Origin of the sequence: Streptomyces sp. WI03-4A (genome assembly GCF_033792105.1) — a bacterium.
GTDB lineage: Bacteria > Actinomycetota > Actinomycetes > Streptomycetales > Streptomycetaceae > Streptomyces > Streptomyces collinus_A.
Genome location: NZ_JARAUO010000027.1, coordinates 1 through 54,878, shown reverse-complemented (window position 1 = coordinate 54,878; position 54,878 = coordinate 1). Strand labels below are relative to the sequence as shown.

Here is a 54,878-nt window from a genome sequence, read left to right as displayed (position 1 = left end):
GTGAGGCGCTCGCCGGGGGCGTACACCCCGACCCAGGGGCCGTGGTTGCTGAAGCACGCCTCGGAGGCGCCGTCCCCGCGCAGCGCGCCGACCGAGAGCACGCTGTCCGCGTACTCCGGCAGCGAGGCGTAGGCGGCCGGCCAGAACGGGGTGTCGCTGCCGTTGTTGCCGGCGGCGGCCACCAGCAGGGTGCGCTGCTCGCGGAGTTCGCGCATGAACGCGTCGAGCCCGAGCAGGCCGACGGCGGACTCGGTGGAGGTGCCGGCGGAGAGGCTGATGATGTCGGGCCAGCCGCCCAGCTCGACGGCCTCGAACAGCTTGCCGCCGAACTCCGACTCCAGGATGGCGCCGACGTCGTTGAGCGTGCCCCGCACGGTGATGTCGGTGTTGGGCGCCACGGCCGCGACGATCCCGGCGATGAACGTGCCGTGGCCGACGTACTGGCGCAGCAGGCCGTCGGCGTCGGTCTCGCTCACCTGCGGGTCGCCCGTGGTGTGCGCGAGGAGCGGGTAGGCCCCGTGGTCGTGCACCAGGCCGGTGTCGACGACGAGGACGCCGACGGCGGTGTCCGGGTCGTGACGGCCCTCCTCCGGGGCCGGGTTGGCCGGCTCGCCGCGCGGCGCGGGCAGGGGCTCGTCGCCCGGGCAGGCGTTGACGGGGGCGATGTGCACGACGTGGTTGCGGCTGACCAGCCGGTGACCCCGGCGGCCCTCCGCCTCGGTGAGCGCGCGCAGGGCGTGCGGGACGCCGTCGTCGCCCTCGGCGGGGTCGCCGACCCGGATCCGGGTGATACCGGAGCGGTTGGTCTCCGGCCCGGTGCGGCGCACGTGGTCGGGGACCAGCCCCCGGGTCTCGGTGAAGTGGGCGCGCACGGTGTCCTCGACCACGCGGGCCTCCGCGCCGTCGCGGGCGAGGACGACGCCCTTCTCGTAGAGGAAGTGGCCGTCGTCGTCCGGCCCCATGGCCAGGGCCACATCGGGCATCGAACGCTGGATGTGGCGGAACTGCTCGTGGAATCGCTGAGGTGCCATGAAGTGTCCTCCCCCTGAGACGGTGTCCGAGAGTGAGAGTCGCCGGACGACCGATTGATACAGCCCCCGGGCAGGCGCGGTACAGCGGAAAGCGGAAGGGGACGGCCGTGTGACGGTTTCCCGCAGGCCACTACCATGCGAGGGGTGACAGCGGGAAGCGAGTCGGTCCTCGAACTGCTGCCGATGGTGTTCGCCGATCCCGGCGAGGCACGGGCACGCGCGGATCTGGTGCTGCACACCGATCCGTCGCCGCTGCACGCCAGCGTCGCCCATCAGGTGCTCGGCATCTGGCAGCGGGACTTCGGCGATCTGCGGATCGCCCTGCGGCATCTGCGGCGGGCCCGGGACCTGGCCGCGCGCGCCGAGTCGGCCGAGCGGGAGGCGGACGTGCTCGCCACGCTGGGGGTCGCACTGGTGCACGCGGGGCGCACGCGCCAGGGCCTCGCGTCGTTCGAACAGGGGGTCGCCCGGGGCAGCGGACACACCAGGGCACGCGTGCTGTACCGGCGGGCCTACGTGTGGTGGGTGCTGGGGCGCCACCGGGAGGCGCTGGAGGACGTACGGCGTGCCCTACCGGTGCTGCGACAGGTCCGCGACGACATCTGGACCGCGCGGGCGCTGACCCTGCGGGCCACCGTGCACCTGGCGCTGGGCGCGGTGGACCGCGCGGTCGCCGACTTCACCGCGGCGGAACGGCTGTGGGAGACCACCGGCCAGGAACACGACAAGGCGGACGCGGTGGAGAGCCGCGGCCTCGCCGCGTTCCGCTCCGGGGACATCCCGGTGGCCCTGCGGCTGCTGGACGAGGCCGAGGAGCGGTACGGCAAGCTCGGCACGCCCACCTTCATGCTGTCCATCCGGCGCTGCGAGGTGCTGATGGCCGCGGGTCTCGCCCCGGAGGCGCTGGCCGAGGCGGACACGGCGATCGCGCTGCTCGACCGGATCGGCGGACAGTCCACCCGCAAGGCCGAGTTGCTGCTCGCCGCCGCGCGGGCCGCCCGTTCGGCCGGGGACCCGGACACCGCGATCGCCCGCGCCGCCGACGCCGTACGGCTGTTCGCGGCGCAGCGGCGGGCCTGGTGGGCCGCCCATGCCCGGCTGGTGCTCATCGAGGCGCGTGCGGCGGCCGGGAACGGGTCCGGGCGGCTGGTGGCGGACGCGGCGGCGGTCGCGGAACGGCTGGCCTCGTTCGGCTCGCCGGCCGCGCCCGAGGCGTCGCTGCTGGCCGGCCGGGTCGCGCTGGCGCTGGGCCGCACGGCGGACGCGGAGCGGCACCTGACGGCGGCCGCGCGCGGCCGGCACGGCGGTCCGCCGACCGCCCGGGTCACCGGCTGGGCCGCACAGGCTCTGCGGGCGCGGGCGGCCGGCTCCGGGCGCGGGGTGCTGGAGGCCTGCCGGCGGGGCCTCGACGTCCTCGACGACCACCGGATGACGCTCGGCGCCTCCGAACTGCGGGCCCGCGCCACCGCGCAGGGCGCCGAACTGGCCGCGCTCGCCCAGGAGGCGAGCCTCGCGCACGGCGGTGCGCGGCGGCTGCTGGAGTGGAGCGAGCGCTGGCGGGCGACCGTGCTGTCCGCGCCGCCCGCGCGGCCGCCCGCCGACCCGGCGCTGCTCGCCGGCCTCACCGCCTTCCGGGAGATCGCGGCCCGCGCGGAGGAGGCCCGCAGGGAGGGCCGCCCGGTGCCCGCCCTGGAGCGCGAACAGCGCAGGCTGGAGCGGGACATCCGGTCCCGCACCCACCACATCCGCGGGGGCGCGCCCGGCGGCGGCGACCGCTTCGACGCGGGCCGCCTGCTGGACCGGCTCGGCCCGGCCCGGCTGGCCGAACTCGCCGTCGTGGACGGCCGGGTGCACGTCCTGCTGTGCGGTCAGGGGCGGGTACGGCGGTTCGCGGGCGGGTCGCTCGCCGAGGCGGTGGCCGAGGCCGAGCACGTGCAGGCCGGGCTGCGGCGGCTCGCCCACCCCGGGGGCGAGGCGCGGCTGCCGCTGGTGGAGGCGGCGGGCCGGCGCCTCCAGGAGCTGTTGCTGGGCGGTGCCGTGCCGCATCTGGGGGCGGGGCCGGTGGTGATCGTGCCGCCGGGGGCGCTGCACCGGGTGCCGTGGGCGCTGCTGCCCGCGCTGCGGGAGCGGGTGCTCAGCGTGTCGCCGTCGGCGGGGAGCTGGCTGCGGGCCCGGGAGACCGAACCGCCGGCCGGTGGCCGGCACGTCCTGGTGCGCGGACCTGGCCTCGCCACGGGCGGCGCCGAAGTGTCCGAACTGGCCGACCGGTACGGCACGGCGACCGTACTGGAGGGCGAGGCGGCGCAGGCGCCCCGGGTGCTCGCCGAACTGGACGGCGCGGCCCTGGCCCATCTGGCCGCCCACGGCACGTTCCGCGCCGACAGCCCGCTGTTCTCGGCCCTGCGCATGGCCGACGGGCCGCTGATCGTGCACGACTTCGAGCGCCTGGCCCGCAGCCCGTACCGGATCATCCTGTCCAGCTGCGACACCGCCCGCCTCGCCTCGGTCGGCGCCGACGAACTCCTCGGCCTGGTCACCGCGTTGCTGCCGCTGGGCACCGCCGGGGTGGTGGCGAGCAGCGCGCCGGTCAACGACGCCGCGGTGGTCCCGCTGATGCTCGCCCTGCACAAGGGCCTCGACGCGGGCCTCTCCCTGGCCGAGGCCCTGCGCGACGCCCGCGCCGCCCAGCCCGCCGACCCGGTCCACCAGGCGACGGGCTGGGCCTTCGCGGCGTTCGGCGCGGCGTGAGGACGGTACGGCCGTGAGGTGGCGGCCCGTGCTCGGCCCGCTGAGGTCGGCGTCCGCCACCACGCGGTATCGGTACGGGCCGCCCCCCTCGGGCCCGTGTGGCTCAACGCCGGTTCGGCCCCCGCCGGGCCCGGCGCGCCGAGGCCCGTGCGCTCACGCCGGTTCGGACTCCGGGAGGTCCGTGAGCCAGGGCAGGGCGCCTCGGTCGCTCGCGCCCAGGCGGGTGTACGCGCTGTAGAGGTGGTTGCCGACGGTGCGTACGGACAGGGTCAGCTTGTCGGCGATCTCCCGGTTGCTGAGTCCCGCGGCGGCGAGGGCGACGATCTGACGCTGCCGCGCGGTGAGTTCGCCCAGGACGAGCCCGGCCAGCGCGGGGGTGCGGGCGCCCTGGCAGCGGCGGGCCAGCGCGACCGCGCGGGTGCGGGAGAGGCGCGCGGCGCGCGGATCGCGGTGCGCGCGGACGGCCTGGGCGTGCGCCTCGGCCGCGAACAGCAGGAAGCCGCGCTCCGCCAGGGCCCCGGCGGCCCGGTCGAGGGCCGGTCCGTCGCCCCGGGCGAGCGCCTCGGCGTGCCGGGCGAACACCCCGCCGGCCGGCAGCCGTCCGGCGGCCAGCTCGGGCCTGCCGAGGCGTACGGCGTCGTAGCACGCGAGCACGTCGTCCCCGGTGAGCCCGGCCGGGGCGCCCCCGATGTCACCGCGGGCCGCGGCGGCCCAGCCGTCCGTTCCCTTCGACTCGCCCAACTGTGCGGTCACTAAGTCGAGTTCGTCGGCGCAGCGGGCGTCATCCGGGGCCGCCCGCAGCCCTTCCCTGGCCCATGCCGCCGCCTCGCGCAGCTCGCCGCGCAGCCGGGAGTACCTGGCGCGTACGACCGCGTACCCGGCGGGGACCGGCAGCCCCTCGGACAACAGCCAGTCCCCCACCGGCGTCGGCACGCCCCGCACGTCCTGCCGGGCCAGCCCGCGCTCCAGCGCCGTCCGCTCCGCCGCCAGCGCGGGACCGCACCGGTCCGGTGCGCCGGTCAGCCGCAGGGACCGCAGGCGGCCGGCGGTGGCGCGCAGGGCGGGCCCGTGCAGCGGGTGCGCGAGGGTGACGGAGCCGAGGTCGTCGACATGGATCAGACCGTCCGCCTCCAGGCGTTCGAGGACCTCCAGGTCGAGCTCGTCCCACGCGAGCGGCAGGGGCTCGGCGAAGGCGAGCCGGTCGAGCGTCTCGCGCTCCCCGGCGCCGGCGCGGTCCAGCACGGGCGCGAGACGGTCGCGGACGGTCGCGGTCACCGGCACAGGTCCACGCCACGCCCACTCGTCGCACTCGGGGACGCGGGTGAGCCCGCCGGAGCGGCGCAGCGCCGCCACGAGGTCGCGCAGCAGCCGCAGATCGCCCCGGCACATCCGGTGCAGCCGGCCCGTGGTGAGCGGTTCCAGGCCGGCCGTGGCGAGCAGCCGGCCGGTGTCCTCACGGGGCAGCGGCTCCAGCGCGACGCGGGGCAGCAGTTCCCCGGTCCACAGCCGGGAGACCGCGCCCGGTACCGGCACGCCGTCCGTGACGGCCACGACCAGGCGGGTGGATCCGTGCGCGGCGAGCTGGTGGACCAGGGCGGCGGACGCCTCGTCGAGCAGATGGGCGTCGTCGACCACCAGCAGTCGCACCCCGGACAGGAGATGGACCGCCCGGTGCAGCGAGACGGTGCCGGGCAGCAGGTGCGCGAAGGCGGCGAAGGGCAGACCGCGGCTCTCCGGCGTCCCGGTGACCCGGACGCAGTCCGTGCCCCGGACCGCCTCCGTGATCAGCCGGGTCTTGCCGCAGCCCACCGGACCGGTCACCACGACGCCGGGGCGGCCGGCGGCCGACGACCGCCGCACGAGCTCCAGTTCGGTCTCCCGGCCGGTGAACGGCCAGGGCAGCTCCAGCGTCTTCGCGTCCTGTTCGTAAATCGTCACGACAACTGGAGCACGCCTACTCAGGTTTGATACAGGGCGACTTGAGTAGCCCCCGACTCAGGCGTTCCGGGGGCACGACACGGCACTCTGACGGTCCGAGCCAGTCGGGCGACCGGGGGAGCGGTCGAGGGGACGTAGCCTTCGGGGGAGGGATGGCGTCCCCTCGACCACAAAGCGAGCCCTCGGCGGCGGGTTTCAGATGCCGGCGGCCGGACTGTCGACGCTGTCCGGGTCGAGGTGGCCGCCGAAGGCGGGCAGGTCGGTCAGCCGGCGGACGTGGGCCCACAGCACCGGATGGCCGGCGACCCGGCGTGCGGCGGAGGCGTCCAAGTGGTGGCGGTGCACGGTGTGCAACCGCACCAGGGCCACCCACAGTTCGACGTCGGCGGCGGTGAGCCGCCCGTCTACGGCGTACTCCTCCCCCGCCAGGTGCCGCTCCAGCCTGCCCAGCGTGTCCAGCAGCACGTCCACGGCGGTCGCGCGCTCGACGGGATCGGCGCCGGGCCGTCCGGCGCACCGCGCGGCCTCGAGGACGCCCTCGGCACAGAGCCGTTCGACGGCGTCGATGCGGCTCTCCGCACCGCACGGGTACAGGGAGAGCCGGCCGTCGCGCGGGAAACGGTCCAGGTCGCGCAGGATGTCCGGGGCGTGGTTGCTGACGATACGTCCGGTCCAGTCGTCGCTGAGCACCGGCGCGAGAGCGGGCTCGGTCCAGTGGTGGGCGCTCGCCTCGTACAGCGGGCGCAGGGCCGAATGGCCGCCGTCGGGGCGGTCCGGCAGCGCCGGCAGGAAGACCACCGGACAGACCGCGTCGAGACCCAGCAGGCTGTGGCCGACGGCGAGGCGCAGCCCGTCGGCGCAGCCGGTGGACAGGTGGAGCCGGTAGCGGTGCGGCACCGCGTAGTGGCCGCTGCGCGCGTCCTGGCCGATCCGGCCCCGGAACGCGGGCGTGGCACGGCGGGCGGCGGTACGCGGGGCGGCGGTGCAGGGCGTGACCGGGACGGTGGCGAGCGAAGCGATGGACATGCGACTCCCCTGGTGCGTGCGCGCGAACGGATGCGCGGGCGGTTGCGCGGCGGAAGGCGTTCGTCGACGGGCGACAGCCGGCAATCGACAGACGACGAACGACGGGTGACGGTCGACAGTCGACACACGACCGCAGACGGTCGACAGGCGACAGGCGACAGGCGACAGGCGACAGGCGACAGGCGACAGGCGACCGCACACGGTCGACGGGCGACAGTCGACCGGCGACGGGCGCGTACGGGGGGGCCGGCGGGAGGCCCGGGTCAGCGCTGGAGACCGATGGCGCTGCAGACGCGCAGCAGGTCGATGTGCAGGCGGGAGGTCAGAAGAAGGACGCGCGACGGCGTACGACCCGCTCGGCCGTCGACCGTCAGGAGGCGCACCATAGTTCCCTACCTGTTCACTGGGGTTCCCTCTTCGGAGTGTCGGTCCGTGGCCGTACGACGTCAAGGGGGCGTCCATGCCTGGGACTCCCGGCGGACGGCGGGTGCGGGGCGAGGGCCGGCGCGGGGACTCCTCAGCAAGAGCGACATGTGACATAGTACTGATGTGGCGAAGCGACTGACCTGCGATGTCGTGGTCGTGGGAGCCGGCATGGTGGGTGCGGCCTGTGCGCTGTACGCCGCCCGGGCCGGCCTCGATGTGAGGGTGGTGGACCGGGGCGCGGTGGCGGGCGGTACCACCGGCGCCGGCGAGGGCAACCTGCTGGTCTCCGACAAGGAGCCGGGCCCCGAGCTGGAACTCGCCCTGCTCTCGGGCCGCCTGTGGGCCTCACTGGCCGGGGAGCTCGGGGCGGCGGTGGAGTACGAACCCAAGGGCGGTGTGGTGGTCGCCCGCACGCCCGGCACGCTCGACGTGCTGGCCGGCTTCGCAGCGGGCCAGCGTGCCGCGGGCGTCACGGCCGAGCCCGTCGGTCCCGACGAACTGCGCGAGCTGGAACCGCACGTGACTCCCGGCATGGCGGGCGGTGTCCACTATCCGCAGGACGCGCAGGTCATGCCCGCGCTGGCCGCCGCCCATCTGCTCCGTGCCTCCGGCGCCCGCCTGCACACGGGCCGGTCCGTGACCGGAGTGCTGCGTACGCCGGACGGCGCGGTGCTCGGCGTCCGTACCGCCCAGGGCGACATCCACGCGCCCGCGGTGGTCAACGCTGCGGGCACCTGGGGCGGCGAGCTGGCCGCGTCGGCGGGCGCGGCCCTGCCGGTCCTCCCCCGGCGCGGCTTCGTGCTGGTCACCGAGCCGCTGCCGCGCATGGTCCGGCACAAGGTGTACGCCGCCGACTACGTGGCGGACGTGGCCAGCGACTCGGCCGCGCTGCGCACCTCGCCGGTCGTCGAGGGCACGGCCGCCGGTCCCGTCCTGATCGGCGCGAGCCGTGAACGGGTCGGCTTCGACCGTTCGTTGTCCCTGCGGGCGGTACGGGCTCTGGCAGTCGGCGCGATCGGACTGTTCCCCTTCCTGGAGCGGGTGCGCGCGCTGCGCACGTACGCCGGCTTCCGGCCCTATCTGCCCGACCACCTGCCGGCGATCGGCCCCGACCCCCGGCTGCCCGGGCTGTACCACGCCTGCGGCCACGAGGGCGCCGGCATCGGCCTGTCCACCGGCACCGGACTGCTGATCGCCCAGGCACTGACCGGGAAGACACCTGACCTTGACCTCGCGCCGTTCCGTCCGGAGCGGTTCGGGCCCGACGGAGGGACCGCACGGTGAACCCACGGGAACTGGCCCGGGCCGCACCGGGCGCCGCCTTCAGTGTCACCTTCGACGGCGGCCCCGTCGCGGCACTGCCCGGCCAGACGGTCGCGGCCGCGCTGTGGGCGGCCGGGGTGACCTCCTGGCGCAGCACCCGCGGCACCGGCCGGCCGCGCGGGGTGTTCTGCGGGATCGGGGTGTGCTTCGACTGCCTCGTGACCGTCAACGGCCGCCCGAACCAACGGGCTTGTCTGGTCCCGGTACGGCCGGGCGACGTGATCCGCACGCAGGAGGGGACGGGCCGGGACGATGACTGAGCGACCGCACCTCGCCGTGGTCGGAGCGGGCCCGGCGGGACTGGCCGCCGCGCTGGCCGCGGCCGCCCGCGGGGTACGTGTGACCCTCCTGGACGCGGCCGAGCAGGCGGGCGGGCAGTTCTACCGGCAGCCCGCCGCCGCCCTGGGCGCCCGCAGACCCCAGGCCCTGCACCACCAGTGGCGCACCTGGGAACGGCTCCGGGACGGCCTGGACCGGCAGCTGGCCGCCGGGCACGTCCGCCATCTGCCGGACCACCACGTCTGGTGCGTGGACCGCACGGCCGGCGCGGACGGCACGGACGACACCGGCATCATCCAAGACGCCCCGACCGGTGGGGCGTTCGCGGTGCACGCGCTGCGCGGACCACTGCAGGAGGAGGGCGTCACGGTACGCGCGGACGCCGTGCTGCTCGCCACCGGCGGCTACGAACGGGTGCTGCCCTTCCCCGGCTGGACCCTGCCCGGAGTGCTCACCGCGGGCGGCGCGCAGGCCATGCTCAAGGGCGGCCTGGTGCTGCCCGGCCGTACCGTCGTGGTCGCCGGCACCGGTCCCCTGCTGCTGCCGGTGGCCTGCGGCCTGGCCGCGGCGGGCGCGCAGGTGGCCGCCCTGGTCGAGTCCGCCGGTCCAAAAGCCCTGCCGCGCCACGCGCGGGCGCTCGCCGCACAGCCCGGCAAGCTCGCCGAAGGCGCCCTGTACGCAGGGCGGTTGCTGCGGCACGGGGTACGCCCACTGACCCGGCACACCGTCGTGGAGGCGCACGGCACCGGCCGGCTGACGGCGGTGACCGTCGCCGCGCTCGACCGGGACGGGCAGCTCGTGCCGGGCAGTGCCCGCCGTATCCCCTGCGACACCCTCGCGGTGGGCCACGGCATGCTGCCGCACACCGACCTCGCCGAGACGCTCGGCTGCGCCCTGTCCGGGACGGACGTCCGCGTCGACGGCGAGCAGCGCACCGACGTGCCGGGCGTCTGGGCGGCCGGCGAGGCCACCGGGATCGGCGGTGCGGCACTGGCGCTCGCCGAAGGGCACATCGCCGGCCGTTCCGTCGCCGCGCGACTGCACGGCACGCCTCCCGACCCGCGCCGCTGGGCCGGGGCCGCCAAAGCCCGCCGGCGGCTGCGGAAGTTCTCCGCCGCGCTCGACGCGCTCTACGCCCCGCCCGCCGGCTGGGTGGACCGGATCACCGACGACACGGTGGTGTGCCGGTGCGAGGAGGTCACCGCCGGCCAGGTCCGCACGTCCGTCGACGTGCTCGGGGCCGGAGACCAGCGCACCGTGAAGCTGCTCACCCGGGCCGGAATGGGCTGGTGCCAGGGCCGGATGTGCGGCCCGGCGGTGGCAGGGCTCTCCGGCTGCCCGGCGACACCGGGCCGCCGCCCCTTCGCCCGCCCGGTCCCACTCGGCGTACTCGCCCGACTGCCCGAGGACGAGCCGGACTGACAGCGGTGCCCGACCGACCGCGAGAGCCCACACCACAAGACCCCGACCACACGACTCCGCACCGCTGACCCCGCGCCACCGGACCCAATGAACAGCCCAGTGATATGTCACACCCTATTGAACGGGAGACTTCCATGACGCACGCCACGCCCCACACGGAGGACTGCCCCTGGCGCGGTGTCCTCGTCGCCACCGCGCTGCCGCTGCGCGACGACCTGTCGGTCGACCACGACCGGTACGCGGAGCACTGCGCCTGGCTGGTGGAGAACGGCTGTGACGGCGTCGTGCCGAACGGCTCCCTGGGCGAGTACCAGGTGCTCGCCCCCGAGGAACGCGCCGAGGTGGTGCGGACGGCCGTGAGCGCGGTCGGCGGGGCGCGGGTGATGCCGGGGGTCGCCGCCTACGGCTCCGCGGAGGCCCGGCGCTGGGCCGAGCAGGCCGCCGGGGCCGGCTGCGGGGCCGTGATGCTGCTGCCGCCCAACGCCTACCGGGCCGACGAGCGGTCCGTCGTCGCCCACTACGCGGAGGTCGCCCGGGCGGGCGTGCCGGTGGTGGCGTACAACAACCCGATCGACACCAAGGTGGACCTCGTACCCGAACTGCTCGCCCGGCTGCACGGCGAGGGCCACATCCAGGGCGTCAAGGAGTTCTCCGGCGACGTCCGCCGCGCCTACCGCATCGCCGAACTCGCTCCCGAACTCGACCTGTTGATCGGCGCCGACGACGTACTGCTGGAACTGGCCGTGGCGGGTGCCAAGGGGTGGGTGGCCGGCTACCCGAACGCGCTCCCCCGGGCGTCCGTCGAGCTGTACCGCGCCGCGACGTCCGGCGACCTCACCACCGCGCTCCCGCTGTACCGGCAGCTCCATCCGCTGCTGCGCTGGGACTCGCGGGTGGAGTTCGTGCAGGCCATCAAACTGTCCATGGACGTGGTGGGCCGGTACGGCGGCCCGGTGCGCCCGCCGCGCGTCCCGCTGGCGCCGGAGCAGGAGGCGGCGGTCCGCGCGGCCACCGAGAAGGCCGTGGCGGCCGGGCTCCTGTGACGGCCCACGGGACACGGGCTACGGGAAGGAACGCACGATGCGCAGCAAGCTCGTCCTGCACGCCGTCGACTCGCACACCGAGGGCATGCCGACCCGGGTGATCACCGGCGGGATCGGCACCGTACCGGGCGCGACGATGAACGAGCGGCGGCTGTGGTTCCGTGAACGCCGGGACCCGGTCAAGCGGTTGCTGATGAACGAGCCGCGCGGGCACTCGGCGATGAGCGGTGCGATCCTGCAGCCGCCGAGCCGCCCCGACTGCGACTGGGGGGTCATCTACATCGAGGTCTCCGGCTACCTGCCGATGTGCGGGCACGGCACGATCGGCGTGGCGACCGTGCTGGTGGAGACCGGCATGGTGGAGGTCGTCGAACCGGTCACCACCCTGCGCCTGGACACCCCGGCCGGGGTGGTCGTGGCCGAGGTCGCGGTGCGGGACGGCGCGGCGGCGAGCGTCACCCTGCGCAACGTACCGTCCTTCAGCGCGGGGCTGGACCGCACGGCGGTGCTCGCCGACGGCCGGAAGGTGACGTACGACCTGGCCTACGGCGGCAACTTCTACGCCATCCTGCCGCTGGAGGAGTTCGGCCTGCCCTTCGACCGCGGCCGTAAGGACGACATCCTCGCCGCCGGGCTGGAGCTGATGGAGGCGATCAACGCCGGGGAGGAGCCGGTCCACCCCGAGGACCCGTCCATCCGCGGCTGCCACCACGTCCACCTGTACGCGTCCGGCGCCACCGCCCGGCACTCCCGGCACGCCATGGTCATCCACCCCGGCTGGTTCGACCGCTCGCCCTGCGGCACGGGGACGAGCGCGCGCATGGCGCAGCTGCACGCGCGGGGCGAACTGCCCTTGCACACCGAGTTCGTGAACGAGTCGTTCATCGGCACCCGGTTCACGGGCCGGCTGCTGGGCACCACCGAGGTCGCCGGCGTCCCGGCCGTGCTGCCGAGCTTCACCGGCCGCGCCTGGATCACCGGCACCGCCCAGTACCTGCTCGACCCGTCGGATCCGTTCCCGGAGGGGTTCGTCCTCTAGCCGCCGCCCCCGCGGACACCGACTAGACTTCGATGATGCGTGACATGGCACAGACCCCGGCCCCCCAGGACGCGGACGCGACCGCGCCCGTGCTGCCCCGGCTGGGCGGCCGGCGGAGCAGTTACCGCGAGCGGGTCGCGGACGCGCTGCGGGCCGCGCTGATCGCGGGCGAACTGCGCCCGGGCGAGGTCTACTCGGCGCCCTCGCTCGCCTCCCGCTTCGGTGTCTCGGCGACGCCGGTGCGGGAGGCGATGCTGGACCTCGCCAAGGAGGGCCTGGTCGACACGGTCCCGAACAAGGGCTTCCGGGTCACCGCCGTCTCCGACCGGCAGCTGGACGAGTACACCCACGTCCGCGCGCTCGTCGAGATCCCGACGGTGGTGGCGCTGGCCCGCACGGCCGACCGGGTCTCCCTGGAGGCCCTGCGCCCGGCTGCCCGGGAGATCGTCGCCGCGGCCGCTGCGGGCGACCTGATCGCCTACGTCGAGGCCGACACCCGCTTCCACCTGGGGCTGCTCGCCCTGGCCGGCAACGCCCACCTGGTCGAGGTGGTCGCCGACCTGCGCGGCCGCTCCCGCCTCTACGGCCTCACCGCCCTGGTCGAGGCCGGCCGCCTGCTGGCCTCGGCCGAGGAACACCTGGAACTCCTGGACGCGTTGCTGGAGCGCGACGAGAAGGCCGTGGGCGAGATCATGACCCGGCACCTGGGTCACGTGCGCAGCCTGTGGGCGGCGCGCGACTGACCGTGCGCCGGCCACCCGGCCGGTGAGGCGGCGGGCCGGCGGTGCGGCGGTCCCCTCCCTCCCCGGACCGCTCAGCCGGGAGCCGGGGGCAGGTCGTCGAGAAAAGTGGCCGTCGGCACGTGGAACAGGCACCCGGTGACCGGGGTCGAGTAGTCGAGGATCCGGTCGTGGGAGGCCCCGGCGTCGCCGAGGAACATGTGCCGCAGCATCTGCTCGGTCACCTCCGGGGTGCGCGCGTAGCCGATGAAGTACGTCCCGAACTCGCCCTCCCCCAGGGTGCCGAACGGCATGTTCTCGCGCACGATCTTGCGCTCGTCGCCGTTCTCGTCGGTGACGGTGTTCAGCGCCACATGGGAGTCGGCGGGCTTGACGTCGTCGGGCAGTTCGACGTTGGCGAGCTTCGTGCGCCCGATGACCCGCTCCTGCTCCTCCGCCGGCAGGGCGTTCCACGCCGCCATGTCGTGCAGGTACTTCTGCACCGTCACGTAGCTGCCGCCGGCGAAGGCGGGGTCCTCGTCGCCGATGAAGACCGCCGCGTCGGCGAGCCGCCCCTCGGGGTTCTCACTGCCGTCGACGAACCCGAGCAGGTCCCGTTCGTCGAAGTACTTGAAGGCATGGACCTCGTCGCCGACCGTGGCCGCGCCGCTCAGCCGGTCCAGGAACAGCTTGGCGAGTTCGAAGCACAGGTCCATGTGGCGGGCCCGGACGTGGAAGAGCAGGTCTCCCGGGGTGGCCGGCGCGTGGTGGCGGTCCCCCTTCAGCTCGACGAACGGGTGCAGCCCCCGTGGCCGCGGGCCGTCGAACAGCCGGTCCCAGACCGCCGAGCCGATGCCGACGACACAGCTGAGCTGTTCACCCGGTGCGCGGAAGGCTACCGAGCGGCACAGGCCCGAGACGTCCTCCAGCAGGTCGCGGACGGTCTCCTCGCGGCCCTGCCGCACGGTGAGCACCAGGAACACGGCGGTTCGGGCCGGTTCGACGACCACGGGCTGTGACTCGGCCACGACCGGGCCTCCTCGGGAACGCGGGTGGATCCGTGGGGCGGGGCCGTCCGGCCCTCCACCCATCCCATCCTGCTGCCTCCGGGCCGGAACCGCGCGAGGACGTGTGCCCGGGCGTCCGGCATGGGCGGCACGATCACGCCCGCACACGAACGAGGCCGTCTTCCCGTCACCAGGAAAACGGCCTCCGACCTGCTGTGAAGCTGGTCGGGACGACAGGATTTGAACCTGCGACCCCTTGACCCCCAGTCAAGTGCGCTACCAAGCTGCGCCACGTCCCGCCGCGGGCTCACGCGGTGAAGTTCCGCGTGATCACGCAGGTCAACCCTACCGCACGCCCGCGGGTGCCCGTGTCGTCCCCGCCGCGACCGGGCCGGGGGTGCGGGTGGTGCGGCGGACCGGGACGAGGAGGGCGGCGCCGGTCGCGGCCAGGCACAGGACGGCGAGCAGGGCCCAGCCGTGGGTGTAGCCGGAGGCGTAGGGCAGGCCGGAGGGCTGGAGGCGGCCGGTGACCAGGACGCTGGTGAGGGCCGCGCCGATGGAGCCGCCGATGGTGCGGACGTTGGCGTTCATGCCGGTCGCCGCGCCCGTCTGCTCGGGCGGGACGCTGCCCACGATGAGCTGGGCCATCGAGGCGAAGGCGAGTCCGATACCGAGGCCGAAGAGGCCCGCGACCACGCCGATCTGCCACTGGGCGTCGTGCCAGAAGGCCAGGAATCCGCAGGCCAGCGCGCCGAGCGCGGCACCGGCGGTGAGCAACGCCTTGGCGCCGACGTGTGGTTCGAGCCGTCCGGACAGGACACCGGAGAGGAACATCGCCACGAGCATGGGCAGCATGAGCAGGCCGGACTCGGTGACGCTCGCGCCGAAGCCGTAGCCGGCCGCGGCCGGTGTCTGGACGAAGCCCGGCAGGAAGGACCAGATCGCGTACATGCCGGCGCCGAACAGCAGGGCGGCCGCGTTGGTGGTCCACACCGACGGCTGACGCATCACCCGCAGGTCGATCAGCGGCGTGCGGGAGCGGGCCTCGGCGGTCAGCCACAGCGCGAACAGCAGCACCGCGGCGGCGAGCAGGCCGAGCACCTTCGCCGAACCCCAGCCCCAGCGGCCGGCCTGGCTCAGCGGCAGCAGCAGCGCCACCAGCCAGGCCGAGAGCAGTGCCGCGCCGAGCCAACTCACGCGCCCCTCGGCCCGCTTGGGCGACTCGGGGACGTAGCGCAGGGCGATCAGCACGGTGCCGGCGACGACGGCCACCGGGATCCAGAACAGCCAGCGGTAGTCGAGGGCGGAGACGATGGGCCCGGCGGCCACGATGCCGACCCCGCCGCCGGCCGCGATCACCGCGGACAGGTTGCTGATGCTGCCGCTGACCTCGGACGGGGCGAACTCGTCCCGGATGATCCCGAAGGAGAGCGGGAAGAGGGCGCCGCCCACGCCCTGCACGACCCGGGCGACGATCAGCACGCCGATGGAGGGGGCCAGGGCGGCGACCAGACAGCCGGCGAGGACGGTCACCAGGACCGCCACCAGGGTGCGCTTCCTGCCGGCCAGGTCGCCGACGCGGCCGAGGATCGGCGTGAAGACCGAGGCGGACAGCAGATAGGCGGTCATCACCCAGGTCGCGGTGGACTGCGAGGTGTGCAGCGCGTGCTGGACGGTCGGCAGGGCCGGCGCGATCAGCGACTGCAGCATGGCGAACACGCCGGCACCGGTCGCGAGGACCGCGAAGGTGAGGCGGGAGGACGAGCGGGGCATGGAGAAGCCTCTCCGAAAGAGGAGCGCGGAGGGTGAGAAGGAGGTCTTCGTGACGGGCGGCGCGCGGCGCGCGGGGCCCGTGCTCACGGGTGCGGGCGGCCCGCGCTCGGACGCGTCCGTCCACGGCGGGGCCACCCCGCACTGCTAAAGTGGAGGTACCCCTCCACTCTAACGGAGGCATACCTCCGGTTCAAGCCGAATCGGAGGCGCACCTCCGATTCGCTCCACGATTCCCCCCGGGAGGCACCCGTGACGGCCACGCCGTTCCCCGTCAGCGAGATCGTCGCGTCCCGCCGGCCGCACCGCAGGGACGCCGCCCGCAACTACGACGCCCTGCTCGCGGCCGCCCGCGAGGCCTTCGCCGAGCACGGCGCCGAGGCGTCCCTCGAGGACATCGCGCGCCGCGCGGGCGTCGGCATCGGCACCCTGTACCGGAACTTCCCCACCCGCCGCGACCTCTTCGAGACCGTCTACGCCGACGACGTCAACGCCCTGTGCGCGGCGGCCCTGGAACTCGCCGACCGGGAACCCTGGGAGGCGCTGACCGCCTGGCTCGACCGGTTCGCCGGCTACATGGTCACCAAGCGCGCGGTCCGCGAGGCCCTGAACGACGAGTCGGACATCTTCGTGGCCTGCCGCGACTCCATGTACGCGGCCGGCGGCCCGATGCTGGAGCGCGCCCAGCGAGCGGGGGTGGCCCGGGCGGACATGGACTTCGGCGACCTGCTGCGGATGGTCGCAGGGATCACGGCGACCGCCTTCGAGACCGACGCCCAGCGCGACCGGGTCCTGTCGATCGCCCTCGACGGGGTGCGCACGGGACGCTGAGCCGGGCGTCGCGCCGCTGCCGGTCCGGCCTGCCGGTCCGGCCGCCCGCGGCTACTTGATGAACGCGTTGGCCACCACCACGATCAGCCCGAGCGCCGCGTCCAGCACGCCGATCAGGACGGCGGCCACCCAGCCGCGCCCCGAGCCACGGGCGGTGAACAGGCCGAGGCCGAACAGGATCGCGATGTTCATGCCGAACGCGATGTACTCGATGCCGTTCGGGCGCCACCAGCCCCAGCCCGCGCCCGCGAGCAGGAAGACGGTCGGCAGCACGGCCATGACCAGCGGCCACTCGTCGGCGAGGCTGCGCAGGACCTCCCAGCGGCGCTGCGGGGTGCGCTCGGCGATGTAGTGCGCGTAGCCGTGGGCCAGCGCCGAGGCGAACGCGGTGACCAGCAGCCAGAGGGCGTCGTAGCGGCGGCTGGCGGCGGAGGTGTGGCCGTACTGGGTGAGCGCGGCGACCAGCGAGCTGGCGAGGACGGCGCCGTAGACGCCGCCGAAGAGGACGGCCTCCCGCGTGCCGTGCCGCCGGTGCTGCTCGCCGGCGGCCGTCACGGAGTCGGCGACGGAGTCAGCCATGCTCCCCACGATCGCCCGCGCCCCGGTCCGCCGCCAGTCGGCGCGGCCCGACGAAGTGTCCTGCCACCAGGCCCGATGCCGCACACACTGTCCACGCCCGCCCGGCACGGCCGCTGGCTAGGCTCGCCCCCATGACGCACAGCTTCGCGCTCCACATCCCCGACGCCGACCTCGAACCCGAGCCCCTCGACCCGTCGCAGATCGTCTCCGGGACGCCGGAGGTGACCGGCAGGGTGGTCTGGGAGTCGGCGGACGGCCGGCAGCTCCGCGGGATCTGGCAGATCACCCCCGGCGTGGTCACCGACACCGAGGCGGACGAGCTGTTCGTGGTGGTCAGCGGCTCGGCGACGATCGAGGTCGAGGGCGGCCCGGTGCTGGAGGTGGGACCGGGCGACATGGCGGTGCTGCGCGCGGGCGACCGTACGACGTGGACCGTGCACGAGACCCTGCGCAAGGCGTACGCCATCACGCTGTGAGGCGCCGGACGGGTCAGGGACGGGACATGTCCGGGGTCGCGGGGCCCCTCGTGTCGCCCCGCGCCGCCCGGGGCCGACGCTTCCTTGACAGCCTCTTCATGTCCGGACATGGTGGCCGGACGTGGAGGACCGGTCCGTCCGCAGAGGGGCTGTCATGGTGCATGCGCTCGGGGTCGCCGTCGTCGGTTTCGGCTGGATGGGCCGGGTCCACACACGGGCCTACGCCCGGGTCGCGCACCACTATCCGGGGTTGCCGCTGCGGCCCGAGCTGGTGACGGTCGCCGAGGAGGTGCCGGGCCGGGCCGAGGAGGCCGCCGAGCGGTACGGGTTCGCCTCCGCCACCCGTGACTGGCGGGAGGTGGCCGCCGACCCGGCGGTGCGGGCCGTCAGCGTCACCGCGCCCAACTTCCTGCACCGCGAGATCGGCGTGGCGATGGCCGAGGCCGGCAAGCACCTGTGGATCGAGAAGCCGGTGGGCCTGACCGGCGCGGACGCCCGCGCGGTGGCCGACGCGGTCGCCCGCGCCGGGGTGCAGGGCACGGTCGGCTTCAACTACCGCAACGCGCCCGCCGTGGAGGCCGCCCGTGACCTGATCGCCTCCGGCGGGATCGGTACCGTCACCCATGTCCGCGTCCGGCTGTTCAGCGACTACGCGGCGCCTCCCGACGCCGCTCTGACCTGGCGTTACGAGCGGGCGCGGGGCGGCAGCGGGGTGCTCGGCGATCTGGCCTCGCACGGCGCCGACCTGGCCCGCTTCCTGCTCGGGGACATCGCCGCCCTGACCGCGGACACGGCCGTGTTCGTGCCGCGGCGGCCGCGCCCGGCCGGTGCCACCGCCGGTCACCCGCTCGCCGCCGGCGGCGAGCCGGGCCCGGTCGAGAACGAGGACTACGTCCACTGCCTGCTGCGCTTCGTCTCCGGGGCGCGCGGGGTCCTGGAGGCGTGCCGCGTCTCGGTCGGCGAGCAGAACAACTACGGGTTCGAGGTGCACGGCACCCGGGGCGCCGTCTCGTGGGACTTCCGCCGGATGAACGAACTGGCGGTCGCCCGCGGCACCGCCTACCAGGACCAGCCGGTCAGCACGGTGTACGTCGGCCCGGGCGACGGCGAGTTCGCCGCGTTCCAGCCGGGCGCGGCCAACGCGATGGGGTACGACGACCTGAAGGTGGTCGAGGCGTACCGCTTCCTGCGCTCCGTCGCCGAGGGCAGGCCGTACGGCGCCACGCTGGAGGACGCCGTGCGCAGCGCGGCCGCGGTGGACGCCATGGCGGAGTCGGCGGAGAGCGGGGCGTGGGTCGACCTGCCTCCGAACTAGACATGTTGTTGTCCCAAGGGTTCGTACGGACAAGGAGCCGCACCCCATGCGCATCGGAATCCTCGGTCTCGGCCGCATCGGCACCTTCCACGCCGAGACCCTCTCGAAGCTGGACGCCGTCGGCTCGCTCGTCGTCTGCGATCCGGTCCCCGAGGCCGCGAAGGCGGCCGCCGAGCGGTTCGGGGCCGAGGTGGCGGACTCGCCGCGGGCGCTGCTGGCGGCCGGCGTGGACGGGCTGGTCGTCGCGGCCGCCACCGACGCCCACCCGGCGCTCATCCGGGCCGGCGTCGGGGCGGGGGTACCGGTGTTCTGCGAGAAGCCCGTCGCACGCACGATGGCGGAGGGCGTGGCGGTACTCAGGGCCGTGCGGGACGCGGGGGTGCCGGTCCAGATCGGGTTCAACCGCCGTTTCGACGCGGGCTTCGCCGCCGCCCGGGCCGCCGTCCGGTCCGGTGAGCTGGGCCCGCTGCACACGATCCGGTCGACCACCCTGGACCCGGCGCCGCCGCCGGCCGCGTACGTGGCGGCCTCCGGGGGCATCTTCCGGGACTGCTCCGTGCACGACTTCGACATGATCCGCTGGGTGACCGGCCGCGAGGTCGGCGAGGTGTACGCGGTGGGTGGCAACCGGGGCGCGGAGCACATCGCGGCGGCGGGCGACGCGGACACCTCCGGGGCGGTCCTCACCCTGGACGACGGCACGATCGCGATGGTCTCCAACTCCCGGCACAACGCCCGGGGTCACGACGTCCGCATGGAACTGCACGGCTTCGCGGACTCGATCGCGGTCGGCCTGGACGACCGGCTGCCGCTGCGCTCGGTCGAGCCCGGGGTGCGCTTCCCCGCGGGCACCCCGCACGACTTCTTCATGGACCGCTTCGCCGCCGCCTACCGGGCCGAACTCGCCGCTTTCACCGAGGTCGTGGCCGGCACCCGCCCCTCGCCGTGCACCGTCGAGGACGCACTGGAGGCGGGCTGGATCGCGGAGGCGTGCACCCTGTCCCTGCGGGAGCACCGGCCGGTGCCGCTCGCGGAGGTGCGTGCCGTCTGACGGCGGGTCCCCGGACGGGGACCCCGAGGGGCCCGGCCGGAACCGTCAGCCGCAGTACCGGATCAGCCACTCGTCGGGGTTGTAGGTGTCCCGTGCCGGGTCCGGCACGGTCGCCGGCTTCGTCTCCACCGTGTCCTCCGGGCGTATCCGCTCGGGGAGCCGGCTGAAGCGGCCGGGGCCCGGGTCGGCCGTCCCGGCGTCCTCCGCAGGTGTCTGCCGGGGTTGGGTGCCATGCGTCATGTGGTCGTCCTCCCGTCCCTCGCGGGCGTTCCCCTGTCATATGTGAGAACGCCCGCCTGCCCCCGCTGGTTCCCGGCCCGCGCCGGAACGAACCCCTCCGGGCGCCGGTGTCCCCCCGGGTCACCGGTCGGGCGTCACGCCGGCGGTCCCGCCGAGCTCCGCCGCGCCCGGCAGCCTGTCCACGTCGACGCCCCGCACCTGCGCCAGTTCGTGCTTGAGCGCGGCGAGTTCGGCGCCGCCCGCCATGTGGTTCGTCAGCTCCTCCACGGTGATCTCGTCGCGTCCGGCGCTGAGTTCGAGGGTGCCCAGGCGCAGGACGGCGAAGTGGTCGCCCACCATGTAGGCGTGGTGCGGGTTGTGGGTGATGAAGATGACGCCGAGGCCGCGTTCCCGGGCGGCGGCGATGTACTTCAGGACGACGCCGGACTGCCTGACGCCGAGGGCGGCGGTCGGCTCGTCCAGGATCAGCACCCGGGCGCCGAAGTGGACGGCGCGCGCGATGGCCACGCACTGCCGCTGGCCGCCGGAGAGCGTGCCGACGGGCTGTTCCAGGTCGTCCAGGACGATGCCCATGTCGCGCAGTTCCCGGTCGGCGGTCTCCTTCATCCGGGCGATGTCGAGACGGCGTACGGGCCAGGGCCCCCGGGTCAGTTCGGAGCCGAGGAAGAAGTTGCGCCACACCGGCATCAGGGGCACGGTGGCGAGGTCCTGGTAGACGGCCGCGATGCCCCGGTCCAGGGCCTCCCGGGGGCTGTGGAAGCGCACCGGGGTGCCGTCGACGAGGAAGGTGCCCTCGGTGTGCCGGTGCAGCCCCGAGACGATCTTGATGAGGGTGGACTTGCCGGCGCCGTTGTCACCGAGGACGCAGGTCACCCGGCCGGCCAGGACCGTGAGGTCGACGCCGTGCAGGGCGCGGACGGTGCCGTACGACTTGCCCGCGCCGCGCAGTTCGACGACCGGTGTGCCGGGGGAGGTCCCGGTTTCCCGGACGGCTGCGTCCTTGGTTCCGTCGCCGTCTTCATCGCTCATCGGTGTCACCTCCGCGTCGCCGTGCGCTGGACCCACAGGTTGATCAGGACGGCGCCGAGCAGCATCACGCCGAGGAAGGCCTTGAACCAGTCGGGGTTCCAGCCGGCGAAGACGATGCCCTGGTTGACCATGCCGAACATGAACGCGCCGAAGACCGGGCCGACCGCCGAGCCGGAGCCGCCGGTGAGCGAGCAGCCGCCGATGACCGCCGCGGCGATGTAGATCAGCTCCTGGCCCACGCCCTCGCCGGACTGCACGGTGTTGAAGGAGAACAGGTTGTGCATGCCGACGAACCAGGCGGCGAAGCCGACCAGCGCGAACAGGGAGATCTTGGTGAGGTCCACCGGGACGCCGACCGCGCGTGCGCTCTCCTTGTTCCCGCCGACGGCGAAGACCCAGTTGCCGTACTTGGTGCGCAGCAGCACCCAGGTGGCCAGGGCGGCGAAGGCCACCCAGTAGAAGACCGTGATCTTCACCTGGACGCCGGCGATGCCGACGGAGGAGGCGAAGACCCTCCGGGCCTGGTCGAAGCCGTCCATGTCGCTGATGTCGTCGGTGGCGACGTTGCCGGTGACGAGCTTGGTGACGGCGAGGTCGACGCCTTGCAGGATCAGGAAGGTGCCGAGGGTGACGAGGAAGCTGGGCAGTCCGGTCCTGACCACCATCCAGCCGTTGAAGGCGCCGACGGCGAGGGAGAGGACGAGGGCGACGAGCACGCCGGTCCAGACGTTGACGGTCAGCTGGTAGCTGAGCATGCTCGCGGTGAGCGCGGAGCCGATGACGGCGACGCCCGACGACAGGTCGAACTCGCCGCCGATCATCAGCAGGGCCACCGGGAGGGCCATGATGCCGATGGTCGAGGACTGGTAGAGGACGGTGGCCAGGGAGCTGCCCTGGCGCAGCGAGGGCGCGGCGATCAGGAAGAAGACCAGGACGGCCGCGGCGCCGAGGAAGACGCCGACCTCGGGCCGGGCCAGCAGCCGGAGCACCGGGGGGCGCCGGGTGGTGCGGCCGTCGCCCGGGCGGGGGCCGGGCGACGGCGGCCCGCCCACCGCCGGCCCGGACTGCTGGGCCGTGCCCGTCACCGGGTGCCCTTCGCGGCGAACCGGGAGACCTGGTCGACGTTGGATGTGTCGACGAAGGCCGGGCCGGTGAGGACCGGCTGTTCACCGCCGCCGCTGTAGTTGCCGTTGTTCTTGTACAGCCACAGCGAGTCGACCGCCAGGTAGCCCTGGAGGTAGGGCTGCTGGTCCACGGCGAACCGGATGGTGCCCTTCTTGATGGCCCCGGCCATCTGGTTGTTCAGGTCGAAGGTGGCGACCTTGGCCTTGCTGCCCGCGTCGTCCACCGACTGCACCGCGGCCAGCGCGAAGGGGGCACCGAGGGTGACCACGTAGTCGAGGGCGCTGTTCTGCTTGAGCTTGGCCGTGATCGTCGACTTCACGGAGGGCATGTCGGTGCCGTTGACGTAGAGCGTCTCGGTCGTGCCGGAGAAGGTCTTCTTCAGGCCGTCGCAGCGCTGGGTGAGGCCGACGTTGCCCTGTTCCTGGATCACGCAGACGGCCTTCTTGGCGCCGACCGCGTCGAGCTTCCTGCCGAACGCCTCGCCCGCCACCGTCTCGTCCTGCCCGAAGAACTCGAGGAGGCCGAGCTTCTTCCAGTCGCTGAGGCCCGAGTTGAGGCCGACGACGGGTATCTTCGCCGCGCCGGCCCTGGCGACGACGTCCTTCAGGGCGCCCGGCTTGGCGAGGGTGACCGCGATGCCGTCGACCTTCTGGTCGATGGCGTTCTGCACGTAGTTGGCCTGGGTACCGGCGTTCGGGTCGGCGGAGTACACCAGCTTGATGTTGTCCTTGGCGGCGGCGGCCTCGGCGCCCTTGCGGACGATGTCCCAGAAGGTGTCGCCCGGGGCCTGGTGGGTGACCAGCGCGACTCTCATACGGGGGGTGTCGGCCCTGCCCGCCGAGGCGCCCGACCCTCCCTCGGCGGCCTTCTTCCCGCCGGAGCCGCTGGAACAGCCGGCGAGGACGAGGGCTGCCGCGGCGGCCACGGCCACGAGCGGGGCCAGTGCGCGGGAGCGGGGGTGACGAGTGCGGTCCATCGTTCCTGCACCTCACTGTGTGACGGGGAAGGGACGTTGTTGCGTCGGCACGCGATCCAAGTCCTTGCGCGGCCCGCTGTCAATGCTTTGTCAAGACATATTTTCGCCAGCAGGTCAGAATGTCAGCACAATCCAACTGCCGTTGCCACGACTCGTGTTGATCGGTCCGCCCCAGTACACCGCACCCGGCTCCACAACCGGAACACCCCGGTCAGCCTGCGGCGATGAGCGGACGGCGATGACGATTACGTTTCGGGCAAGAGACACCCCAGCGCGCCCAGACCTATTGACTCGTGAGCGGATGTGGGGCTGTTATTACGCCACGTTGTTCGGTCGAGTTGATTTCTGATCGGTTTCGAAGACCTTCGGTGATCGACTCATCCCCTTGGCCGAACCCTGTTTCTCAGGAGCCGCCATGCGCCTCTCCCCTGCCGCACTTCCCGCCACGGGCCCCAGCCGTCGTTCGCTGCTGCGCGGAGCGGGCGGTGCCGCCCTTCTCGCCGGCGCCGGGATACCCCTGCTGTCCGCCTGCGGCGGCAGCGGCTCGTCCGCCGACCCGAAGACCGTCACCGTCGGCTCCAACGCCTCGGACGCGGTGCCGAAGAAGGCCTTCGAAAGCGTCTACGCGGACTTCAAGAAGCAGTCCGGCATCACCGTCGACGTGAACACCAAGGACCACAACACCTTCCAGGAGCAGATCAACTCGTATCTGCAGGGCACGCCGGACGACGTGTTCAACTGGTTCGCGGGCTACCGCATGCAGTTCTTCGCGGCGAAGAAGCTGGCCACACCCATCGACGACGTGTGGGCCAAGATCGGCGGCAACTTCCCCGAGGCCATGAAGAAGCTCAGCAAGGGCGAGGACGGCAAGTACTACTTCATCCCGCTGACCACCTACCCCTGGGCGGTCTTCTACCGCAGAAGCGTCTTCCGGCAGCACGGCTACCAGGTCCCGGCCACCTGGGACGAACTGGTCGCGCTGTGCAAGCGGATGAAGAAGGACGGCCTGGTGCCGATCGCCTTCGGCGACAAGGACGCCTGGCCCGCGATGGGCACCTTCGACCAGATCAACTTCCGCCTGAACGGCTACGACTTCCACGTCGAGCTGATGGCGGGCAAGGCCGCCTGGACCGACGCCAAGGTGAAGGCCGTCTTCGACCACTGGTCCGAGCTGCTCCCCTACCACCAGGACGGCTTCATGGGCCGCACCTGGCAGGACGCCGCGCAGACGCTGGTCGCGAAGAAGGCCGGCATGTACCTCCTGGGCTCCTTCGTCGCCCAGCAGTTCACCGACAAGGCCGACCTGGACGACCTGGACTTCTTCCCCTTCCCGGAGATGAACTCCGCGTACGGCCAGGACACCGTCGAGGCCCCGACCGACGGCTTCATGGTGAGCAAGGCCCCGAAGAACCACGCGGGTGTCGTCAAGCTCCTGGAGTACCTGGGCAGTCCGGCGGCCGAGGAGCTCTACCTCAAGACCGACCCGAGCGTGGTGGCCGCCTCCAGCAAGGCCGACACCTCCGCCTACTCGCCGCTCCAGAAGAAGGCGTTCGACATGATCAGCGGGGCCAAGAGCCTCACCCAGTTCATGGACCGCGACTCCCGGCCCGACTTCACCTCCACGGTGATGCAGCCCGGACTCCAGAAGTTCCTGCAGAACCCGAAGGGCGTGGACAGCCTGCTGTCGTCCATCGAACGCCAGAAGAAGCAGATCTTCGCGTCCTCGTGAGCGCCCCCATGACCACCGACACGCCGACGACGCGGACGGAGGCGGCCGCCGTGCCGCCTCCGGGCGCCGCCTCCGCATCCCAGCGGGCCGGCCAGGGCCACCGGCGCCTGCTGACCCGCCGCGACCGGTTCACGCTCGCCCTGATGGCGGGCGTGCCCACGGTCCTGCACGTGGCCCTCGTCTGGGTCACCGCCATCGCCTCGATCTTCCTCGCCTTCACCACCTGGGACGGCATCGGCTTCGACTCCATCAAGTGGGTGGGCCTGGACAACTTCCGGCAGCTCTTCGCCGACAACCCGCAGTTCTGGCCCGCCGTCCAGCACAACATCATCTGGTTCGTCGTCCTCATCCTGGTCCCGACGCCGTTCGGCCTCTTCCTCGCCGTACAGCTCGACAAGCGGATCCGCTTCAGCCGGGTCTACCAGACGGCGTTCTTCCTGCCGGTCGTCATCTCGATGGCCTGCATCGGCTTCGTCTGGCAGCTCGTCTACAACCCGGACACCGGCCTCATCAACAGCGTCATCGGCGCCAACAAGCCCGGCCACTACATCGACTGGATCGGCGACCCCAAGCTCAACCTGTGGGCGGTCCTGATCGCCGCGTCCTGGCGGCACACCGGCTACATGATGATCCTGTACCTGGCCGGCCTCAAGAGCGTCGACCCCTCGCTGCGGGAGGCCTCGGCGCTGGACGGCGCCAACGAGTGGCAGACGTTCAGGAGCGTCATCTTCCCGACCCTGCGCCCGACCAACACGGTCGTCCTCGTGGTCACCATCATCGAGGCGCTGCGCGCCTTCGACCTGGTCTTCGTCTTCAACAAGGGCGCGCAGGGCACCGAGTTGCTGTCGATCCTGGTGACCAACAACATCATCGGCGAGTCCAGCCGGATCGGTTACGGGTCGGCCATCGCCGTCGTCCTCCTGGTCATCTCCCTCGCGGTGATCATCCCGTACCTGATCGCCACCTTCCGGAAGGAGCGGCGCGCATGAGCGGCACCACTCTCCCGCTGAAGCGGCGCGCCCCCCTCCGCCCCGCCCGGGTCCTGCTGCACGTCTTCCTCGCGGGAACGGCCCTGGCGTGGCTCGCGCCGCTGATGTGGGCCGTCTTCTCGGCGCTGCGGCCGTACGGCGAGACCAGCGCCAAGGGGTACGTGTCCTGGCCGGACACGCTCAACCTGGACAACTTCACCCACGCCTTCCAGCAGTCGGACATGGTCCACTACTTCGGCAACACGCTGGTCATCGCCGTACCGGCCGTGCTGGTGACGCTGTTCCTGTCCTCGTGCGTCGCCTTCTACGTCGCCCGCTTCGACTTCCGGCTGAACCTGGCGCTGCTGCTGGTCTTCACGGCGGGCAACCTGCTGCCGCAGCAGGTCATCATCACCCCGCTGTACCGGCTGTACCTGCTGACCGACCTGCCCGGCGTCACGGCGAGCGGCAAGCTGTACGACTCCGCGCTCGGGCTCGTGCTGATCCACGTGGCCTTCCAGTCCGGGTTCTGCGCGTTCGTGCTGAGCAATTACATGCGCTCGCTGCCGCACGAGCTGACCGAGGCGGCACTGGTCGACGGCGCCTCGGTGTGGCGGCTGTACTGGCAGATCACGCTGCCGCTGTGCAAGCCGGCGATGGCGGCCCTGGCCACCCTGCTGTCGATCTGGATCTACAACGACTTCTTCTGGGCCCTGGTGCTGATCTCGACCGGCGAGAACATGCCGATCACGTCGGCCCTGAACAACCTGTCCGGCCAGTACTTCACCGACCCCAACCTGGTCGCCGCGGGCGCCCTGCTCACCGCGATCCCCACGCTGGTCGTGTACTTCGTGCTCCAGCGCCAGTTCGTCAGCGGCCTCACCCTCGGCTCCGCCAAGGGCTGAGGCGCGGGCCGCGGGCGGGGCCCGCCCGTCCGCCGGGGCCTCGCGGCGGCACCGTAACTTCTTCCGCCGCGGGGCCCCGATGTGGCGTTTTCTTCACTTCCGGACTCCTCTCACCACAGAACAAACGGTGATTTGGCGACGGCTCGGGGCATATCCGACCATGGGCACGCCCCGGCGATCCCGGGAACAGCAGTTCGATGAGAGGCCCACCCCGCCATGCACGTCACCGGGACCGCCCCGCGGCCGGCTCCGGCCGCCCCGCCCGCCCCCGAGGCTCCTGCCTCCGACCGCCACGGCGACACCGGCAGGCATGCCCGCCGCTTCGGGCTGCCGGTCGCCACCGCCCTGGTCATGGGCAACATCATCGGCGGCGGCATCTTCCTGCTCCCGGCGTCCGTCGCCCCCTACGGCACGGTCAGCCTGGTCGCCTTCGGCGTCCTGACCGTCGGCGCCATCGCGCTCGCCCTGGTCTTCGGCCGGCTCGCCGAACGCGACCCGCGCACCGGCGGCCCCTACGTCTACGCCCGCGAGGCCTTCGGCGACTTCGCCGGCTTCCTCGCCGCCTGGTCGTACTGGATCACCACCTGGGTGTCGAACGCCGCGCTCGCCGTCGCCGCCGTCGGCTACCTCGACGTGCTGATCCCGGTGAACGGCCACCGCTGGACCGCGTGCCTGGCCGCGCTGGCCCTGCAGTGGCTGCCCGCCCTGGCCAACTTCGCCGGCACCCGCTACGTCGGAGCCGTCCAGCTCGTCTCCACCGTCCTGAAGTTCGTGCCGCTGCTGCTGGTCGCGGTCGGCGGGCTGTTCTTCCTCGACCCGGCGAAGCTCGGCGCGTTCAACGCCACCGGCCACAGCCCGGTCGGCGCGGTGTCCGCCTGCGCCGCCCTGCTGCTCTTCTCCTACCTCGGCGTGGAGTCCGCCGCCGTCAGCGCCGGCGAGGTGAGGAACGCCCGCCGCAACGTGGGCCGCGCCACCGTCATCGGCACCGCGGGCGCCGCGCTGGTGTACCTGCTGGGCACGCTGTCCGTCTTCGGCACGGTCCCGCACGACCGTCTGGTGCGGTCCACCGCGCCCTTCTCGGACGCCGTCGACGCCATGTTCGGCGGCGGCTGGGGCGGCTGGGCCGTCGCGCTCGCCGCACTGGTGTCGATGACCGGCTGCCTCAACGGCTGGACACTGCTCAGCGCCCAGACCCCGTACGCCGCCGCGCGGGACGGCCTGTTCCCGGCCGCCTTCGCCCGCAGGCGGCGTGGCGTGCCGACCGTCGGCGTCGGCGTCACCGTCGTCCTCGCCTCGCTGCTCACCGTCTACAACTACGTGTCCGGCTCGGCGAAGGTCTTCGAGGTGCTCGTCCTCATCACCACGTTCACCGCGACCGTGCCGTACCTGCTGGCCACCGCCGCGCAGGTGTTCCACCTCGCCGCCGGGCGGCGCGAGGCGGTCGACCGGGCGCGGCTCGCCCGGGACGCCGTGGTCACGGCGGTCGCGGCCGCCTTCTCGATCTGGCTCGTCGCGGGCGCGGGCTACACGGCGGTGTACCAGGGCGTGCTGTTCCTGTTCGCGGGCATCATCGTCTACGCGGTGCTGGCGGGCCGGCGCCGCGGCGGGGTCTGACCGGCGCGACGGGGTGAGGGTCGAAGACGGACGGGCCAGGAACGGCCGAGGGGCCGCTCCGGATCTCTCCGGAGCGGCCCCTCAACCACGACTCTCTCGAGTCGGGACGACAGGATTTGAACCTGCGACCCCTTGACCCCCAGTCAAGTGCGCTACCAAGCTGCGCCACGTCCCGATGCGCTCACTCGCGGTGACCCGCGTGATCGCGCGAACAGCACTTTACCCCACGCGCGGGGGTGCGCCGAAGAGGGTTCGGGGCGGGGCGGGGACAATCGGTCGTATGGGCGAGACGGGTGAGACGCGCGGCGCGGGCGGGACGACGGGCGGCCGGGACCGGGACACCGAGGGGCGGGCGCGCAACGCCCGGCCGCGGGACGGGCTGGGGCGGCCGCTGCCGTACGGGACGCACGGGGTCGAGCGGCAGCCGGAGGGCATCGTGCGGACCCCGCGGGAGACGGTCGTGGAGGCACAGGCGCTGCTGGAGGCGGGCAAGCCCTTCCACGCCCACGAGGTGTTCGAGGACGCCTGGAAGTCGGGGCCCGGCGAGGAGCGCGCGCTGTGGCGGGGGCTGGCCCAGCTCGCGGTGGGGCTCACGCACGCGGCCCGCGGCAACGCCACCGGCGGGGCGCGGCTGCTGCGGCGCGGCGCGGGGGCGGTCGAGGAGTGGTCGGCCGCCACCGGCGAGGACCGGCCCTACGGGATCGGCGTCGCGGGGCTCGCCGTGTGGGCGCGGGAGCTGGCCGGGCGGGTGGAGTCGGGCGCGGGGCCCGTCGACGCGACGGCGGAGGCGCCTCGGCTCGGCTTCTGAGCGGGCGGCGCGGGGCGGACGGAGGTGGCGCACCCGCGGACGGAGGCGCCGGAGCCACGCCGGGAGGCATACGGCAGACTCGGGGCGTGCGAAAGATTCATGTCATCGGTATCGGTGCGGGCGACCCCGACCAGCTGACCCTGCAGGCGGTCAAGGCGCTGCGGAGCACGGACGTGTTCTTCCTGCTCGACAAGGGCGAGGTGAAGAGTGATCTGACCCGGCTCCGCCGGGACATGCTGGACGCACACCTGCCCGGGGGCGGTTACCGTGTGGCCGAGGTCCGTGACCCCGAGCGGGACCGCGCGGCGGGCGGTGCCTCGTACTCGCCGGCCGTGGAGGACTGGCGCAGCGCACGCGCGGAGATCTACGAGCGGCTGATCGCCGGGGAACTGGACGAGGACGGCACCGGGGCCTTCCTGGTGTGGGGCGACCCGTCGCTGTACGACAGCACGCTGGGGATCCTGGAGGAGGTGCTGGGGCGCGGCGCGGTGGAGTTCGAGTACGACGTGGTGCCCGGCATCAGCAGCGTCTCCTCGCTGGTCGCCCGGCACCGCACGGGGCTGAACCGGGTGGCGCGGCCGGTGCAGATCACCACGGGGCGGCGGCTGGCGGAGGGCTTCCCGGAGGGCGTGGACGACGTCGTCGTGATGCTGGACGCGCACCAGGCCTTCCGGAAGTACGCGGGGGACGACATCGACATCTACTGGGGGGCGTACCTCGGCACGCCGGACGAGATCCTCGTCTCCGGGCCGCTCGCCGAGGCCGGTCCGCGCATCGAGCGGCTGCGGGCGGAGGCGCGCGAGCGCAAGGGCTGGATCATGGACACGTACCTGCTGCGCAGGCACCCGGGTCCGGGCGAGGGCTGACCGGCACGGCGGCGGGCCCCGGGGGGCTCAGCCGTCGAACCCCAGCCGGCCGAGCACGCCCGCCACGTCCGGCACCGCGCTCACCCCGTCCGGCAGCGGGGGCCGGCGCACGACGATCACGGGCAGCCCGAGAGCGCGCGCGGCGGTCAGCTTCGCGGCCGTCGCCTCGCCTCCGCTGTCCTTGGTCACCAGGACGTCGACGCGGTGGGCGCACAGCAGTTCGCTCTCCTCGGCGACGGTGAACGGGCCGCGCGCCAGGACCACTTCGGTGTGCGGGGGCAGGGGCGGCGCGGGCGGTTCGACGGACCGCGTGACGAAGTGCTGCTCCGTCAGGTGGGCGAAGGCGGCGAGGCCGAGGCGGCCGGTGGTCAGGAGGACCCGGCTGCCCGGGCGGAGGCGGGAGACCGCCTCGGCGGCCGCGGCCGTGGAGGCGACCTCGTGCCACCGGTCGCCGGGGCCGGGACGCCAGCCGGGGCGGCGCAGGACGACCGCGGGGACGCCGGTGGCCGCGGCGGCGCGGACCGCGTTCGCGGTGATCGTCTCGGCGAACGGATGGGTGGCGTCGACGAGGGCGTCCACGTGGTGCGCGCGCAGCCAGTCGGCGAGGCCGTCCGCGCCGCCGAAACCGCCGGTCCTCAGCTCGCCGGCCAGGGCCGCCGGGCGGCTGACCCGGCCCGCGAGCGAGGTGGTGACCCGGACGCCCGGGCGGGCGGCGAGTCCGGCGGCGAGGCGGCGGGCCTCGGCGGTGCCGCCGAGGATCAGCACGTGCGGGGACATGGGCTGAGCGTACGAGGTCGTACGGGCCGGTCCGCCGCCCGGGTGGCCCGCAGGGTGGCTGCCGGCTAGCGGAGCAGCAGCTGTACGCCGCCCACGACGGTCGCGGCGATCACCAGCCGCTCGAACAGCCGCTGGTCGATCCGGTGCACGGCCCAGCCGCCGAGCAGCGCTCCGGGCACGACGAACACCAGGAGCGCCGCGTCCAGGAGCAGGGAGCGGCCGTCGATCAGGCCGAGTCCGGCGCTGAAGGGCACCTTGGACACGTTGACGATGAGGAAGAAGAAGGCCGACGTGCCGAGGAAGCCGAGTTTGCGGAAGCCCGCGGAGAGCAGGTACAGCGACATCACCGGGCCGCCCGCGTTGGCGACCATCGTGGTGAACCCGCCGAGGACGCCGTAGGAGCGTGCCTTGATCCGGCCGGTCCTGGTGGTCACCGCGGCCGGCTCGTCCGGCTCCTGCGGACCGTCCGGCGAAGCGGCCCGGCGCCGCCGCCACATCGTGATTCCGGCCATGAGCAGCAGGATCGCGCCGATCGAGGTGCGCACCACGCCGTCGTCGGCCCACAGCAGGAACAGCGTGCCGAGGACCACGCCGGCCGCCACCGCCGGGAACAGCCGCCACAGGGTGGGCCAGTGGGCGTGCCGCCGGTAGGTGAGGACGGCCAGGACGTCGCCCGCGATCAGGACGGGCAGCAGCACGCCGGTGGAGGCGCGGGCGGGCAGGACCGCCGCGAAGATCGCCAGGCTGACCGTGTTGGCCCCGCTGACGGCCGTCTTGGAGAAGCCGACGAGCAGCGCCGCGAAGGCCAGGGCGGCGAACTCCCGGCCGGATATGTGCCAGAGCGTCATCGTGTTCATGCTCAGGCCGATGCTATGCGCACGCCTCCGGGCCGCCACGGACCCGCCCGCCTCGCGGGACGGGCTCAGTCGCCGGCGTACCGGGCCCGCAGTTCCCGCTTGAGCACCTTCATGCTCGGGCCGAGCGGCATCGCGTCGGTGAACTCCACGCGGCGCGGGTACTTGTGGCGGCCCAGGTGCTCCCTGGACCACTCGGTGAGGGCGGCGGCGTCGGGGGCGGTGCCCTCGGCGGGGACGACGACGGCGCAGACCTCCTCGCCGTGCAGCTCGTCGGGCAGGCCGATGACGGCGACCTGGGCGATCTGCGGGTGCCGGGCCAGGACCTCCTCGACCTCGCGCGGGTAGACGTTGTAGCCGCCGCGGATGATCACGTCCTTCTTGCGGTCGACGATCCGCAGGAAGCCCTCCTCGTCCTTGGTGCCCAGGTCACCGGTGCGGAACCAGCCGTCGACCAGGGCCTCGGCGGTGGCCTCGGGGCGGCCGAGGTAGCCGGAGAAGACGTTGTGGCCGCGGACGACGACCTCGCCCAGCTCGCCGGGCGGCAGCAGTTCGACGCGGTCCTCGGTCTCGGCGCGGGCGATCTCCACGTCGACGCCCCACAGGGGGTGGCCGATGGTGCCGGCCCGGGTGCCGAAGACGGGCTGGTTGACGGTGGCCGTCGGGGAGGTCTCCGACAGCCCGTACCCCTCGTAGACGGTCGCGCCGAAGGCGCCCTCGAACCGCTCCAGCACGGCCACCGGCAGCGAGGCCCCGCCGGAGACGCACACACGCAGCTCGGGCAGGGCGTCGGCGGCCCCGGCGGCGGCCGCGAGGGCCACGAACATGGTCGGCACGCCGTGGAAGGTGTTGACGCCCTCCTTCACCATCAGCTCGATGGCGCGGGCCGCGTCGAAGCGGGGCAGCAGGACGAGGGTGGCGCCCGCCCGCCAGGTGGAGTTGAGCGAGACGGTCTGGCCGAAGGCGTGGAAGAGCGGGAGCGCGCCGAGCGCGATGTCGTCGGCGCGGATGTCGTTGGCGTCGAAGGCGTTGACGGTGGCGTTCATGACCAGGTTGAAGTGGCTGAGCACGGCGCCCTTGGGGACGCCGGTGGTGCCGCTGGTGTAGAAGACGACCGCCGGGTCGTCGGCGGCGCGGGTGACGTAGGTGGGCAGCGGGCGGGCGTCGGCCGCGAGCCGGTCCAGTTCGTCGCCCAGTTCGACCACGCGGACCCCGAGGGCCTGTGCGGCGGCCCGGCCCGTGGCCGCCTGCCGCGGGTGCACGAGGAGCAGGGTGGCGCCGCTGTCCTTCAGGACGTGCTCGACCTCGGGGGGCGTCAGGAGCAGGTGGACGGGGACGACGACCGCGCCCGCCGCCGCGATCGCGTAGTAGGCGACGGGGAATTCCGCGGTGTTGGGCGCCATCAGGGCGACCCGGTCGCCGGGCCGCACGCCGAGGCCGGTGAGGGCGCCGGCCCGGGACAGGGAGCGCTGCCAGACCTGCTCGAAGGAGAGCCGCAGATCGCCTTCGACGAGGGCCGTCTTGTGGGGGCGGCGCCGGGCGTTCTCGGCGAGGACGGCGGCGACGGACAGGGAGGCCATGGGGCGGTGCTCCGTTTCTTGCTGCGACTCGTGTACCGATCCCCGTTGCCGGGGCCCCCGTGCTGGTGCGGCCGGCGCCTGCCGCTGAAGTGGCGGTCCTAGGGCCTGGTGCGAAAGTGGCGTCGTCGCCCGCAGGGCGGCCGGGCGGCGTCCGGTGCGTGCTCTCGGCGTGCCGCCCGGAAGTCCTCGTACTGGGCGTACTCGGGCTTTCGGGCGGTGCGGCGAGAGTGCGTGCCGGGCGTCGTACGGCAGCCGCCACTTTCGCACCAGGCCCTAGTGCCGCTCGACCAGCACCGCGCTGCCCTGGCCCACGCCGACGCACATGGTCGCGAGGCCGCGGTCGGCGCCGGTGCGGCGCATCCGGTGCAGCAGGGTCGTCAGGATGCGCGCGCCGGAGCAGCCGAGGGGATGGCCGAGGGCGATGGCGCCGCCGCTGAGGTTGACCAGGTCCGGGTCGATGCCGAGCTGGTCGACGCAGGCGAGTGCCTGGGCGGCGAACGCCTCGTTGAACTCGGCCTCCCCGAGGTCGGAGACGTCCCAGCCGGCCCGGGCGAGCGCCTTGCGGGTGGCGGGGACCGGGCCGATGCCCATGACGTCCGGGTGGACGCCGGCCGAGGCGCCGGCGACGTAACGGCCGAGGGACTCCAGGCCCAGCTCGTTCAGGGCCTCCTCGCTGACCAGCAGGAGGCCGGCCGCGCCGTCGTTCATGGGTGAGGCGTTGCCCGCGGTGACCGTGCCGCCCGCGCGGAACACCGGCTTGAGGCGGGACAGCTTCTCCAGGGAGGTGTCCTCGCGGACGCACTCGTCCTGGTCGACCGTGACGCCGTCGGGGCGCTCGACGGGCAGCAGTTCGTCGTCGAAGTGGCCGTTCTTGCGTGCGGCGGCGGCCCGTTGGTGGCTGCGCAGGGCGAACTCGTCCTGCCGGTCGCGGGAGATGCCGTACCGCCCGGCGACCTCCTCGGCCGTCTCGCCCATGGAGAGCAGGCCGTGCAGGTCCTTCATGGCGGGGTTGACCAGGCGCCAGCCGAGCCGGGTGTCGACGGTCTCGATGCGGTGCGGCAGGGCCTCGTCGGGGCGGGGCAGTACGAAGGGGGCGCGGCTCATGGACTCCGAGCCGCCCGCGATCACGACGTCGGCCTCACCGGCGGCGATCGCGCGGGCGGCGGTGGTGACCGCCTCGAGTCCGGAGGCGCACAGCCGGTTGACGGTGGCGCCGGGCACCGACTCGGGCAGGCCGGCCAGCAGCGCGGCCATGCGGGCGACGTTGCGGTTGTCCTCGCCCGCCTGGTTGGCGGCGCCCCAGTAGACGTCGTCGACGCGGGCCGGGTCGAGCGCGGGCACGTCGGCGACCAGGTGGCGGATCACGGTCGCCGCGAGGTCGTCGGGCCGCACGCCGGACAGGGCGCCGCGAAGCTTGCCGATGGGGGTGCGGCGGGCGGCCGCGAAGTGGACGGGACGCACGGCATGGACTCCTGACCGACGACGCTGTGGATCAGCACGAAACCTACGCTGGGGTGACAGCGCCACTTAATTAGCACTGCTAGTTTTAAACTATAGACCGCCGACCGGCTCCCTGGGAAGATCCCCCGGGTACCTTCGCCGCCACCGCTGGAGGAGAGATGACCGAGGTCCGCGAGCACGTCCTCGACCGGATCGCCGTACGGGAGTGGCCGCACCCGGCGCCGCGCCTGCTGGTCGTCGTCGTGCACGGGTACGGGGAGCACGCGGGCCGGTACGACGAACTGGCGGGCGTGCTGACCGGGTACGGCGCGGCCGTCTACGGCCCCGACCACGTCGGGCACGGCCGGTCGGCCGGCGAGCGGGTGGTGATCGAGGACTTCGAGGACGTGGTCGGGGACGTGCACCGGGTGGCCGACCTGGCCCGCGCCGCACACCCCGGTCTGCCGCTCGTCATGGTCGGGCACTCCATGGGCGGCCTGATCGCCGCCCGCTACGCCCAGCGGTACGGCGCCGAGCTGAGCGCGCTGATCCTGTCCGGGCCGGTGATCGGCGTCTGGGAGCTGCCCGGACGGCTGCTCGCCCTGGACGAGATCCCGGACACCCCGGTCAGCCCGGCCGCGCTCTCCCGCGACCCCGCCGTGGGCGCCGCCTACGCCGCCGACCCGCTGGTCTGGCACGGTCCGATGAAGCGCCCGACGCTCCAGGCGTTCGTGCGGACCCTGGAGACGGTCGCCGGGGGCGGCGGCATCGGCGCGCTGCCGCTGCTGTGGCTGCACGGGGAGGACGACCGGCTGGTGCCGCTGCCGGGGAGCCGGATCGGGGTGGAGCGCCTCGCCGGCGGCCGGGCGACGGAACGGATCTTCGCCGGGGCGCGGCACGAGGTGTTCCACGAGACGGACCGGGCGGCCGTGCACGCCGAGGTGATCGCCTTCCTGGACCGGGTACTGCCCGGCTGATCAGCGACGTTTGCTCCGGAACGCACCGGGCACCCGCGTCACCGGACGCAAGTCGGATGACGGAAGGGAACGTACGCACCATGACCGTGGTGAGGAGCACGCTGTCCGAGGAGGCGCTCGGCGTCACCGGTACCGCCCTGCAGGAGACCCTGGTGGACCTGCTCGGGCTGTCGCTCGTCGGGAAGCAGGCGCACTGGAACATCGTGGGCCCGCGCTTCCGGTCCATCCACCTCCAGCTGGACGAGGTCGTCGAGACGGCCCGGGCCCACTCCGACACGGTCGCCGAGCGCGCCGCCGCGCTGGGCGTCCCGCCGGACGGCCGGCCCGAGACCGTCGCCGCCACCTTCGCCCTGCCCGGCGCGAAGAGCGGCTGGCTGCGCGACACCGAGGTGGTGGAGCTGACCGTGTCGGCCCTCGAGGTGGCGATCGGCCGGCTGCGCGAGCGGATCAAGGTCACCGAGGAGGCCGATCCGGTCACCCAGGACCTGCTGATCTCCATCACCGCCGACCTGGAGAAGCAGCGCTGGATGTTCGAGGCGGAGAACCGGTCCGGCGACGCCGGCTGACGCCGTCCGCAGCACGCGAACGTAAACCCACCCCCGCACGGAAGGCAGACCCGTGGCCGACGCACTCGAACTCGAAGCGCTGTGGGAGGACTTCCACCGCGTGGTGAACATGACCTCGCAGGAGCTGGCGGCCTGGCTCCGGGTCCGGGACGCGGACGAGGAGAGCGAGCCGCTGCCCGAGCGGGCCGGCTCGCCCACCGGGCAGCACGTCCTCGCCATCCTCCAGAAGCGCCGTACCGATCTGACCGACGACGACGTCCGCGTGATGTACAAGGTCGTGGACACGGTCGGTGACCTGGTGGACGTGGAGGACGAGCCGCTGCCGGAGAAGACCGAGGAGGACACCCGGCTCCGGCACCGCCTGATGACCCTGGGTCACGACCCGCTCAAGCCGTAGCCCGCACACCGCGGCCCGCACGGGGACGGGCGCCCGGCCCGTCCCCGCCGGCACCCACCCGCCCCAGCCAGGCGCCGTATCGGGGCCGATCCGGCCCGGACCTGGCCGAAGAGTGCCTCCGGCGCACCCCCATGATCGTGTCAGACTGCTCGCACGCCCCCCCCGGCACCCCCGGGGACGGCCGAGCGGAGGAGCGACACGTGACGGGGACCGGACCGGCCGCCCAGGAGATCGACACCACCCGCCCGCATCCCGCGCGGGTGTACGACTGGTTCCTCGGCGGCAAGGACAACTACCCCGTCGACGAGGAACTCGGCCGCCGCATCGCGGCGATCGACGGGGGCGCGCCGCGCGCCGCCCTGGCCAACCGGGCGTTCATGCGCCGGGCCACCCGGGTGCTGGCCGCACAGGGCGTCCGCCAGTTCCTGGACATCGGCACCGGCATCCCCACCGAGCCCAACCTGCACCAGATCGCCCAGTCGGTGACGCCCGGCGCCCGCGTCGTCTACGTCGACAACGACCCGATCGTGCTGGCCCACGCGTCCGCGCTGCTGCGCGGCACGCCCGAGGGCGTGACCGAGTACGTCCAGGCCGACGCCCGCGACCCGCGCGCCATCCTGGACCGGGCCGCCGCGGTGCTGGACCTCGACCGCCCGGTCGCGCTCTCCCTCATCGCCCTGCTGCACTTCGTCGCCGACGAGGACGGCGCCCACGACCTGGTGGCGACCCTGGTCGACGCGCTGGCCCCGGGGAGCTGCCTGGTGCTGTCGACGATGACGGCCGACTTCGAACCGGACAACGTCCGCCGGGGCATCGCCGCCTACGCGGCGGGCGGGGTCACCCTGGTGGCCCGCTCGCACACCGAGGTGGGCGCCTTCTTCGAGGGCCTGGACCTGCTGGAGCCGGGCATCGTGTCGGTGGCGCACTGGCGGCCCGAGGAGGACCGGGCCCCCGCGGGACCGATCTCGCTGTACGGCGCGGTGGGCGTGAAGCCCGCCCGGTGACCCGGGGCGGTACGACCGGCGGTACGGCCTACAGCGGTATCCCGACGACCCGCGAGATCGTGCGCAGCACGCCGTTGTCGTTGTTGGACGGGGCCAGGTGGCGGGCGCGGCGGACGACCTCCGGGTGGGCGTTGGACATGGCGAAGGACCAGTCGGCGGCGTCCAGCATCTCCAGGTCGTTGAGGTAGTCCCCGAACACCATCGTCTGCGCGGGCGTGATGCCCAGCTCGCGCTGGAGACCGCGCAGCGCGGCACCCTTGTTGGCGGTGCCGTTCATGACGTCGACCCAGTGCTCGCCGGAGACGACGACCTGGTGGGTGGCGGCGAACGCCCCCAGGGCGGGGGCGGTGGTCCGCTCCACGGGCCCGAAGTCGAACAGCGCCACCTTGATCACCTCGTCCTCGACGGCGGTGACGTCCTCGACGACCCGGTGCTCCACGTAGTACTTGCGCACCTCGGCCAGGAACGCCTCGTCGGCCCGCTCGACGTACGCCGACCGCTTGCCGCAGACCACGGCGCCCACGTCGACCCCGTCCGCGGCGAGCCGCCGTACCGTCCGGGCGACGTCGGCGGCGACGGACCGCTGAAGCGGGTCGGAGCTGAGCTCCACGCCGTCGCGGACCACGTAGGTGCCGTTCTCCGCGATGAACACCATGCCCTCGGCGACGTCGGCGAACTGCCGGGCCAGGGTGGCGTACTGGCGGCCGCTCGCCGGGCTGAACAGCACGCCGCGCCGGCGCAGCTCGGCGAGCACGGGCCACAGCCCGTCCGGCATCCGCTTGGCGTCGTCCAGCAGGGTGCCGTCCATGTCGGTGACGACGAGCCGGATGTCCGCGGGGGCGGCGGGCGGGGCGGGGGTCTCGAGGAGGGACGCGGGGGTGGCGGGCATGTCCTGCTTCCGGTGGTTGAACGGGGTACGAAGTCCAGTGTTTCAAACGCTCCGGGACGCCCCGGAGGGTGGCGGGGAGACCGCACCGCGCGTTTCCCGGGACAGCGCGATCAAGGGGGCGGCACAATGACGGCGGACGAGCGCGCGAGAAGGGCGGACACGTGACCGAGCAACCCTCGCCGACGGCCGGACCGGCGCGGCTGAACACGACCGTGGCGCACAACGCGCGGGTCTGGAACTACTGGATCGGCGGCAAGGACCACTACGAGGTCGACCAGCGGGTCGGCGAGCAGGTCTCGGGGATGTTCCCGGTGATCCGGGCGGTGGCCCGCGCGGACCGCGACTTCCTCGGGCGGGCGGTGCGCTTCCTGGCCGCCGAGCGCGGGCTGCGCCAGTTCCTCGACGTCGGCACCGGGCTGCCCACCGTCGACAACACCCACGAGATCGCCCAGCGCATCGCGCCCGAGTCGCGGATCGTGTACGTCGACAACGACCCGATCGTGCTCGTGCACGCCCGCTCCCTGCTCACCAGCTCCCCCGAGGGCGTCACCGACTACGTCGACGCCGACGTGCGCGACCCCGACGCCATCGTCCGGCGCGCCGCCGACACCCTGGACCTGGACCGGCCGGTCGCCGTGATGATGCTGGGCATCCTCAACTTCGTGCTGGACGGCGCGGAGGCCGCGGACATCGTGCGGCGCGTCATGGCGGCGGTCCCCTCCGGCAGCCACCTGGTGCTCACCCACCCGACCTTCGACGCCGAGGTGGGCGGCGAGGGCAACGTCGCGGCGATGGAGTTCTGGAACGCCAACGCCACCCCGCCGATCACCGCCCGGAGCCGCGCCGAGATCGCCGCGTTCCTCGACGGCCTCCAGCCGGTCGAGCCGGGGCTCGTGCCGTGCTCGCGGTGGCGCGCCGGTTCGGACGCCGCCTCGGTGCCGCAGTACGGCGTGGTGGCCGTGAAACCCTGACCCCGAGCACGCGGGGGCCGAGCCCGTGCTCCCTGCCCCGGCCCTCGCCGCCCCCTTCACGCCGAGGAGGACGTATGACCGCCCTGGCCGACCCGGTGCCCGGCGGGCGCCCCGGCGACCTCGGCCGGGTCGCCGCGCTGACCGCGGACCTCGCCGCCCAGCAGGTGCACGGCATCGTCCTGGCCTACGTGGACACCGCGGGCGTCGGCCGGGTCAAGACCGTCCCGACGGCACGCCTGGAGGCCGCGGTGTCCTGGGGCGTCGGCATGTCGCCGGTGTTCGACACCTTCCTCGCCGACGACTCGATCGTCACCACCGACGTCCTCGGCTCCCCCGACGGCGACCTGCGGCTCTACCCGGACCTCGACCGGCTGGTGCCGCTGGCCGGGCAGCCGGGCTGGGCCTGGGCGCCGGTGGACCGGATCACCCAGGAGGGCGAGCGGCACCCCGGCTGCTCCCGGACGTTCCTGCGCCGGATCGTCGCGGACGCCGCCGAGCGGCACGGGCTCGCCTTCCGGGCGGCCGTCGAGATCGAGTGGTCGGTCGGGCTCGGCAGCGTACCGGGCGACGCGTTCGTCCCGGCGGCCTCCGGACCGGCGTACGGCGCCACCCGGCAGGTGGAACTGAGCGACTTCACCGCCGACCTGCTCGCCGCGTTCGCGGCCCAGGGCGTGGACGTCGACCAGCTCCATCCCGAGTACGCGGCCGGCCAGTTCGAGGTGTCGGTGGGCGCCCTGGACCCGGTGGCGGCGGCCGACCGCAGCGTGCTGGTGCGGCAGACGATCCGGGCGGTGGCGGGGCGCCACGGCCTGCGCGTCTCCTTCGCGCCCGCCGTGCTCGCCGAGGGGGTCGGCAACGGCGGCCACCTCCACCTGTCCTGCTGGCGCGGCGGGGTCAACCTGCACTCCGGCGGCACGGGCCGGCACGGCATGACGGCCGAGGCCGAGTCGTTCGCGGCCGGGATCCTCGCCCACCTGCCCGCCCTGACGGCGGTGACCGCGCCGAGCCCGGCCAGCTACCTGCGGCTGAAGCCCTCGCAGTGGGCGGGGGTGTTCACCGCCTGGGGCCTGGAGACCCGCGAGGCGGCGCTGCGGGTCGTCACGGGCACCGCGGGCCGCCGGGACCAGGAGGCGAACCTGGAGGTCAAACCGGTCGACCTGGCCGCCAATCCCTACCTCGCGCTGGGCTGCGTCATCGCCGCCGGACTCGACGGGCTGACGGCGTCCCTGCCGCTGCCCGGGGAGATCACCGGGGACCCGGCCCGCTACGGCGACGAGGAGGCCGCCGCCCTCGGTGTGCGGCGGCTGCCGCGGTCGCTGCCGTCGGCCGTCGAGGAGTTCCGGGCCGACCAGGTGCTGCGGGCCGCGCTGGGCCCGGTCCTGGCGGACGCGGTGACCGCCGTACGGCTCGGTGAGGCGGCGGCCGTGGCGGGTCTGGACGACGCGCGGGTGGCGGCCGCCTACCGCTGGAAGTACTGACCGTGCCCACCACCGGCCCGGTCCACGCGTTCCTCCAGGCCCTGCCCCTGGTCGACCACCACTGCCACGGCGTGTCCACGGCCGACCTGCCGCCCGGGCGGTTCGAGCCGCTGCTCACCGAGGGCGGGGCCTGGCCCGGCGTCTCCCCCTTCGACACCCCGGTCGGCGTGGCCGTGCGCCGGCACTGCGCGCCCCTGCTCGACCTGCCCCGGCACGCGCCCGCCGCCGACTACCTGGCCCGGCGCTCCGCCCTCGGCCCCGACGAGGTCAACCGGCGCTTCCTGACCGCCGCGCACGTCGAGGCCCTCTGCGTCGACACCGGATACACCCCGCACCCCGGCACCTCCCCCGCCGACCTGGCCGAGGCGGCCGGTGCCACCGCCCACGAGGTGGTCCGCCTCGAGCGGGTCGCCGAGGAACTGGCGGCGCGCGGTGTGGCGGCGGGCGCGTACGCGGCCGGGTTCCGGGCCGCCGCCGAGGACGCCGTGCGCCGGCCGGGCGTGGTCGCCGTGAAGTCGGTGGCCGCCTACCGCACCGGCTTCGCCCTCGACCCCGCACGCCCCGCGGTCGCGGAGGTGGCGCGGGCCGCCGGACGCTGGCTCACGAGCGGCGGACGCCTGACCGACCCGGTCCTGGTGCGGCACCTGCTGTGGACCGCCGTCGACCTGGGCCTGCCGCTGCAACTGCACACCGGCTTCGGCGACGCCGACCTGCGGCTGCACCACGCCGACCCGGCCCTGCTCACCGACTGGCTGCGCCTGACGGCGGGCACGGTCCCGGTCCTGCTGCTGCACTGCTGGCCGTACCACCGTCAGGCCGCCTACCTGGCCGCGGTGTTCGAGCGGGTTTACCTGGACGTCGGCCTGACCCTGCACCACACCGGCCCGGCTCGCTCCCGGGCGGTGCTGGAGGAGGCACTGGAGATCACCCCGTTCCGCAAACTGCTGTACAGCTCCGACGCCTACGGTGTGGCCGAGTTCCACCACCTGGGCGCGCTGTCCTTCCGGCTGGGACTGGCCGGAATGCTCCAAGCCCGGGTCGAAGCAGACGAGTTGAGCCTGCCCGACGCCCTGCGCATCGCGGCCTGGACGGGCCGCGACAACGCCCGCCGACTGTACGGACTGCCCGAGAACGATCCGGCCCGCGACTGAGCGCGCGCCCCACCCGGAAAGTATGATCAAGCAATGTCTGACATGACCGAAACCACGCCCGGCTGGCTGACCACGGACGAGCTGGAAATGGCCAGGGCCCGTATGCCGATCCTCTACGTCGAGGCCGTGCCCGTGCGCGTGGACGACAGCGGCGAAGTCACGAGCATCGGACTGCTGCTGCGCATCGGCCCGGACGGAACGGTCAGCCGGACCCTGGTCTCCGGCCGCGTCCTGCACCACGAGCGGGTCCGCGACGCGCTGCTGCGCCACCTGGAGAAGGACCTCGGCCCGGTCGCGCTGCCCCGGGTGCCCTCCTCGCTGCAGCCGTTCACGGTCGCCGAGTATTTCCCGACGGCCGGCATCACGCCGTACCACGACCCCCGTCAGCACGCGGTGTCCCTCGCCTACGTCGTCCCGGTCACCGGCGACTGCCGGCCCCGGCAGGACGCGCTGGACCTCGTGTGGTTCAGCCCCCAGGAGGCCGCCTCGGCGGCGGTGCAGGGCGAGATGCCGGGCGGGCACGGAGCGCTGCTGAAGCAGGCGCTCGCGCACGTGGGCGTGGTGTCCTGACCACCGGCGGCCGACCGGCCTGTCTATCAGGCCGGTCACGCCGCTGACCAGGGCTTCCCCCGAGGTGTTCAGGCAGCGTTCAGGCTCACGGACCGCCGGGGCAACACCTGCACCAGAAGCACCAAAGCCCTGGCAAAGAGGGCTGGGGAGAGGGCGGCCGCCCGTGCGAGGGTGCCGCTCATGAGCACAGAGCACGTCCTCGACCGCCGGCCCGGCGGCCATGCCCGTGACCGCGTCCGGAGAACCGCGAACAAGGTGCCCGGGGTCACCGCCTCCTTCTGGATCATCAAGGTCCTCACCACCGGCATGGGCGAGACCGCGTCCGACTGGCTGGCGCACCTCCTCGGCCCGGTCCCCGCGGTCGGTCTCGGCGGACTCGGCCTCGTGGCCGCGCTCGTGCTCCAGTTCGCCGTCCGCCGGTACGTGGCGTGGATCTACTGGACGGCGATCGTCATGGTCAGCGTGTTCGGCACGATGGCGGCCGACATCCTGCACGTCGGCCTGGGCATCCCGTACACCCTCTCGACGCCCCTGTTCATGATCACCCTGGCCGCCGTGTTCGCCCTCTGGTACGCCGCGGAGCGGACCCTGTCGATCCACGGCATCCGCACCCGCCGCCGCGAGGTGTTCTACTGGGCCGCCGTCCTCGCCACGTTCGCGCTCGGCACCGCCGCCGGCGACCTCACCGCGACCGTCGGCCTCGGCTACCTGGGCTCGGCCGTCCTGTTCGGCGCGGCGATCTCGGTCCCGGCCCTCGCCCACCGGGCTGGCGTCCTGGGCGCGGTGCCCGCGTTCTGGACGGCGTACGTCATCACCCGCCCGCTGGGCGCCTCGATCGCCGACTGGATGGCCCTGGAGCCGCACCGGGGCGGTCTTGGCCTCGGCCTCGGCCCGGTGACGCTGTCCTGGACGGTGGCCATCCTCGCCCTGGTCGGCCACCTCGCGGTGACCCGCCGGGACGTGCGGACCGCCTGACGCCGTTCCGCCCGCACGCCGCGCGCCGGACGTCGTGTGCGGAGGAGAATCGAAGCCATCGGGACGGACAGCGGGCGATCCGACAGCGGGCGATCGGGACGGCTGGTGAGGCTCCATGGCCGGAGACAGGGGCAGACCGCCGGTGGAGCCGTCGCTCCCCGCCCTGCACCTGCGCCTGCGTTCCGAACTGGGCCGCATCGACGACCAGTTGCGCTCCCTGCTCTCCTCCATGGACCGGCTCCAGGGGCTGCTGGACGCGGTGGTGGCCATCAGCCGCGAGGTGGAGCTGCCCGCGGTGCTGCACCGGATCGTGACCACCGCCATGGAGCTGGTGGGCGCCCGCTACGGCGCCCTGGGCGTGCTGGACGAGTCCGGCGACCGTCTGGAGCAGTTCATCTCCGCCGGCCTGTCCGAGCGGGAACGCGACGCCCTGGCCGAGGCCGGGCTGCCCCGCGGCCTAGGCGTGCTCGGCCATCTGATCCACCACCCCGAACCGCTGCGGGTGGACGACATCCCGGCTCATCCGTCCTCCGCCGGCTTCCCGCCCGGGCACCCGCGCCTGCGCACCCTGCTCGGCGTCGCCATCAGCGTGCGCGGCGAGATCTACGGCGACCTGTACCTCGCCGAGCGGCGCGACGGGCAGCCCTTCGACCAGCACGACGAGACCGTGGTCGTCGCCCTGGCCGGGGCCGCCGCCATCGCCATCGAGAACGTCCGCCTGTTCGAGCGGGTGCGCGTCGGGGCCGAGCAGTTCCAGCGGCTCCTGCTGCCCGTCGTGCCCGACCTCAGGCCCTTCACCGCCGCCGCCATCTACCGGCCCGCCGCCGAACCCAGTCAGCTCGGCGGCGACTGGTACGACGTCATCCCGCTCCCGCACGACGTGGTGGCGGTGGTCATCGGTGACGTGGTCGGCCACGACCTCGAGGCGGCGGCCTCCATGGCCGCCACCCGCAACATGCTGCGCGCGCTGCTGTTCGACCTGACCAGTTCGCCCGGCGCCGTCCTCACCCAGCTCGACCGCACCCTGACCGCCCTCACCGACGCCCCCGTCACGACCACCACCCTCGCCCGCTTCGAACCGGAGGGCCCGGGCCGGCGCCTGCACTGGAGCACCGCGGGCCATGTACCGCCGCTGCTGATCACCGACGAGGGCGAGGTGGAACTGCTGCTCGCGGAGCCGGGTCTGCCGCTCGGGGTCGACCCCGAGCAGCCGCGCCCCGACCACTCCCGCCTGCTGCCCCCGGCCGCCACGCTGGTCTTCTTCACCGACGGGCTGGTCGAACACCCCGCCCACCCCATCGACGAGAGCCTGGCCGACCTCGCGGAGCTGGTGGCGGCGAGCGCCTCGCTCCCCCTGCCGGAGCTGGTCCGGGCCCTGGCCGACCACCACCCGAGCGACGGCCACGACGACATGGCCATCCTGGCCGTACGCACCCCGCCCGCCTGACCTCGGCGCCCCGTACGGCGGTGGCGTGGAGGATCCCGGGGTTCCGGCGGATGATGGTTCTCGGGGCGATGTCGACACGGAGGTCGCCCGATGACCGGCGCGCGGCAGGAACGGTACCGGCGCGCCGCCCTGACCGCCCTGGAGATCGGTGTCGTCGCGGCGCTGTACTACGGCTCGGCCGAGGCGGGGCTGATCCAGCAGCTCGTGCGCAAGCAGGTCACCCCGCTGTGGCCGCCGAGCGGCATCGCGGTGGCCGCCCTGCTGCTGCGGGGGCCGCGGCTGTGGCCGGGCATCGCGCTCGGGGCGTTCCTGGCCAACGTCACGCTGGGCCCGTCGGCCGTGGCCGTGCTCGCGATCACCGCGGGCAACACCCTCGCGCCCCTGTGCTCCTACGCGCTGCTGCGACGGGCGGGGTTCCGCAACCGTCTCGACCGCCTGCGGGACGCGCTCGTGCTGATCTTCCTCGGCGCGTTCCCCGGCATGCTCATCAGCGCCACGGTGGGCACCGGGACCCTCATCCTCGCCGGTGTGCTCCACACCGGCGCCTTCTGGCCGACGTGGTCGGTGTGGTGGACCGGTGACGCGATGGGCGTCCTGGTGGTCACACCGTTCCTGCTGGTCCTGAGCAGGGCGCGCCCGCCGAGGGGTGTGCCGGCGGCCCGGTGGCTGGAGGCCGGCCTGCTGGTGGCGGCCACCACCGGGGTCGGGCTGCTGGAGACCACGAACACTCCCCTGGTGTTCCTGGGCTTCCCGCTGCTGATCTGGGCCGCCTTCCGCTTCCAGCTGGCCGGGGCCGCGCCCTGCGCGCTCGCCGTGTCGACCTTCGCGATCATGGCCGCCACCGGGAACAAGGGCCCGTTCGCCCGGCACGACCTGGTCACGAACATGATCACCCTGCAGGCGTTCAACGCGTCGGCCGCGCTGACCGCGCTGCTGCTCGCGGCCGTCATCAGCGAGCGGAACCAGACGGAGCGGGAGATCGCCCAGGCGTGCGGCCGGCTCGCCGACATGGTCGCCCGGATCGCCACCAGCGAGCAGCAGTCCGTGCTCCCCGACGACGAGGTCACGGGGAGCACGGGTCCGGGGACCCCGCGGGGCCCGGAACGCACCCGGCCGAGCGGTGACGGCCAGGCCAGTGGAAGCGACGAAAGGCCGTCTCCTCATACCTGAGAAGACGGCCTCCGACCGGCTGCGAGAGCTGGTCGGGACGACAGGATTTGAACCTGCGACCCCTTGACCCCCAGTCAAGTGCGCTACCAAGCTGCGCCACGTCCCGGTGCCGTTTGACCTGGGGTTTCCCCGGTCGAAACGCGCAGGGAAACAATACCGCACTCGGGTCGGTCCTCGCGCATCCCTTTCCCGGGTGCACCGGGTCCGCTCAGGAGGCCGGGGCCCTGGCGTCGGCCCGCACGAGCCCTCGTATCGCGGGGACCGCGAGCATGACCGCGGGCACCACCAGGCTGACCGCCGCGGCCGCCAGCAGGACCCGGTCGGCGCCCAGGGCCGCGGCGGCCGGACCCGCCAGGGCCCGGCCGACCGGCATCATCGCCAGGGAGCCCGCCACGTCGTAGGCGTGGATGCGGTTGAGGACGCCGCCGGGACCTGGGTCTGCACGCTGGTCGCCCACATGACGCCGGGGAATTTTCAGCGGCCGCCGGGCAGGCCCAACTCGGGGTGGTCGTCCAGGAGTCGGGGCGGCGCGGCCTGCCGCCAGGAGTCGGCGAGGATGTCGCGCAGTTCGTCCTCGTCCTCCAGGGCGGCGAGCCGGGCCCTGACCCAGGCGAACTGGGCCTCGTGACCGGCGATCCAGAACTTGCCGGGCTCGGCGAGCACCAGTTCGTCGCGCTCCTCCTTGGGGCAGCGCACGGCGATGGACGTCTCGTCCTCCGGGAGCGTGGCGAACATGTTCCCGGCCACCCGGAACGTGGGCATGTTCCAGGCGGTCTTCTCCGTGGTGTCCGGCAGGGACAGGGCGATTCGGCGTACGTCTTCGGCGTCCGGCATGCCCCGCACGCTAACCCGCGGCACTGACAGTCACCTCGCGGCCGGGACCAGGCGCTTGTAGTACAGGGTCGTCGGGCGCAGCTCGCCGGCCGGGTTCGCCGCGTAGCCGGGGATGGTGCCGGCCGGGGTCCAGCCGGCCGAGCGGTAGAGGCGCTCGGCGGGGCTGCCGGTCTCGGTGTCCAGGTGCAGGAGGGTGAGGCCGGCGGCAGCGGCGGCCCGCTCGGCGGTGGCGAGGAGCAGACGGCCGAGGCCGCCGCCGCGCGCCCGGCGGTGCACCATCAGCTTGACGAGTTCGGCGCGGTGCCGGCTGTTGGGCTTGTCGGGCAGGGCCAGGCTCACCGTGCCCGCCGGCCGGCCGGTGTCGTCCACGGCCACCCACACGTCCAGCCGGCCGGCCGCGACGGCGTCGGCCCGCTCCCGCCACCAGGCGTCCGCCGCCGTCCGCGTGAGCGGGGCGAGGAAGCCGACCGAGGCGCCGCCGGCCACGGTGTCGGCCAGCAGCAGGGCGAGTCCGTCGCTGCCCCGGCGGATCCGCTCCTCGTCCCAGCGCCGCACCCTCATGGCCGTACCACCGCCAGCGCGTAGCGGGCCGCCGCCGGCCCGGTGCAGCGGAACCTGGTCGGCCCGAAGACCCGCATCCGCAGGCAGTCGCCCGCGCCGAGCGGGTGGCTGGTGCCGTCGACGGTCACCTCAAGGGTGCCGTCGAGGACCCAGAGGTGCTGCTCGATGCCGGGCACGGGCGGACGGTCGTAGGCGAGGTCGGCACCGGGGGCGAGCCGGCCCTCGACCAGTTCGCCCCGCAGGCCGGGGTGCGGCGGTGACACCGACCGGCGGGTGAATCCGGCGCCGGGGTCCTGCCAGACCCGCTGGTCGGCCGCCCGCACCAGCGGGGCGGGTTCCGCCTCCACCTCGCTGAGCAGCTGGGACATGGTGCGGCCGTAGACGTGGCAGAGGCGGTTGAGCACGGCCGCGGTGGCGCTGGTCTCGGCGCGTTCGGCGCGGGACAGCGTGGACCTGCTCACCCCGCTGCGCTCGGCCAGCTCCCCGAGCGACCAGCCGCGGCCGGCCCGGAGTTCGGCCAGCCGGGCGCCGAGGCGGGCGTCGACGGGATCGGGACCCTCGTTTCTCATGTCCGGGACGCTATCCCTGATATGAGACGGGCGGGTTACCGAAGGCTCACGCCTGCGCGGCCTCGCCCAGCGCGTCCAGCACCGGGCGGATCAGCGGGTGCCCCTCGGCGCCGCGGCGCACCGCCGCGAACACCCGGCGGGTCGGGGCCACGCCGTCGACCGGGCGGACTACCACGCCCGCCAGGTCCATGCCGCGCAGCGCCGAGCGCGGCACGAGGGCGACGCCCGCGTCCGCGGCGGCGAGCGCGACCACGGCGCGGAAGTCGTCGGAGGAGTGCGCGAAACGCGGCTGGAACCCGGCGTTCTCGCACGCGAGGACGACCACGTCGTGGCAGGGGTTGCCGGGGTACGGGCTGATCCAGACGTCCTTGGCCAGGTCGGCGAGGGGGACCTCGAAGGCGTCGGCGAGGCGGTGGCCGACGGGCACGACCGCGTCGAACGGCTCGGCGTACAGCGGCACATGGGTGAGCCGGGGGTCGTCGGCGGCCGGCGCGCCCCGGTATTCGACGGCGACGGCGACCTCCACCTGCCGGTCCAGCACCATGGGCAGGCTGGCGTCGCCCTCCGCGTCCTGGACCCGGATGCGTATGCCGGGCGCCGTGGAGGCGAGCCGGGCCACGGCGGGCGCCACCACCTGGGCGATGCCGGTCGCGAAGGCGGCCACGGTGACGGTGCCCGCCTCCCCCGAGCCGTACGCCGCCAGTTCGGCCTCGGCCCGCTCCAGCTGGGCGAGTACCGCGTTGGTGTGGCTGAGCAGGATCTCCCCCGCCTGGGTGAGGCGGACACCCTTGGCGCCGCGCTCGACCAGGCGGTGGCCGGTCTCCTGCTCCAGGGCCGTCAGCTGCTGGGAGACGGCGGAGGGGGTGAGGTAGAGCGCGGCGGCCGCCGCGGTGACCGTGCGGTGGTCGGCCACCGCACGGAGGATGTGGAGCCGCCGTGCCTCGATCATGCCTCCATTATTCCAGGGCGTCCGCCCTGGTCAGGCCTCCAGCTCGGCCCGCGCGGCGACGAACGCGTCGACCGCGCGGTCGACGTCCTCGGTGGAGTGCGCGGCGGAGAGCTGGACCCGGATGCGGGCCTGGCCCTGCGGGACGACCGGGTAGGAGAAGCCGATCACGTACACCCCGCGCTCCAGCAGCAGTTCCGCCAGGCGGGCCGCCCGGGCCGCGTCACCGATCATGACCGGCGCGATGGGGTGGTCACCGGGGAGGATCTCGAAGCCCTCCTCGGTCATCCGGCGGCGGAACAGGGCGGTGTTCTCGGCGAGCCGGACCCGCAGGTCGTCGGCGGACTCCAGCAGGTCGAGGACCTTCAGGGAGGCGGCGGCGATCACCGGGGCGAGGGTGTTGGAGAACAGGTAGGGGCGCGAGCGCTGGCGCAGCAGGGCGACGATCTCGGCGCGGGCCGCGACGTAGCCGCCGGAGGCGCCGCCGAGGGCCTTGCCGAGGGTGCCGGTGATGATGTCCACGCGGTCCATGACGCCGTGCAGCTCGGGGGTGCCGCGGCCGGTGGGGCCGACGAAGCCGACGGCGTGCGAGTCGTCGACCATGACCATCGCGTCGTAGCGGTCGGCGAGGTCGCAGATGTCGCTCAGCGGGGCCACGTAGCCGTCCATGGAGAAGACGCCGTCGGTGACGACGAGCTTGCGCCGGGCGCCGCCCGCGGTGGCCTCCTTCAGCTTCGCCTCCAGGTCCGCGAGGTCCCGGTTGGCGTAGCGGAAGCGGCGGGCCTTGGACAGGCGGATGCCGTCGATGATGGAGGCGTGGTTGAGGGCGTCGGAGATGACCGCGTCCTCCTCGCCGAGCAGCGTCTCGAAGACACCGCCGTTGGCGTCGAAGCAGGAGGAGTAGAGGATGGTGTCCTCCTGGCCGAGGAACGCGGACAGGCGTGCCTCCAGCTCCTTGTGGACCTCCTGGGTGCCGCAGATGAAGCGCACGGACGCCATGCCGTAGCCCCACCGGTCCAGGGCCTGGTGGGCGGCGGTGATCACCGCGGGGTGGTCGGCGAGGCCGAGGTAGTTGTTGGCGCAGAAGTTGAGGACCTCGCCCGGGCGGCCGCCGGCGGTGACGGCGACGGTCGCGGACTGGGGGGTGCCGATGACCCGCTCGGGCTTGTGCAGGCCGGCGGCGCGGATCTCGTCGAGGGTGGCGCGCAGGTCGTCGCGGACAGAGTCGAACATGACAGGGCTCCTGAAGGTGCTGCGGGAGGGGATGCGCGAGGCAGGGGTGCGCGAGGGGCGGGGTTACGCGGTCCAGTCCAGGATGACCTTGCCGCCGGTGCCGCTCGCCGCGTCGGCGAAGGCCGCCTCGAAGTCGCGGTAGCCGTACCGGCCGGTGATCACCGGGGCCAGGTCGAGGCCGCCCTCCAGCAGGACCGACATCGCGTACCAGGTCTCGAACATCTCGCGGCCGTAGATGCCCTTGATGGTGATCATCGAGGTGACGATCCGGGACCAGTCCACCGGGAACTCCTCGGCGGGCAGGCCGAGCATGGCGATCCGGCCGCCGTGCGTCATGTTGGCGATCATGTCCCGCATGGCCTCGGCGCGGCCGGACATCTCCAGGCCGATGTCGAAGCCCTCGCGCAGGCCCAGTTCCCGCTGCCCGTCGGCGATCGAGGACCGGGAGACGTTCAGGGCGAGGGTCGCGCCGATCTTCCGGGCGAGCTCCAGGCGCTCCTCGCTGACGTCGGTGACGACGACGTTGCGGGCGCCGGCGTGCCGGGCGACGGCGGCGGCCATCAGGCCGATCGGACCCGCGCCGGTGATCAGGACGTCCTCGCCGACCAGCGGGAACGACAGCGCGGTGTGCACGGCGTTGCCGAACGGGTCGAAGATCGCGGCGACGTCGAGGTCCACGGCGACGCGGTGCACCCAGACGTTGGACGCGGGCAGCGCGACGTACTCGGCGAACGCGCCGTCCCGGCCCACGCCGAGGCCGACGGTGGCACGGCACAGGTGGCGCCGGCCGGCCAGGCAGTTGCGGCACTTGCCGCACACCAGGTGGCCCTCGCCGCTGACCCGGTCACCCACCCGGATGTCGGTGACGTCCCGGCCGGTCTCCACGACCTGCCCGACGAACTCGTGCCCGAGCACCAGCGGGGTGCTGATGGCCTGCTGCGCCCAGCCGTCCCAGGCCCGGATGTGCAGGTCGGTACCGCAGATACCGGTCCGCATGACCTTGATCAGCACATCACCGGGGCCGATGGCGGGCTCCGGGACGTCCGTGAGCCAGAGCCCGGGCTCCGCCTTCTCCTTGACCAGCGCCTTCAACGCTACGGCTCCTGTGGGTGAGGTCCCGGCCGCGTGTGCCGAAGGGGCCCGCACCGGGTCAGAGGGGTGGAATCACCGTGCAATCTGCCGTACGCGCGAGCCGGGGTCCATCGATCTTTTCTTAACCGCCGCCACAGCTTTCCTTCACGCCCCCCGCGGCCACGCGCGCGGTGCGCCGCCGCTCAGATCGGCAGCCCGTCGTCCGCGGACCGCTGGATGCGCACGGCGACCTCGGTGGCCAGGGCCTTGATGGTCTCGAGCCCGGACCGCCCCCAGGCGCGCGGCGCCACGTCGAAGGCGCAGACGGTGCCGAGCGCCATGCCGGAGCCGTCGAAGACCGGGGCGCCGAGATACGACCGGATGCCGTAGTCGTCCACGACCGGGTTGCCGGCGAAGCGGGGGTAGTCCCGGACGTCCTCCAGCACCAGCGCCTTGCGGCGGACCACCACGTGCGGGCAGAAGCCGTGGTCGCGCGGCATGACCCGGCCGACCTCGGGCCTGGTGCCGTCCTCCCGGACCACGGGCGCGGCGAGCGGGGTGCGCAGGCCCGCGAAGTACTGGTGGTCCGCCCCGATGAAGTTGACCATGGCGTACGGCGCCCCGGTGAGCTGGGCGAGGTGGTCCGCGAAGGCGTCGAGGCCGGGCTCGGGCCGGCCTCCGAGGCCGAGCCGGCGCAGCCGGGAGACACGGGCGGGTGCCTCTTTGTCCTCGGGGGTGAGCAGCAGGCCGCGGACCGGACGGGGCGGCTCGTAGCTCATGACCGGGCTCCGTCCTTGTGGGCGTACCTCATATGGCGGCTCCGTGTGCGGTGTGGCGGGATCACATGTGGGCGCCGTGGCTCGGCGCGGGCGCCGGGGCGTGGGCGATCAGATGGCGTACGAGGGTGAGCAGGGTCTGCACACCGGAGCTGGAGATGCGGGCGTCGCAGCGCACGACCGGGATCCCGGTGTCGAGGTCGAGGGCCGCGCGCACCTCCTCCGGGTCGTAGCGGTAGGAGCCGTCGAACTCGTTGACGGCGATGACGAAGGCGAGGCCGCGCTCCTCGAAGAAGTCCACGGCCGCGAAGCACTCGTCCAGGCGCCGGGTGTCGGCGAGGACGACCGCGCCGAGCGCCCCTTCCGACAGCTCGTCCCACATGAACCAGAACCGCTCCTGCCCGGGCGTGCCGAAGAGGTACAGCACGTGCTCCGGGTCGAGGGTGATCCGGCCGAAGTCCATGGCGACCGTCGTCTCGACCTTGTTCTCGATGCCGTCGAGGTTGTCGGTGCCGGCGCTGACCGTGGTGAGCAGCTCCTCGGTGCTGAGCGGGGCGATCTCGCTGACCGCTCCCACGAAGGTGGTCTTGCCGACCCCGAACCCGCCCGCCACCAGGATCTTCAGCGCGGTCGGGAACGGGTCAGAGCTGTCGTCGTAGTCCATCGAGCACTGCCTCCAGCAGGGACCGGTCCGTGGGGATGTGGTGGAAGGCGGGGGGTTTGGTGGTCAGCGCCCCGCAGTCGACGAGGTCCGAGAGCAGCACCTTGGTGACCACCGCGGGCAGTCGCAGGTGCGCGGCGACCTCGGCCACCGGGACGGGCGCGCGGCACAGGTCGAGTGCCTGGGCGTGCTCGGGTCCGAGATAGCCGAGCGGGGTGACTCCGGTGGCCATCACCTGCGACATCAGGTCGAGCGCGATGGTGGGCTCGGTGCGGCCGTTGCTGACCGTGAAGGGCCGCACCAGCCGTCCGGCCGCGTCGTCGAGCCAGGGCCCGTCGCCGGCTGCGGCCACGCTCAAGGCCTCGTCGCCGTGATCGCCGCGGTCTCGTCGGCGTGCCTGCGGGGCGCGGTCACCAGGTAGGGGCGCACGCTCTTGACCAGCATCGCCATCTCGTAGCCGAGCACGGCGGCGTCGGCCTCGCGGCCGGCGAGCACGGCGAGGCAGGTGCCGGACCCGGCGGTGGTGACGAACAGCAGCGTCGAGTCGAGTTCCACGACGACCTGCCGGACTTCGCCGCCGTCGCCGAACCGGACGCCCGCGCTGCGGCCGAGGGAGTACAGGCCCGAGGCCAGGGCCGCCATGTGGTCGGCGCTGTCCGCGTCGAGGCCGTGCACGGACTTCACCAGTCCGTCGCAGGACAGCAGGACCGCGCTGGCGGTGTGGGGTACGCGCTGCACGAGGCCGCTCAGCAGCCAGTCGAGGTCGGAGGCCTGTGCGGTCGGCGCGTCGCTCGCCATGGTGGATCGACTCCTTGGGTTACGAAGATCGGTGGGAGCGCTGGGGGTGGGGGTGGGTACGGGGCTGGTGAGGGCGTTCATCCGGCCGGTGCGCTCCCGTCGGTGCGGCCGGTGCCCTCGGTTGCGGGTGCGTGGGCGTGCGTGCGGGGCGGGTGCGTGCCGAGGGGAGGTGCCGGTTCCAGGAGGCCGGCGCCCGAGTCGCGGGTGGCCGGGTCGCGGGTGGCCGGGTCGCGGGTGGCCGGGTCGCGCCGGTCCGGGTGCCGGTGCCGCTCGTCGGCCGGGGCCGCGGCCGGCTCCGCGCCCTGCTGCGCCTCCGCGAGCCCGATGCCGCGCTGGAAGGCCGCCATCAGGCCGGGGTCGTGACCCGGCACGGTTTCGCCCTCCTGGCGGGGGGCCGGGCCGCCGCGCAGTTGCGGCACGATGTGCTCCTGGGCACGGCGGCGGGGCAGCCGGGGCTTGTCCATGGTGCCGCGCACGGCGCCGGTGCGCGGGCTGGGCAGGATGCCCGCGTGGGCCTCGACCGCGGGGCGGTCGTCCGCGCCGATGCCCGGCACGGCCTCGGCGGGGTTGGGCCGCTGCTCGTGGGCGCCGCGCACGGGGAGCCTGGGCGGGGCGCCCCGGTCCTCGCCACCGCTGCGCGCGTGCCCGTCGGCCGCGGCGCCGCGCGCCGGACCGCGCTGCGCGTGCCGCCGCCGGCCGGTGGGCGCGGGCTCTCCGGTCCCTGCCTGCCCGGTCCCGGCCTGGCCAGGCCCTGGCCGACCGCTCCCGGCCTGACCGGCCCCTGCCTCGCCGGTCCCGGCCTGTGCGGCGGACCGCGTCCCGCCCTCGGCGGCGGCCGGACCGTCCGCAAAGGTCCCGGGCCGGCCCGCGCCGGTCCCGGCGGCGGCGGTGGTGCCCGGT

At 73.8% G+C, this 54,878-nt stretch carries 55 protein-coding genes, 3 tRNA genes and 2 pseudogenes (1 of these 60 running past the window's edge); 29 read left to right on the top strand and 31 right to left on the bottom strand.

The window, feature by feature from the left end:
* A protein-coding gene (locus PV343_RS25115) for a S8/S53 family peptidase (RefSeq protein ID WP_319149220.1) crosses the window boundary here: on the bottom strand, positions 1–1,031 show its 5' portion. The gene continues 397 nt to the left of window position 1, outside the view; only the first 1,031 of its 1,428 coding nucleotides appear in the window; its start codon is at positions 1,029–1,031; the stop codon falls past the left edge of the window.
* Between the two features lie 135 nt (positions 1,032–1,166).
* On the opposite strand from PV343_RS25115, the gene PV343_RS25110 reads away from it, so the two are divergent.
* Entirely contained in the window at positions 1,167–3,779 is a 2,613-nt protein-coding gene (locus PV343_RS25110) for a CHAT domain-containing protein (protein WP_319149219.1), read from the top strand.
* A gap of 153 nt (positions 3,780–3,932) precedes the next feature.
* Here the strand turns inward: PV343_RS25110 and PV343_RS25105 are convergent, their stop codons facing one another.
* The 3 genes from PV343_RS25105 to PV343_RS25095 form a co-directional block, all read right to left on the bottom strand.
* Positions 3,933–5,717, bottom strand: coding sequence for a helix-turn-helix transcriptional regulator (locus PV343_RS25105; protein WP_319149218.1), 1,785 nt, complete (start codon positions 5,715–5,717; stop codon positions 3,933–3,935).
* Between the two features lie 195 nt (positions 5,718–5,912).
* Positions 5,913–6,743: a glutathione S-transferase C-terminal domain-containing protein gene (locus PV343_RS25100; RefSeq protein ID WP_319149217.1), complete on the bottom strand. Its 831-nt coding sequence runs from the start codon at positions 6,741–6,743 to the stop codon at positions 5,913–5,915.
* 263 nt (positions 6,744–7,006) lie between these two features.
* Entirely contained in the window at positions 7,007–7,129 is a 123-nt protein-coding gene (locus PV343_RS25095; RefSeq protein WP_319149216.1) for a hypothetical protein, read from the bottom strand.
* A 163-nt stretch (positions 7,130–7,292) separates the two neighbouring features.
* Here PV343_RS25095 and PV343_RS25090 point away from each other — a divergent pair, with 163 nt between their 5' ends.
* The 6 genes from PV343_RS25090 (at position 7,293) to PV343_RS25065 (ending at position 13,018) form a co-directional block, all read left to right on the top strand.
* Complete coding sequence (locus PV343_RS25090) at positions 7,293–8,453, top strand: NAD(P)/FAD-dependent oxidoreductase (RefSeq protein ID WP_319149215.1); 1,161 nt, start codon at positions 7,293–7,295, stop codon at positions 8,451–8,453.
* Positions 8,450–8,752 (top strand): (2Fe-2S)-binding protein, encoded by a 303-nt coding sequence (locus PV343_RS25085; RefSeq protein ID WP_319149214.1) that lies wholly within the window; start codon positions 8,450–8,452, stop codon positions 8,750–8,752. The genes PV343_RS25090 and PV343_RS25085 overlap by 4 nt, the downstream gene beginning before the upstream one ends.
* On the top strand, positions 8,745–10,193 hold the full coding sequence (locus PV343_RS25080; RefSeq protein ID WP_319149212.1) for an NAD(P)/FAD-dependent oxidoreductase: 1,449 nt from the start codon (positions 8,745–8,747) through the stop codon (positions 10,191–10,193). Before PV343_RS25085 ends, PV343_RS25080 begins: the two co-directional genes overlap by 8 nt.
* 134 nt (positions 10,194–10,327) lie before the next feature.
* The gene (locus PV343_RS25075; RefSeq protein ID WP_319149211.1) at positions 10,328–11,236 is read left to right on the top strand and encodes a dihydrodipicolinate synthase family protein; all 909 of its coding nucleotides are present in this window, start codon (positions 10,328–10,330) and stop codon (positions 11,234–11,236) included.
* Positions 11,237–11,273: 37 nt separating this feature from the next.
* A complete protein-coding gene (locus tag PV343_RS25070) occupies positions 11,274–12,275 on the top strand; it encodes a proline racemase family protein (protein ID WP_319149210.1) in 1,002 nt (333 codons plus the stop codon).
* A 32-nt stretch (positions 12,276–12,307) separates the two neighbouring features.
* Positions 12,308–13,018 (top strand): GntR family transcriptional regulator, encoded by a 711-nt coding sequence (locus PV343_RS25065; protein WP_387952104.1) that lies wholly within the window; start codon positions 12,308–12,310, stop codon positions 13,016–13,018.
* 71 nt (positions 13,019–13,089) lie between these two features.
* On the opposite strand, the gene PV343_RS25060 is transcribed toward PV343_RS25065, so the two are convergent.
* The 3 genes from PV343_RS25060 to PV343_RS25050 form a co-directional block, all read right to left on the bottom strand.
* Positions 13,090–14,022, bottom strand: a complete 933-nt coding sequence (locus PV343_RS25060; protein ID WP_319149208.1) for a Dyp-type peroxidase — start codon at positions 14,020–14,022, stop codon at positions 13,090–13,092.
* A gap of 201 nt (positions 14,023–14,223) precedes the next feature.
* Positions 14,224–14,300, bottom strand: a tRNA-Pro gene (locus PV343_RS25055).
* A 46-nt stretch (positions 14,301–14,346) separates the two neighbouring features.
* The gene (locus PV343_RS25050) at positions 14,347–15,774 is read right to left on the bottom strand and encodes an MFS transporter (protein WP_319149207.1); all 1,428 of its coding nucleotides are present in this window, start codon (positions 15,772–15,774) and stop codon (positions 14,347–14,349) included.
* Here PV343_RS25050 and PV343_RS25045 point away from each other — a divergent pair.
* Positions 15,773–15,922, top strand: a complete 150-nt coding sequence (locus tag PV343_RS25045; protein WP_319149206.1) for a hypothetical protein — start codon at positions 15,773–15,775, stop codon at positions 15,920–15,922. The two genes, PV343_RS25050 and PV343_RS25045, sit on opposite strands and share 2 nt — an antisense overlap.
* A 101-nt stretch (positions 15,923–16,023) precedes the next feature.
* A complete protein-coding gene (locus PV343_RS25040; RefSeq protein ID WP_319149205.1) occupies positions 16,024–16,602 on the top strand; it encodes a TetR/AcrR family transcriptional regulator in 579 nt (192 codons plus the stop codon).
* 51 nt (positions 16,603–16,653) lie between these two features.
* On the opposite strand, the gene PV343_RS25035 is transcribed toward PV343_RS25040, so the two are convergent.
* A complete protein-coding gene (locus PV343_RS25035) occupies positions 16,654–17,181 on the bottom strand; it encodes a hypothetical protein (RefSeq protein ID WP_319149204.1) in 528 nt (175 codons plus the stop codon).
* A 131-nt stretch (positions 17,182–17,312) separates the two neighbouring features.
* Between PV343_RS25035 and PV343_RS25030 the strand changes: the two genes are divergently transcribed.
* From PV343_RS25030 to PV343_RS25020, 3 genes are all read left to right on the top strand, one after another.
* A complete protein-coding gene (locus PV343_RS25030; RefSeq protein WP_319149203.1) occupies positions 17,313–17,657 on the top strand; it encodes a cupin domain-containing protein in 345 nt (114 codons plus the stop codon).
* Positions 17,658–17,811: 154 nt separating this feature from the next.
* Positions 17,812–18,972, top strand: coding sequence for a Gfo/Idh/MocA family protein (locus PV343_RS25025; protein ID WP_319149202.1), 1,161 nt, complete (start codon positions 17,812–17,814; stop codon positions 18,970–18,972).
* Positions 18,973–19,018: 46 nt separating this feature from the next.
* Positions 19,019–20,023: a Gfo/Idh/MocA family oxidoreductase gene (locus PV343_RS25020; protein WP_319149201.1), complete on the top strand. Its 1,005-nt coding sequence runs from the start codon at positions 19,019–19,021 to the stop codon at positions 20,021–20,023.
* Positions 20,024–20,068: 45 nt separating this feature from the next.
* On the opposite strand, the gene PV343_RS25015 is transcribed toward PV343_RS25020, so the two are convergent.
* The 4 genes from PV343_RS25015 to PV343_RS25000 all read right to left on the bottom strand — a co-directional run bounded on the left by PV343_RS25015 (position 20,069) and on the right by PV343_RS25000 (position 23,393).
* Positions 20,069–20,263, bottom strand: a complete 195-nt coding sequence (locus PV343_RS25015; protein ID WP_319149200.1) for a hypothetical protein — start codon at positions 20,261–20,263, stop codon at positions 20,069–20,071.
* Positions 20,264–20,383: 120 nt separating this feature from the next.
* Positions 20,384–21,292: an ATP-binding cassette domain-containing protein gene (locus PV343_RS25010; RefSeq protein ID WP_319149199.1), complete on the bottom strand. Its 909-nt coding sequence runs from the start codon at positions 21,290–21,292 to the stop codon at positions 20,384–20,386.
* 5 nt (positions 21,293–21,297) lie between these two features.
* Positions 21,298–22,377 carry an ABC transporter permease gene (locus PV343_RS25005; protein WP_319149198.1) on the bottom strand — a complete coding sequence of 360 codons (1,080 nt, stop codon included), beginning with the start codon at positions 22,375–22,377 and terminating at the stop codon, positions 21,298–21,300.
* Entirely contained in the window at positions 22,374–23,393 is a 1,020-nt protein-coding gene (locus PV343_RS25000) for a sugar ABC transporter substrate-binding protein (protein ID WP_319149197.1), read from the bottom strand. The genes PV343_RS25005 and PV343_RS25000 overlap by 4 nt, the downstream gene beginning before the upstream one ends.
* Positions 23,394–23,808: 415 nt before the next feature.
* Here PV343_RS25000 and PV343_RS24995 point away from each other — a divergent pair, with 415 nt between their 5' ends.
* The 4 genes from PV343_RS24995 (at position 23,809) to PV343_RS24980 (ending at position 28,609) form a co-directional block, all read left to right on the top strand.
* Complete coding sequence (locus PV343_RS24995) at positions 23,809–25,122, top strand: ABC transporter substrate-binding protein (protein WP_319149196.1); 1,314 nt, start codon at positions 23,809–23,811, stop codon at positions 25,120–25,122.
* 8 nt (positions 25,123–25,130) lie between these two features.
* A complete protein-coding gene (locus PV343_RS24990) occupies positions 25,131–26,111 on the top strand; it encodes a sugar ABC transporter permease (protein WP_319149195.1) in 981 nt (326 codons plus the stop codon).
* Positions 26,108–26,995, top strand: a complete 888-nt coding sequence (locus PV343_RS24985) for a carbohydrate ABC transporter permease (protein WP_319149194.1) — start codon at positions 26,108–26,110, stop codon at positions 26,993–26,995. Before PV343_RS24990 ends, PV343_RS24985 begins: the two co-directional genes overlap by 4 nt.
* A 216-nt stretch (positions 26,996–27,211) precedes the next feature.
* The gene (locus PV343_RS24980) at positions 27,212–28,609 is read left to right on the top strand and encodes an amino acid permease (RefSeq protein WP_319149193.1); all 1,398 of its coding nucleotides are present in this window, start codon (positions 27,212–27,214) and stop codon (positions 28,607–28,609) included.
* Between the two features lie 101 nt (positions 28,610–28,710).
* On the opposite strand, the gene PV343_RS24975 is transcribed toward PV343_RS24980, so the two are convergent.
* A tRNA-Pro gene (locus PV343_RS24975) sits at positions 28,711–28,784 on the bottom strand.
* Between the two features lie 105 nt (positions 28,785–28,889).
* On the opposite strand from PV343_RS24975, the gene PV343_RS24970 reads away from it, so the two are divergent.
* Both PV343_RS24970 and cobF read left to right on the top strand, forming a co-directional pair.
* Complete coding sequence (locus PV343_RS24970) at positions 28,890–29,417, top strand: DUF309 domain-containing protein (protein WP_319149192.1); 528 nt, start codon at positions 28,890–28,892, stop codon at positions 29,415–29,417.
* 86 nt (positions 29,418–29,503) lie between these two features.
* Positions 29,504–30,283, top strand: coding sequence for a precorrin-6A synthase (deacetylating) (cobF, locus tag PV343_RS24965; RefSeq protein ID WP_319149191.1), 780 nt, complete (start codon positions 29,504–29,506; stop codon positions 30,281–30,283).
* A 27-nt stretch (positions 30,284–30,310) separates the two neighbouring features.
* Here cobF and PV343_RS24960 read toward each other — a convergent pair whose 3' ends face one another.
* The 4 genes from PV343_RS24960 to PV343_RS24945 all read right to left on the bottom strand — a co-directional run bounded on the left by PV343_RS24960 (position 30,311) and on the right by PV343_RS24945 (position 34,955).
* Positions 30,311–31,060, bottom strand: coding sequence for a cobalt-precorrin-6A reductase (locus PV343_RS24960; RefSeq protein WP_319149190.1), 750 nt, complete (start codon positions 31,058–31,060; stop codon positions 30,311–30,313).
* A gap of 65 nt (positions 31,061–31,125) precedes the next feature.
* Positions 31,126–31,917 (bottom strand): sulfite exporter TauE/SafE family protein, encoded by a 792-nt coding sequence (locus PV343_RS24955; protein ID WP_319149189.1) that lies wholly within the window; start codon positions 31,915–31,917, stop codon positions 31,126–31,128.
* Positions 31,918–31,982: 65 nt separating this feature from the next.
* Complete coding sequence (locus tag PV343_RS24950) at positions 31,983–33,494, bottom strand: long-chain-fatty-acid--CoA ligase (RefSeq protein ID WP_319149188.1); 1,512 nt, start codon at positions 33,492–33,494, stop codon at positions 31,983–31,985.
* A 273-nt stretch (positions 33,495–33,767) separates the two neighbouring features.
* Positions 33,768–34,955 (bottom strand): thiolase family protein, encoded by a 1,188-nt coding sequence (locus PV343_RS24945; RefSeq protein WP_319149187.1) that lies wholly within the window; start codon positions 34,953–34,955, stop codon positions 33,768–33,770.
* 158 nt (positions 34,956–35,113) lie between these two features.
* Here PV343_RS24945 and PV343_RS24940 point away from each other — a divergent pair, with 158 nt between their 5' ends.
* The 4 genes from PV343_RS24940 to PV343_RS24925 all read left to right on the top strand — a co-directional run bounded on the left by PV343_RS24940 (position 35,114) and on the right by PV343_RS24925 (position 37,878).
* Positions 35,114–35,911: an alpha/beta hydrolase gene (locus PV343_RS24940; protein ID WP_319149186.1), complete on the top strand. Its 798-nt coding sequence runs from the start codon at positions 35,114–35,116 to the stop codon at positions 35,909–35,911.
* An 80-nt stretch (positions 35,912–35,991) separates the two neighbouring features.
* Positions 35,992–36,477 (top strand): Dps family protein, encoded by a 486-nt coding sequence (locus tag PV343_RS24935; protein ID WP_319149185.1) that lies wholly within the window; start codon positions 35,992–35,994, stop codon positions 36,475–36,477.
* 52 nt (positions 36,478–36,529) lie between these two features.
* Positions 36,530–36,874, top strand: a complete 345-nt coding sequence (locus PV343_RS24930; RefSeq protein WP_319149184.1) for a DUF3140 domain-containing protein — start codon at positions 36,530–36,532, stop codon at positions 36,872–36,874.
* 200 nt (positions 36,875–37,074) lie between these two features.
* A complete protein-coding gene (locus tag PV343_RS24925) occupies positions 37,075–37,878 on the top strand; it encodes an SAM-dependent methyltransferase (protein WP_319149183.1) in 804 nt (267 codons plus the stop codon).
* A 28-nt stretch (positions 37,879–37,906) separates the two neighbouring features.
* Here the strand turns inward: PV343_RS24925 and PV343_RS24920 are convergent, their stop codons facing one another.
* Positions 37,907–38,767, bottom strand: coding sequence for a Cof-type HAD-IIB family hydrolase (locus tag PV343_RS24920; RefSeq protein ID WP_319149182.1), 861 nt, complete (start codon positions 38,765–38,767; stop codon positions 37,907–37,909).
* Positions 38,768–38,928: 161 nt separating this feature from the next.
* Here PV343_RS24920 and PV343_RS24915 point away from each other — a divergent pair, with 161 nt between their 5' ends.
* From PV343_RS24915 to PV343_RS24885, 7 genes are all read left to right on the top strand, one after another.
* On the top strand, positions 38,929–39,738 hold the full coding sequence (locus PV343_RS24915; RefSeq protein ID WP_319149181.1) for an SAM-dependent methyltransferase: 810 nt from the start codon (positions 38,929–38,931) through the stop codon (positions 39,736–39,738).
* Positions 39,739–39,812: 74 nt separating this feature from the next.
* On the top strand, positions 39,813–41,216 hold the full coding sequence (locus PV343_RS24910) for a glutamine synthetase family protein (protein WP_319149180.1): 1,404 nt from the start codon (positions 39,813–39,815) through the stop codon (positions 41,214–41,216).
* A 2-nt stretch (positions 41,217–41,218) separates the two neighbouring features.
* On the top strand, positions 41,219–42,367 hold the full coding sequence (locus PV343_RS24905) for an amidohydrolase family protein (RefSeq protein ID WP_319149179.1): 1,149 nt from the start codon (positions 41,219–41,221) through the stop codon (positions 42,365–42,367).
* A gap of 42 nt (positions 42,368–42,409) precedes the next feature.
* The gene (locus PV343_RS24900) at positions 42,410–42,937 is read left to right on the top strand and encodes an NUDIX hydrolase family protein (protein WP_319149268.1); all 528 of its coding nucleotides are present in this window, start codon (positions 42,410–42,412) and stop codon (positions 42,935–42,937) included.
* 180 nt (positions 42,938–43,117) lie between these two features.
* Positions 43,118–43,912 (top strand): hypothetical protein, encoded by a 795-nt coding sequence (locus PV343_RS24895; RefSeq protein ID WP_319149178.1) that lies wholly within the window; start codon positions 43,118–43,120, stop codon positions 43,910–43,912.
* Between the two features lie 115 nt (positions 43,913–44,027).
* Positions 44,028–45,359 (top strand): PP2C family protein-serine/threonine phosphatase, encoded by a 1,332-nt coding sequence (locus PV343_RS24890; protein ID WP_319149177.1) that lies wholly within the window; start codon positions 44,028–44,030, stop codon positions 45,357–45,359.
* 90 nt (positions 45,360–45,449) lie between these two features.
* Positions 45,450–46,529, top strand: a complete 1,080-nt coding sequence (locus PV343_RS24885) for an MASE1 domain-containing protein (protein WP_319149176.1) — start codon at positions 45,450–45,452, stop codon at positions 46,527–46,529.
* A 29-nt stretch (positions 46,530–46,558) separates the two neighbouring features.
* Here PV343_RS24885 and PV343_RS24880 read toward each other — a convergent pair.
* From PV343_RS24880 to PV343_RS24820, 13 genes and pseudogenes are all read right to left on the bottom strand, one after another.
* A tRNA-Pro gene (locus PV343_RS24880) sits at positions 46,559–46,635 on the bottom strand.
* 102 nt (positions 46,636–46,737) lie between these two features.
* Positions 46,738–47,000 (bottom strand): annotated as a pseudogene (locus PV343_RS24875) (MFS transporter); the annotation flags it as partial.
* 3 nt (positions 47,001–47,003) lie between these two features.
* Positions 47,004–47,363, bottom strand: coding sequence for an MmcQ/YjbR family DNA-binding protein (locus PV343_RS24870; protein WP_319149175.1), 360 nt, complete (start codon positions 47,361–47,363; stop codon positions 47,004–47,006).
* A 30-nt stretch (positions 47,364–47,393) separates the two neighbouring features.
* Positions 47,394–47,924 carry a GNAT family N-acetyltransferase gene (locus tag PV343_RS24865; RefSeq protein ID WP_319149173.1) on the bottom strand — a complete coding sequence of 177 codons (531 nt, stop codon included), beginning with the start codon at positions 47,922–47,924 and terminating at the stop codon, positions 47,394–47,396.
* Positions 47,921–48,493 (bottom strand): helix-turn-helix domain-containing protein, encoded by a 573-nt coding sequence (locus PV343_RS24860; protein ID WP_319149171.1) that lies wholly within the window; start codon positions 48,491–48,493, stop codon positions 47,921–47,923. The genes PV343_RS24865 and PV343_RS24860 overlap by 4 nt, the downstream gene beginning before the upstream one ends.
* Before the next feature lie 46 nt (positions 48,494–48,539).
* Positions 48,540–49,442, bottom strand: coding sequence for a LysR family transcriptional regulator (locus PV343_RS24855; RefSeq protein WP_319149170.1), 903 nt, complete (start codon positions 49,440–49,442; stop codon positions 48,540–48,542).
* 30 nt (positions 49,443–49,472) lie between these two features.
* Positions 49,473–50,672 (bottom strand): glycine C-acetyltransferase, encoded by a 1,200-nt coding sequence (locus tag PV343_RS24850; RefSeq protein ID WP_319149169.1) that lies wholly within the window; start codon positions 50,670–50,672, stop codon positions 49,473–49,475.
* A 63-nt stretch (positions 50,673–50,735) separates the two neighbouring features.
* A complete protein-coding gene (tdh, locus tag PV343_RS24845; protein ID WP_319149168.1) occupies positions 50,736–51,764 on the bottom strand; it encodes an L-threonine 3-dehydrogenase in 1,029 nt (342 codons plus the stop codon).
* A 182-nt stretch (positions 51,765–51,946) separates the two neighbouring features.
* Entirely contained in the window at positions 51,947–52,522 is a 576-nt protein-coding gene (locus PV343_RS24840) for a GAF domain-containing protein (protein WP_319149166.1), read from the bottom strand.
* Positions 52,523–52,583: 61 nt separating this feature from the next.
* Positions 52,584–53,183, bottom strand: a complete 600-nt coding sequence (locus tag PV343_RS24835) for a GTP-binding protein (protein WP_133918900.1) — start codon at positions 53,181–53,183, stop codon at positions 52,584–52,586.
* A complete protein-coding gene (locus PV343_RS24830; protein WP_319149165.1) occupies positions 53,161–53,532 on the bottom strand; it encodes a DUF742 domain-containing protein in 372 nt (123 codons plus the stop codon). The genes PV343_RS24835 and PV343_RS24830 overlap by 23 nt, the downstream gene beginning before the upstream one ends.
* Before the next feature lie 2 nt (positions 53,533–53,534).
* Positions 53,535–53,978 carry a roadblock/LC7 domain-containing protein gene (locus tag PV343_RS24825; RefSeq protein ID WP_319149164.1) on the bottom strand — a complete coding sequence of 148 codons (444 nt, stop codon included), beginning with the start codon at positions 53,976–53,978 and terminating at the stop codon, positions 53,535–53,537.
* A 77-nt stretch (positions 53,979–54,055) separates the two neighbouring features.
* Positions 54,056–54,878 (bottom strand): annotated as a pseudogene (locus PV343_RS24820) (ATP-binding protein); the annotation flags it as partial.

What these genes read in the sequence shown, in the direction of transcription:
- PV343_RS24910 (WP_319149180.1), top strand. Translation starts at nt 39,813, where the DNA reads ATGACCGCCCTGGCCGACCCGGTGCCCGGCGGGCGCCCCGGCGACCTC.
- PV343_RS25095 (WP_319149216.1), bottom strand. Translation starts at nt 7,129, where the DNA reads ATGGTGCGCCTCCTGACGGTCGACGGCCGAGCGGGTCGTACGCCGTCG.
- PV343_RS25020 (WP_319149201.1), top strand. Translation starts at nt 19,019, where the DNA reads ATGCGCATCGGAATCCTCGGTCTCGGCCGCATCGGCACCTTCCACGCC.
- PV343_RS24900 (WP_319149268.1), top strand. Translation starts at nt 42,410, where the DNA reads ATGACCGAAACCACGCCCGGCTGGCTGACCACGGACGAGCTGGAAATG.
- PV343_RS24970 (WP_319149192.1), top strand. Translation starts at nt 28,890, where the DNA reads ATGGGCGAGACGGGTGAGACGCGCGGCGCGGGCGGGACGACGGGCGGC.
- PV343_RS24870 (WP_319149175.1), bottom strand. Translation starts at nt 47,363, where the DNA reads ATGCCGGACGCCGAAGACGTACGCCGAATCGCCCTGTCCCTGCCGGAC.
- PV343_RS25050 (WP_319149207.1), bottom strand. Translation starts at nt 15,774, where the DNA reads ATGCCCCGCTCGTCCTCCCGCCTCACCTTCGCGGTCCTCGCGACCGGT.
- PV343_RS24835 (WP_133918900.1), bottom strand. Translation starts at nt 53,183, where the DNA reads ATGGACTACGACGACAGCTCTGACCCGTTCCCGACCGCGCTGAAGATC.
- PV343_RS24890 (WP_319149177.1), top strand. Translation starts at nt 44,028, where the DNA reads ATGGCCGGAGACAGGGGCAGACCGCCGGTGGAGCCGTCGCTCCCCGCC.
- PV343_RS24865 (WP_319149173.1), bottom strand. Translation starts at nt 47,924, where the DNA reads ATGAGGGTGCGGCGCTGGGACGAGGAGCGGATCCGCCGGGGCAGCGAC.
- PV343_RS25070 (WP_319149210.1), top strand. Translation starts at nt 11,274, where the DNA reads ATGCGCAGCAAGCTCGTCCTGCACGCCGTCGACTCGCACACCGAGGGC.
- PV343_RS24990 (WP_319149195.1), top strand. Translation starts at nt 25,131, where the DNA reads ATGACCACCGACACGCCGACGACGCGGACGGAGGCGGCCGCCGTGCCG.
- PV343_RS24955 (WP_319149189.1), bottom strand. Translation starts at nt 31,917, where the DNA reads ATGAACACGATGACGCTCTGGCACATATCCGGCCGGGAGTTCGCCGCC.
- PV343_RS24885 (WP_319149176.1), top strand. Translation starts at nt 45,450, where the DNA reads ATGACCGGCGCGCGGCAGGAACGGTACCGGCGCGCCGCCCTGACCGCC.
- PV343_RS25025 (WP_319149202.1), top strand. Translation starts at nt 17,812, where the DNA reads ATGGTGCATGCGCTCGGGGTCGCCGTCGTCGGTTTCGGCTGGATGGGC.
- PV343_RS24940 (WP_319149186.1), top strand. Translation starts at nt 35,114, where the DNA reads ATGACCGAGGTCCGCGAGCACGTCCTCGACCGGATCGCCGTACGGGAG.
- PV343_RS25100 (WP_319149217.1), bottom strand. Translation starts at nt 6,743, where the DNA reads ATGTCCATCGCTTCGCTCGCCACCGTCCCGGTCACGCCCTGCACCGCC.
- PV343_RS24920 (WP_319149182.1), bottom strand. Translation starts at nt 38,767, where the DNA reads ATGCCCGCCACCCCCGCGTCCCTCCTCGAGACCCCCGCCCCGCCCGCC.
- PV343_RS25080 (WP_319149212.1), top strand. Translation starts at nt 8,745, where the DNA reads ATGACTGAGCGACCGCACCTCGCCGTGGTCGGAGCGGGCCCGGCGGGA.
- PV343_RS24895 (WP_319149178.1), top strand. Translation starts at nt 43,118, where the DNA reads ATGAGCACAGAGCACGTCCTCGACCGCCGGCCCGGCGGCCATGCCCGT.
- PV343_RS24855 (WP_319149170.1), bottom strand. Translation starts at nt 49,442, where the DNA reads ATGATCGAGGCACGGCGGCTCCACATCCTCCGTGCGGTGGCCGACCAC.
- PV343_RS25000 (WP_319149197.1), bottom strand. Translation starts at nt 23,393, where the DNA reads ATGGACCGCACTCGTCACCCCCGCTCCCGCGCACTGGCCCCGCTCGTG.
- PV343_RS25030 (WP_319149203.1), top strand. Translation starts at nt 17,313, where the DNA reads ATGACGCACAGCTTCGCGCTCCACATCCCCGACGCCGACCTCGAACCC.
- PV343_RS24840 (WP_319149166.1), bottom strand. Translation starts at nt 52,522, where the DNA reads ATGAGCTACGAGCCGCCCCGTCCGGTCCGCGGCCTGCTGCTCACCCCC.
- PV343_RS24825 (WP_319149164.1), bottom strand. Translation starts at nt 53,978, where the DNA reads ATGGCGAGCGACGCGCCGACCGCACAGGCCTCCGACCTCGACTGGCTG.
- PV343_RS24980 (WP_319149193.1), top strand. Translation starts at nt 27,212, where the DNA reads ATGCACGTCACCGGGACCGCCCCGCGGCCGGCTCCGGCCGCCCCGCCC.
- PV343_RS25045 (WP_319149206.1), top strand. Translation starts at nt 15,773, where the DNA reads ATGGAGAAGCCTCTCCGAAAGAGGAGCGCGGAGGGTGAGAAGGAGGTC.
- PV343_RS24935 (WP_319149185.1), top strand. Translation starts at nt 35,992, where the DNA reads ATGACCGTGGTGAGGAGCACGCTGTCCGAGGAGGCGCTCGGCGTCACC.
- PV343_RS24860 (WP_319149171.1), bottom strand. Translation starts at nt 48,493, where the DNA reads ATGAGAAACGAGGGTCCCGATCCCGTCGACGCCCGCCTCGGCGCCCGG.
- PV343_RS25010 (WP_319149199.1), bottom strand. Translation starts at nt 21,292, where the DNA reads ATGAGCGATGAAGACGGCGACGGAACCAAGGACGCAGCCGTCCGGGAA.
- PV343_RS24960 (WP_319149190.1), bottom strand. Translation starts at nt 31,060, where the DNA reads ATGTCCCCGCACGTGCTGATCCTCGGCGGCACCGCCGAGGCCCGCCGC.
- PV343_RS25065 (WP_387952104.1), top strand. Translation starts at nt 12,308, where the DNA reads ATGATGCGTGACATGGCACAGACCCCGGCCCCCCAGGACGCGGACGCG.
- PV343_RS24950 (WP_319149188.1), bottom strand. Translation starts at nt 33,494, where the DNA reads ATGGCCTCCCTGTCCGTCGCCGCCGTCCTCGCCGAGAACGCCCGGCGC.
- PV343_RS24850 (WP_319149169.1), bottom strand. Translation starts at nt 50,672, where the DNA reads ATGTTCGACTCTGTCCGCGACGACCTGCGCGCCACCCTCGACGAGATC.
- PV343_RS25110 (WP_319149219.1), top strand. Translation starts at nt 1,167, where the DNA reads ATGCGAGGGGTGACAGCGGGAAGCGAGTCGGTCCTCGAACTGCTGCCG.
- PV343_RS25035 (WP_319149204.1), bottom strand. Translation starts at nt 17,181, where the DNA reads ATGGCTGACTCCGTCGCCGACTCCGTGACGGCCGCCGGCGAGCAGCAC.
- PV343_RS25075 (WP_319149211.1), top strand. Translation starts at nt 10,328, where the DNA reads ATGACGCACGCCACGCCCCACACGGAGGACTGCCCCTGGCGCGGTGTC.
- PV343_RS24995 (WP_319149196.1), top strand. Translation starts at nt 23,809, where the DNA reads ATGCGCCTCTCCCCTGCCGCACTTCCCGCCACGGGCCCCAGCCGTCGT.
- PV343_RS24985 (WP_319149194.1), top strand. Translation starts at nt 26,108, where the DNA reads ATGAGCGGCACCACTCTCCCGCTGAAGCGGCGCGCCCCCCTCCGCCCC.
- PV343_RS25015 (WP_319149200.1), bottom strand. Translation starts at nt 20,263, where the DNA reads ATGACGCATGGCACCCAACCCCGGCAGACACCTGCGGAGGACGCCGGG.